The organism is Streptomyces sp. NPDC101393 (assembly GCF_044767385.1).
Lineage (GTDB): Bacteria > Actinomycetota > Actinomycetes > Streptomycetales > Streptomycetaceae > Streptomyces.
This window is the reverse complement of record NZ_JBIWNU010000020.1, coordinates 1-41,486: the sequence shown is the minus strand read 5'-3', so window position 1 is coordinate 41,486 and position 41,486 is coordinate 1. Positions and strand designations below refer to the sequence as shown.

The 41,486-nt window shown below is 71.3% G+C and carries 43 protein-coding genes; 15 read left to right on the top strand and 28 right to left on the bottom strand.

The features are described from left to right. Positions 1 to 172 precede the first annotated feature (172 nt). From ACIRQ7_RS36420 to ACIRQ7_RS36335, 18 genes are all read right to left on the bottom strand, one after another. Complete coding sequence (locus tag ACIRQ7_RS36420; protein WP_404266802.1) at positions 173 to 418, bottom strand: type II toxin-antitoxin system RelE/ParE family toxin; 246 nt, start codon at positions 416 to 418, stop codon at positions 173 to 175. Beyond that, positions 415 to 699: a hypothetical protein gene (locus tag ACIRQ7_RS36415; RefSeq protein WP_404266801.1), complete on the bottom strand. Its 285-nt coding sequence runs from the start codon at positions 697 to 699 to the stop codon at positions 415 to 417. The genes ACIRQ7_RS36420 and ACIRQ7_RS36415 overlap by 4 nt, the downstream gene beginning before the upstream one ends. Before the next feature lie 69 nt (positions 700 to 768). Beyond that, positions 769 to 1,320 (bottom strand): hypothetical protein, encoded by a 552-nt coding sequence (locus ACIRQ7_RS36410; protein WP_404266800.1) that lies wholly within the window; start codon positions 1,318 to 1,320, stop codon positions 769 to 771. A 117-nt stretch (positions 1,321 to 1,437) separates the two neighbouring features. Further along, positions 1,438 to 1,869, bottom strand: a complete 432-nt coding sequence (locus ACIRQ7_RS36405) for a hypothetical protein (protein ID WP_404266799.1) — start codon at positions 1,867 to 1,869, stop codon at positions 1,438 to 1,440. Positions 1,870 to 1,944: 75 nt separating this feature from the next. Continuing rightward, positions 1,945 to 2,397 carry a Pycsar system effector family protein gene (locus ACIRQ7_RS36400; RefSeq protein WP_404266798.1) on the bottom strand — a complete coding sequence of 151 codons (453 nt, stop codon included), beginning with the start codon at positions 2,395 to 2,397 and terminating at the stop codon, positions 1,945 to 1,947. Next, complete coding sequence (locus ACIRQ7_RS36395; RefSeq protein ID WP_404266797.1) at positions 2,394 to 2,732, bottom strand: hypothetical protein; 339 nt, start codon at positions 2,730 to 2,732, stop codon at positions 2,394 to 2,396. The genes ACIRQ7_RS36400 and ACIRQ7_RS36395 overlap by 4 nt, the downstream gene beginning before the upstream one ends. A 128-nt stretch (positions 2,733 to 2,860) precedes the next feature. Next, positions 2,861 to 3,055 carry a hypothetical protein gene (locus ACIRQ7_RS36390; protein ID WP_404266796.1) on the bottom strand — a complete coding sequence of 65 codons (195 nt, stop codon included), beginning with the start codon at positions 3,053 to 3,055 and terminating at the stop codon, positions 2,861 to 2,863. 96 nt (positions 3,056 to 3,151) lie between these two features. After that, complete coding sequence (locus tag ACIRQ7_RS36385) at positions 3,152 to 3,724, bottom strand: hypothetical protein (RefSeq protein WP_404266795.1); 573 nt, start codon at positions 3,722 to 3,724, stop codon at positions 3,152 to 3,154. Between the two features lie 80 nt (positions 3,725 to 3,804). Next, positions 3,805 to 6,114, bottom strand: a complete 2,310-nt coding sequence (locus tag ACIRQ7_RS36380) for a hypothetical protein (RefSeq protein ID WP_404266794.1) — start codon at positions 6,112 to 6,114, stop codon at positions 3,805 to 3,807. 138 nt (positions 6,115 to 6,252) lie between these two features. Further along, the gene (locus ACIRQ7_RS36375; protein ID WP_404266793.1) at positions 6,253 to 6,669 is read right to left on the bottom strand and encodes a conjugal transfer protein TraB; all 417 of its coding nucleotides are present in this window, start codon (positions 6,667 to 6,669) and stop codon (positions 6,253 to 6,255) included. Position 6,670: 1 nt separating this feature from the next. Next, positions 6,671 to 8,896 carry a hypothetical protein gene (locus ACIRQ7_RS36370; protein WP_404266792.1) on the bottom strand — a complete coding sequence of 742 codons (2,226 nt, stop codon included), beginning with the start codon at positions 8,894 to 8,896 and terminating at the stop codon, positions 6,671 to 6,673. Positions 8,897 to 9,025: 129 nt separating this feature from the next. After that, positions 9,026 to 9,241, bottom strand: coding sequence for a hypothetical protein (locus tag ACIRQ7_RS36365; protein ID WP_404266791.1), 216 nt, complete (start codon positions 9,239 to 9,241; stop codon positions 9,026 to 9,028). A gap of 4 nt (positions 9,242 to 9,245) precedes the next feature. Next, positions 9,246 to 9,791: a hypothetical protein gene (locus tag ACIRQ7_RS36360; protein WP_404266790.1), complete on the bottom strand. Its 546-nt coding sequence runs from the start codon at positions 9,789 to 9,791 to the stop codon at positions 9,246 to 9,248. Between the two features lie 85 nt (positions 9,792 to 9,876). Continuing rightward, positions 9,877 to 11,838, bottom strand: a complete 1,962-nt coding sequence (locus ACIRQ7_RS36355; RefSeq protein ID WP_404266789.1) for a hypothetical protein — start codon at positions 11,836 to 11,838, stop codon at positions 9,877 to 9,879. Between the two features lie 57 nt (positions 11,839 to 11,895). Continuing rightward, positions 11,896 to 12,306, bottom strand: a complete 411-nt coding sequence (locus ACIRQ7_RS36350) for a hypothetical protein (RefSeq protein WP_404266788.1) — start codon at positions 12,304 to 12,306, stop codon at positions 11,896 to 11,898. Beyond that, positions 12,303 to 12,725: a hypothetical protein gene (locus ACIRQ7_RS36345; protein ID WP_404266787.1), complete on the bottom strand. Its 423-nt coding sequence runs from the start codon at positions 12,723 to 12,725 to the stop codon at positions 12,303 to 12,305. Before ACIRQ7_RS36345 ends, ACIRQ7_RS36350 begins: the two co-directional genes overlap by 4 nt. 6 nt (positions 12,726 to 12,731) lie before the next feature. After that, a complete protein-coding gene (locus tag ACIRQ7_RS36340; RefSeq protein ID WP_404266786.1) occupies positions 12,732 to 12,920 on the bottom strand; it encodes a hypothetical protein in 189 nt (62 codons plus the stop codon). A 97-nt stretch (positions 12,921 to 13,017) separates the two neighbouring features. After that, positions 13,018 to 13,422 (bottom strand): hypothetical protein, encoded by a 405-nt coding sequence (locus tag ACIRQ7_RS36335; protein WP_404266785.1) that lies wholly within the window; start codon positions 13,420 to 13,422, stop codon positions 13,018 to 13,020. Positions 13,423 to 13,947: 525 nt separating this feature from the next. On the opposite strand from ACIRQ7_RS36335, the gene ACIRQ7_RS36330 reads away from it, so the two are divergent. From ACIRQ7_RS36330 to ACIRQ7_RS36300, 7 genes are all read left to right on the top strand, one after another. Further along, the gene (locus ACIRQ7_RS36330; RefSeq protein ID WP_404266784.1) at positions 13,948 to 14,739 is read left to right on the top strand and encodes a GntR family transcriptional regulator; all 792 of its coding nucleotides are present in this window, start codon (positions 13,948 to 13,950) and stop codon (positions 14,737 to 14,739) included. Continuing rightward, positions 14,736 to 15,542, top strand: coding sequence for a GNAT family N-acetyltransferase (locus tag ACIRQ7_RS36325; RefSeq protein WP_404266783.1), 807 nt, complete (start codon positions 14,736 to 14,738; stop codon positions 15,540 to 15,542). Before ACIRQ7_RS36330 ends, ACIRQ7_RS36325 begins: the two co-directional genes overlap by 4 nt. Positions 15,543 to 16,343: 801 nt before the next feature. After that, on the top strand, positions 16,344 to 16,481 hold the full coding sequence (locus tag ACIRQ7_RS36320; protein ID WP_404266782.1) for a hypothetical protein: 138 nt from the start codon (positions 16,344 to 16,346) through the stop codon (positions 16,479 to 16,481). Next, a complete protein-coding gene (locus ACIRQ7_RS36315) occupies positions 16,478 to 17,728 on the top strand; it encodes a hypothetical protein (RefSeq protein WP_404266781.1) in 1,251 nt (416 codons plus the stop codon). Before ACIRQ7_RS36320 ends, ACIRQ7_RS36315 begins: the two co-directional genes overlap by 4 nt. Before the next feature lie 87 nt (positions 17,729 to 17,815). Further along, positions 17,816 to 19,198 carry a replicative DNA helicase gene (gene dnaB / locus ACIRQ7_RS36310; protein WP_404266780.1) on the top strand — a complete coding sequence of 461 codons (1,383 nt, stop codon included), beginning with the start codon at positions 17,816 to 17,818 and terminating at the stop codon, positions 19,196 to 19,198. 46 nt (positions 19,199 to 19,244) lie between these two features. Beyond that, positions 19,245 to 19,583 carry a hypothetical protein gene (locus ACIRQ7_RS36305; RefSeq protein WP_404266779.1) on the top strand — a complete coding sequence of 113 codons (339 nt, stop codon included), beginning with the start codon at positions 19,245 to 19,247 and terminating at the stop codon, positions 19,581 to 19,583. Positions 19,584 to 20,635: 1,052 nt separating this feature from the next. Then, complete coding sequence (locus ACIRQ7_RS36300; protein ID WP_404266778.1) at positions 20,636 to 20,821, top strand: hypothetical protein; 186 nt, start codon at positions 20,636 to 20,638, stop codon at positions 20,819 to 20,821. A gap of 75 nt (positions 20,822 to 20,896) precedes the next feature. On the opposite strand, the gene ACIRQ7_RS36295 is transcribed toward ACIRQ7_RS36300, so the two are convergent. Continuing rightward, a complete protein-coding gene (locus ACIRQ7_RS36295) occupies positions 20,897 to 21,259 on the bottom strand; it encodes a hypothetical protein (RefSeq protein ID WP_404266777.1) in 363 nt (120 codons plus the stop codon). Between the two features lie 846 nt (positions 21,260 to 22,105). On the opposite strand from ACIRQ7_RS36295, the gene ACIRQ7_RS36290 reads away from it, so the two are divergent. Further along, a complete protein-coding gene (locus ACIRQ7_RS36290; RefSeq protein WP_404266776.1) occupies positions 22,106 to 22,300 on the top strand; it encodes a hypothetical protein in 195 nt (64 codons plus the stop codon). Between the two features lie 304 nt (positions 22,301 to 22,604). Next, complete coding sequence (locus ACIRQ7_RS36285; RefSeq protein WP_404266775.1) at positions 22,605 to 23,171, top strand: hypothetical protein; 567 nt, start codon at positions 22,605 to 22,607, stop codon at positions 23,169 to 23,171. Between the two features lie 141 nt (positions 23,172 to 23,312). Here ACIRQ7_RS36285 and ACIRQ7_RS36280 read toward each other — a convergent pair whose 3' ends face one another. The 4 genes from ACIRQ7_RS36280 to ACIRQ7_RS36265 form a co-directional block, all read right to left on the bottom strand. Then, entirely contained in the window at positions 23,313 to 24,587 is a 1,275-nt protein-coding gene (locus tag ACIRQ7_RS36280; RefSeq protein ID WP_404266774.1) for a hypothetical protein, read from the bottom strand. Positions 24,588 to 24,695: 108 nt separating this feature from the next. Beyond that, entirely contained in the window at positions 24,696 to 24,917 is a 222-nt protein-coding gene (locus ACIRQ7_RS36275; RefSeq protein WP_404266773.1) for a hypothetical protein, read from the bottom strand. Positions 24,918 to 25,034: 117 nt separating this feature from the next. Beyond that, entirely contained in the window at positions 25,035 to 25,388 is a 354-nt protein-coding gene (locus tag ACIRQ7_RS36270) for a hypothetical protein (RefSeq protein ID WP_404266772.1), read from the bottom strand. Continuing rightward, positions 25,385 to 26,371, bottom strand: coding sequence for a ParA family protein (locus ACIRQ7_RS36265; protein WP_404266771.1), 987 nt, complete (start codon positions 26,369 to 26,371; stop codon positions 25,385 to 25,387). The genes ACIRQ7_RS36270 and ACIRQ7_RS36265 overlap by 4 nt, the downstream gene beginning before the upstream one ends. A gap of 491 nt (positions 26,372 to 26,862) precedes the next feature. Between ACIRQ7_RS36265 and ACIRQ7_RS36260 the strand changes: the two genes are divergently transcribed. From ACIRQ7_RS36260 to ACIRQ7_RS36250, 3 genes are all read left to right on the top strand, one after another. Beyond that, entirely contained in the window at positions 26,863 to 27,870 is a 1,008-nt protein-coding gene (locus ACIRQ7_RS36260) for a hypothetical protein (RefSeq protein WP_404266770.1), read from the top strand. Between the two features lie 213 nt (positions 27,871 to 28,083). Continuing rightward, positions 28,084 to 28,524, top strand: a complete 441-nt coding sequence (locus ACIRQ7_RS36255; protein ID WP_404266769.1) for a hypothetical protein — start codon at positions 28,084 to 28,086, stop codon at positions 28,522 to 28,524. 2 nt (positions 28,525 to 28,526) lie between these two features. Further along, positions 28,527 to 29,225 (top strand): hypothetical protein, encoded by a 699-nt coding sequence (locus ACIRQ7_RS36250; protein ID WP_404266768.1) that lies wholly within the window; start codon positions 28,527 to 28,529, stop codon positions 29,223 to 29,225. A gap of 590 nt (positions 29,226 to 29,815) precedes the next feature. Here the strand turns inward: ACIRQ7_RS36250 and ACIRQ7_RS36245 are convergent. Genes ACIRQ7_RS36245 through ACIRQ7_RS36235 form a run of 3 tightly spaced genes read right to left on the bottom strand, consistent with a single transcriptional unit; the run spans position 29,816 to position 31,909 of the window. Next, on the bottom strand, positions 29,816 to 30,754 hold the full coding sequence (locus ACIRQ7_RS36245) for a recombinase family protein (protein WP_404266767.1): 939 nt from the start codon (positions 30,752 to 30,754) through the stop codon (positions 29,816 to 29,818). After that, entirely contained in the window at positions 30,751 to 31,137 is a 387-nt protein-coding gene (locus ACIRQ7_RS36240; RefSeq protein ID WP_404266766.1) for a hypothetical protein, read from the bottom strand. The genes ACIRQ7_RS36245 and ACIRQ7_RS36240 overlap by 4 nt, the downstream gene beginning before the upstream one ends. Positions 31,138 to 31,177: 40 nt before the next feature. Beyond that, positions 31,178 to 31,909, bottom strand: a complete 732-nt coding sequence (locus ACIRQ7_RS36235; RefSeq protein WP_404266765.1) for an AAA family ATPase — start codon at positions 31,907 to 31,909, stop codon at positions 31,178 to 31,180. 589 nt (positions 31,910 to 32,498) lie between these two features. Between ACIRQ7_RS36235 and ACIRQ7_RS36230 the strand changes: the two genes are divergently transcribed. Beyond that, positions 32,499 to 32,852 (top strand): hypothetical protein, encoded by a 354-nt coding sequence (locus ACIRQ7_RS36230; RefSeq protein WP_404266764.1) that lies wholly within the window; start codon positions 32,499 to 32,501, stop codon positions 32,850 to 32,852. Between the two features lie 1,711 nt (positions 32,853 to 34,563). On the opposite strand, the gene ACIRQ7_RS36225 is transcribed toward ACIRQ7_RS36230, so the two are convergent. Beyond that, complete coding sequence (locus ACIRQ7_RS36225; protein WP_404266763.1) at positions 34,564 to 34,965, bottom strand: DUF6415 family natural product biosynthesis protein; 402 nt, start codon at positions 34,963 to 34,965, stop codon at positions 34,564 to 34,566. Positions 34,966 to 35,163: 198 nt separating this feature from the next. On the opposite strand from ACIRQ7_RS36225, the gene ACIRQ7_RS36220 reads away from it, so the two are divergent. Together ACIRQ7_RS36220 and ACIRQ7_RS36215 are read left to right on the top strand one after the other, a co-directional pair. Then, the gene (locus ACIRQ7_RS36220) at positions 35,164 to 36,207 is read left to right on the top strand and encodes a helix-turn-helix domain-containing protein (protein WP_404266762.1); all 1,044 of its coding nucleotides are present in this window, start codon (positions 35,164 to 35,166) and stop codon (positions 36,205 to 36,207) included. Between the two features lie 14 nt (positions 36,208 to 36,221). Further along, positions 36,222 to 36,791 carry an HD family hydrolase gene (locus ACIRQ7_RS36215; protein ID WP_404266761.1) on the top strand — a complete coding sequence of 190 codons (570 nt, stop codon included), beginning with the start codon at positions 36,222 to 36,224 and terminating at the stop codon, positions 36,789 to 36,791. 138 nt (positions 36,792 to 36,929) lie between these two features. Here the strand turns inward: ACIRQ7_RS36215 and mobF are convergent, their stop codons facing one another. Next, positions 36,930 to 41,138, bottom strand: a complete 4,209-nt coding sequence (gene mobF, locus ACIRQ7_RS36210) for a MobF family relaxase (protein ID WP_404266760.1) — start codon at positions 41,136 to 41,138, stop codon at positions 36,930 to 36,932. Positions 41,139 to 41,486: the final 348 nt, after the last annotated feature.

Here is a 41,486-nt window from a genome sequence, read left to right as displayed (position 1 = left end):
GCGCCCCGGCTCTGCTGCCGGGGCGTCCAGGACTGCCCGCACGCCGAAGCCGCGTCCGCGAGTCGCGGACATCTACCGAGCGGGCGGTTGCGGACAGTGATCACATCCGGACGAGTGGAGGCCAGAACGCAAAAAAAGCGGGCCCCGTTGATGGGGCCCGCTTTGGAAAGGGTCAGTGCACGATACGGACGGCGGTGACGACCAGCAGCTCGGCGCTGACGTAGTAGACGACGAAGGCGCCGCCGACCGTCACCTCCCGATAGTCGCGGTCACCCTTGAGCTGGACGGAGCCGTGGCCGTACGGATCGCGCCCCAAGGTCTTGGTCATCGCTCGCTCGAAGCCGCCGCGGGCATCCTGCGGCATGGCCTTGAGGGACGCCTCGGCCTGGGGGGCGTACTGGATGCGGTAGCTGCTCACGCCACCCCACGGTGTTCGTCGCCCGCGGGGACGCAGCCGGTGAAGTCGCCGGCCTTCAGGCGGGAAACCAAGGCGTCGTCCTCGGCTTCGGCCGAGGACGGCAGTGCCCAGCGGGCGAGCACCCGGTGCAGATCCTGGGCGGGGGTCTGCCGGATCTCGGCGTCGTACGCCTCCAGGTCCGCCTCGGGCAGGACAGCGCGGATGCCGTCTATCGTCGCGGGGATCTCGACCAGCTGGCCATCGATGGCCGTCGTCCAGGTCGCGGCCGCAATGTCGCTCATGTGAACCTCCTCGGCTATGAGCCACGGTACAGACCCCCTCCCCGAGCGGGAGGGGATCAGGCCGGTTGGTCAACGACGGAACGGGTTACCGAGTTCGCCATGGACGACGGCCCGTACGAGGGCGGCGACCTCGGCGGCCCCGTCGGTGGTGGCGGGGGCGGCGATCGACAGGACCGTGGCACCGTCGGCGTTCATGCTGATGTCCCACCCGCCGTTGCTGTAGATGCCGACCATGAGGTTGGCGTCTCCGCGGAAACCGCCGCGCGGGGTGTCCGGGCCGCGCTCGACGATCGCCACGTTCTTGCGCGTCCCGGGTAGGACGCTCAGGCCGATCTCGTCGGAGGTCAGAGCCGCGACCAGGTCCTGGCACAGCGCGGTGGTCTGCTCGCTGGTGCGCTCGGTCTCCGGGCGCTCGTACCGGCGGGTGACGACATCGAGCGCGCCGCCTGCCAGGTCGGCCGCCCAGCCCCACTCGCTCGGGGCGACGCCGTGGCGTTCACCGGCGGCCCACAGGTCGGTGAGCAGCGCGGCGGCGTGCTCCAGGACGCTCGGCACGTACAGGGCATGACGGGACTTGGCCGCCTTCTCGACGGCGGCGTACGCCTCGGTGGTGTCGGTCATGGTTTCCTCTCGTGGTGAGCCCGGGGCCGATTACGGCGGCCCCGGGCTCTCATGCTGTCGCCCTGGCTGGCAGGGCGGGCGGGATTGCGTAGACAGGCCAGATTGGGGGTGTTGGGCCTAACAGGCCCCGGAGCCCTCGGGGCCGTACAGCCGGGCGAGGCGACTGGCGCCTCGGAGGGCCGTCAGGATCTCGGGCAGGCGGCGGGAGCTGTGCTCGCCCCACACCTCGCAATCCACGTACGGGGCGCCGGTGAGCGCCCGCAGCAGGGCCTCCGTCACGGTGCGGGCGATGTACCGGGTGTCGGCGTCGCCGGCGCCATCCCGCGCCGTCCAGTTGAGCGCGTCGACGATGCTGTGGCCGCTGAGCGGCGCGTAGAACTGCGGGTCCCATCCCTCGCGCTCCATCAGGTCGGCCGCGGCCTCGAGGTGGCGGGCCACTGCCTCGCCGGTGACCCGGTGTCCGCTCATCCCCCACCACATGCGCGGGGCAGCCAGCTCCTCGGCTACGCGCTCCACCAGGGCCACGGTCTCAGCGGTCGTGATCGTCATGCTGAACTCCTTCGTTCGGATGTCGTGCCGGAAAGGTCGGGGTGGACCCAACGGGCCCACCCCGGGCTGCTGCTGTCAGAACAGGGCGGCGAGCAGCGCCGCCGCGAGGGCGATGAGCGAGGCCCCGGTGATGTCGCCGGCAAGGCGCAGCCCCCTGTACTTGCGCTTGGCGATCCGGGACAGGTGGATGACGTGCCCGGCCCGGTCGACCGGGTTCCGCAGGTCCTCGACCAGTGCCTCCGGGCTGGTGCACAGCGACCAGTAGAGGAACGAACCTCGCGCTGCCCCGGAGAGGCGGGGGCGAACGACGACCAGGACCACGAGCATCGCGGCGACCAGGCCGACGGTGCCGACACCGACCAGGACAGCGGAGGGGCCGGGTAGGGCGTGGCCGGGCACGGCCGCGACCAGCGCGGCCAGCGGCAAGCTGAAGCTTGTGAGCAGGACACCGCTTTTGGCATCGGTTCGGCTGATCTCCGCCAAGACCGTGCTGGTGGCCGCGTCCAGCCGCGCGTCGATGTCGGTCACGCGGTGGCTCCCTGCACGACGTCGAACAGACTGATCTGGCCCTCTTCGAGCTCCCTACGTCGCCGGTCGGCGACACGCTCCCGCTCAGACTCCAGAGCGCGTTTCCAGCACGGCCCGCACCAGGGGCGCAGCTCGGACACTGGTGCGGCCGCGTTCTGCCCGTCGGTCGCGTGGGGCGGGTAGGGGGCGGCGGTGAGCCGGATGGGCTTGCCGGTGATCCCGGCCATGCACTTCCGTCCGGTGTGTTCCTTTCCGCAGGCGCCAGTGCAGCCGCAGTACGCGCCGTGGGCCTTCAAGACGGCGGCTAAGACAGTCAGTGGCTTCTTGGCGGTCACTGCTGGTCCCCCTTGAGTGCGGCGCGCAGCTGGGCGGCCTGTGCGGTGTCGTCGTTGACGAGCAGGCCCAGGGCCTGGGTAATGCGGTGCTTGGCGCGGATGATGCGGAGCATGACGGGGCCCTTCGGTCAGGTGGTGATCTGGTTGAGGAGTCCGGCGAGCGATGCAAGGCCGTGGTGGATGGGGGAGGCCAGGCCGGTGGAGGCGAGGAAGAAGCCGAAGCCGGCGGCGGCGAGCGCACCGCCGATGCGCAGCGACTGGGCGCGGATGAGCAGGATGACGACGATGCCGAGGAGCACGACGGCACTGATGGACAGGACCACGGGGGTCTCCGTTCGTGATGGGCCCTAGGGCGCCCTGTTGGACCTGTTGGGTCCAACAGGTCTGATGGGTGTTGGTCTGGGGTCTTGCCAGGTTGGTCAGCGGTTGATGGTGAGCTTGTCGATGCGTACGCCGATGCCCCCACGGGAGCCGAACCGGCCGCCCTGGCCGCCGTTTCCGGTGATGACGACCGGGGTGGCGGGCTCGGGTGCGGTGGCCGCGGCCGCCGTGCCGGTGGCCCGGGTCAGCGCCCCGGCGATCCGCAGGGCGAACCATCCGGCGATGCCGGTGCCGAGCACCGCGGCGGTGCCGAACGCGAGGCTTGCGAGATCTGCGAGGTACGGGCCGGCCATGGCGAGGGCTGCTCCTGTGGAGAGGGTCAGCGCGCAGACGCCGCCGACGACGATGATCGCGCCGCGCTCCAGCGCCGCCAGCGGACGGCGGGGCGCCGCCGCTTCGGGTGCGGCGGGAACGATGACGGGCGGAGCCGGAGGGACGCGCGCCACGACCCACCGGCCGTCCTCCAGCTGCACCAGAGCGCGGCGCGAGTCGGCGGCCTCGGCGGCCAAGGCGACGTCGTGCGGGAGCTGCTGCAGCGTGTGGTGCTGGTAGAGGGCCGGAGCCTGCGCCAGGGGCACGGCAGGGGCGGTGAAGGGCTGGGGCTCGTGCATGGTGTGGTCGCTCCTCGAAACGGCGGGGGGGCAATGAGCGGGGCGCAGCCGGTGTGTTGGCTGCGCCCCGCGGGGCGGTGTCAGTCGCGTGAGGCGAGGGCCCAGGTGCCGTGGCCGACTCGGACGATTCGGCCGGTCTCGGCGAGCTTGCTGAGCGTGTTGTCGACGGAGCCGGAGCTCGGTCCGCCCTCGGTGCCGACGCCCACGGCCGCCCGGACGTCCCGGACGCGGTGGGGGTCGCCGTCGGCGAGGGCGTCCAGGACCAGGTCCCGGAGCGTCTTCGGCGGTGCGGGAAAGGAGCCGGAGCCGCTGAGCTGGGGCATGCCCTTCTTGCCCTTCTTGGCCTTGCCGCCTTCCTCCTCGTCGTCCTGGCTCGGCGTCAGAAGGGCCTCGGCGGCGAGGAGCGCATCGGCGTAGACGGTCTTGAAGATCTCGTCCTCTTCCGGGCTGAAGCCGGGGATCTCGGGTGCGGACTCGAACAGGCTGATCAGGTGCGGGTAGGTCTTGTTCCGCTTCAGGGCCTTGAAGACGCGCATCAAGGTGGCGCGGCCGCCCTGGAGGCCCCAGGCCATGCCTGCGGTGATCGGGCCGGGAGGGGTCTCCTTGCCGTCCCAGGCGGCCTCCAGCTCCTCCGAGATGCTGCCGAAGAACCGGCGGATCGGGGTGATGTCGGTGCCGTCGTCGACCATGTCCGTGGCCATGGACTGGGTCATCGAGCTGTTGACCCGGCCCATCCAGACGGTGCCCTGCTTGGCGTTGGCGCGGATCTTCTCGGCGTCGCCGAGGTCGGCGACGTGGATGGACTGTCCAGCGAAGCGGAGGCCACACCCGAACTTGCGGCCGGTCTGCTGGATGCGGGCGATCATCGCCACGATCCACTTGCTGAACTCCGGCGGGCAGATGGCGTGCTCGCCGATGGCCAGGTTGATCTCGTCCAGCGTGACGTTCACCAGCCGCCACGGGTCGTTGAGGACGAAGGAGCCCCAACCGTTGGCGGCGGAGACCTTCTCCCGGTAGTCCGCGACGGCGCAGGCCCCGCCGAGGGTGGCGGCCATGGCCGCCAGGCCGGCGCCGAAGTGCCGCACCCGGCCGTTGGCCTCCGGCAGGGACATGCCGGACTGGGCGTCGGCGACGAGGCTGATCACGCCGCTGAGCCGTTCGGCGATCAGCACGGTGAGCAGGAAGACGCTCTTGCCGGAGCCCATGGCGCCGACCGCGAGGTCGGTGAGCGCACCCATCTCCGGGTCATACAGCGGCATCTTGAACGGGCGCCCGTCGTGCCGCAGGCCGATCGAGATCCGGCCGTCCGCGCCCATCGTCAGGTCCTCGGCGGTGGCCTGGCGGATGTTGAGCAGCGGGTGCTCGCGGTAGAAGGTGACGACCGCGTGGGCCAGGCCGTCGGTCTCGATCATCAGCAGCTCGGGGTCGTCGATCTGCAACGCCCGGGCCAGCTTCAGTCGGGGCACGCTGATCAGCTGGCCGTCGGCGGCCGCGACCCGCATGCGCAAGGTGCCCGCCGCCTTGTCGAGGCGGTAGTCGACCAGCTCCATGCCGGGGGCAGCGCCGCCGGGCGCGGAGACCTTCTGCTCCCACAGCCGCTTCAGCCCGTGTTCGGTGGCTTTGGCGTGCATCTCGGAGGGGGCGATGCGCATGTGGAGACGGCCGGGGCCGTGGCCGTCGACGCCGCTGATGTTCACGCACGCCTCGGGGACGTCGAAGACGGCGGCGACCGCCCGCTCCGTGACCGAGCCGGGCACGGCCTGCCCGGCCGGTGCGAGGACCAGGGCCTCGAAGTCGGGCCGGTCGGGGTGGCCCTGCCGGATGTTCTCCAGCCAGGTCTCGCCGGTGGCCGGGGAGGCTGCCCACATCGCCTTGATGTGACCGTCGAAGGTGGTGGGCGGCGGGGCCTCGACGGGCACGAGCGCCTGGTCCTCGCTCTGCTCGGGCTGTCGGGCCACCTCGTGCTCGATGGCGCGGCGCAGGCCGCGCGAGCGGGTCCACGGTGTCGCCAGCATCATCCCGAGCGTCCAGGCGCCGGCGGCCAGCATCGGCCAGCCGTTGGGGTAGTGGAGGACCGGCGAGAGCAGGCCCGCGGTGTAGGAGCCGGACCAGCCGAGCACCGGCAGCGACCGGTAGGCCGACAGCAGCAGGTCGGTCCCGTCGTCGGCGTCGCTCTGCTTCCATACGCGCCTGGCAGTCAGCGCGCCAGTGAGCACGACCGCGCCGTGCGCCCACCACGGCACGTCGCTGACGGGTCCTGCGGCGGCCCAGGTGCCGGCCGCGCCGTACAGGACGCGTTCGGCAATTGCCCGGCGTCGTGCTTCTTTCGGGGTGAGCCCCCTGTCGGGGGCGACGTCGGCCGTGGGGGCCTTCTCGATTTCAGTCGTCACGGTGTTTCTCCCGCCAGGGGCGAATAGGAATGGGGGAGGGGCCCGGCGGAATTCGCCGGGCCCCTCAAATTCCCTGTTAGACCCGTTGGTCCCAACAGGTCTAATAGGGGTTGTACTGGTGGTTCTTCAGGCGGTGGTTCAGCGCTTGCGGTAGAAGCCCGCTTTCGCCTGCCGCACGTTGGATGCCTGCACGGCTTCGTACACGGCCCGGTATTCGCTCTCGTGGGCGTCGCCGAAAGCGCGTGCGTTGGCTTCCATGTGGTCGGCGGCCGACGCCATTCCGGAGGCCGCCTCGGCGACTTCGCGCAGTGACCCGGCCGCTTCGTTGATCAGGCCGGTGAACCGGGTCTCGACTTCCGCCTCGGTGCACATGTCGGCGATGCCGTCGATGTTCTTGGAGTCCTTCTCCATGCGGCGCTTGAGCATGTACAGGCCCTCTTTGAGGGACAGGGCCTGAGCGGTGAGGGCTGTCACCTGCGCCACGATGGTGAGGAAGGACAGCCGCCTGCCCCTCGCGAGCGGCTGGGGTGCGTAGGGCACCAGGTCGGATCCCATGTCAGTCCTCGTTGTGGATGCGGGCGGAGGGCATTTTCAGGCCGGCGTCGAATGCGGCCTGCTGCACGGGCCGGTAGGCGTCGTGCATCTCGTCGTGGGCGGCCTCGACCTTCTCGGAGGCGTTGAGCGACTTCAGGCGCGTCACCTTGGCCTTCTTGTTGAGCAGGTCCATCGACTCCGCCAGCCGGTACATCGCCCGGGAGGTACGGCGGCCGATGACGTTGTTGCGCTGGGCGAGTTCGTAGGCGATCGCGTACAGCGAGTCGCGGAGCTTGATGGCCTTGTCGGACAGCAGCGCGCATTCGTCGTACGTGGTCAGGCACTCGTCCTTGGCGTCCGCCAGGGCGTCCAGGACGTCGTCGAGGGTCACCTCCGTCATGTGTTCGGCGGACGCGGCGGTCGCCAGGTGGGGGATGGATACCTCTGCGCTCACGGGCGCTCCCTTCGTGGTGGGGCTGCCCGCGGCAGCCCCGGAGGCAGCCGGGGCTGCCGCGGCTGCGGGGGCAGCCGGTGCTGTGGCGGGCAGGGCCCGCGCTCCGGTGGTCACCGCGGCGGGCTCCCACCGGCGGGCTTGAGAGCCGGGGACGTGCAGCGACTCGGCCCACACCGTGGCTCGGTTGGGGTCGGTGTCCCGCATGGAGTCGTACGCGCTCCTGCGCTCGCCGCGCGGCGGCGGCCAGAACGTCCCGTCGTCACCGAGGCCACCGGGGCTGCCAGCGCTGCCGTAGTACGTGCGCCCGGCCGAGCCGGAGCCGGAGCCGGTGGACTTCTTGCCCTTCGACTTCTTGAAGCGGGGCTTCTTCTTCGCCCCCGGCTTCCCGCTGGCCGTCGGCTTCGTGCCGGCCGTCGGCTTCGTGCCCGGCCCCGGCCCGGTGCTTGTCCCGGCCCCCGCCGGGGCCGACTTGGACTTCTTCTTGCGCTTCTTGCGCCGCACCTTGCTCACGACCGGCGGGTCGAGGTTCTTGCGCCTCTTCTTCAGGCGGCGCCTGGCTGTCTCGCCCACGGCCTCCCCGAGCTTGGTGCGGTCGGCGTCGGCAGCAGCAGCTTCCTCCTTCCTCTGGCGCCGGGCCTTGTCCCGGGCCTTGCGCTCCTTCTGCTTGGCCTCGAACCGGTCCTGGTGCGCCTGCTCCTTACGGGCCTGCTTCGCGTCGGCCCGCGCATTGCGGATCCGGTCCTTCGTCTCCTGCCGGGCGTCGCCCGCGCGGGTTTTGTGGTCTCGGGCTGCGTCCCGGTCCTTGGCCCGGGACCCGGCCCGGCCGGCCTGCCGGTCCGCACGCCGCTGGTCCTTCGCGCCCTGCCGGGCTGCGGCCCGCTCCTGGCGGCCGCGTGCGCGCTCCAGCGCGGGGCTGGAGGAGCTGGAGCTGGGCGACTTGCCGCCGGAGGGGGACTTGATCCCCGTGCCGGAGCCGGTCTTGGCCGCGCCGCCGGAGCCGGTCTTGCCGCTCTTGCCTGCGCCGCCGGAACCGTTCTTTCCGCCCTTGTCTGTGCCGACCGAGCCGGTGCCGGTCGATGTCTTGCCGCCCCGGCCGGTCTTCCCGCCCGGGCCGGTGCCGGTCGGTCCAGAACCGGTCCGTCCGGCGCCGGCACCGGACTTGCCGCCCGGCGCTCCCGAGCCCTTGCCGCCGCCGCCCATCAGGGAGCCGCCGCGGCCGCCGCTGCCGAGGGACTTGCGCCCGTACTCCTGGCTGGAGGGCACGCCCTTCTTCTGCGCGGCCTTGTCGCCGATGCCCTGCATGGCCAGGGCGTGCTTGGCGGCGGTCTCCTCGCCCGCCAGGCGGTGCTTGAGGCGGGCCTCCCGCAGCGGGGCCAGTTCCTCGGCTCGTTCCATACGGCGCTGCCGCCAGTCCTGTACGACTGTCGCCGTGCCGCGCAGGGCGGCGAGCGCGACGGCCAGGAACGTCGACAGCCCCAGCGCGGCCAGGCCCGGGGCCTCCGGGTCCTCGTCGTCCAGGCCCTCGGACCGTACGGCCGCGGTGGTGGCCGGCGGCCGGGACGGGAGGGGCGGCAGGCTCGGCGGCTCGGCGCTCAGCGCCAGCAGCGAGTCGGCAGCCGACCGGCGGGAGCGGCTGCCCGGCGGCGGTGCTTCGCCGCCGTCCGGCTCATCGGCCGAGGGCGGCGGGTCGTCGGGCGGTGCGGCCGGGCGCGTGCCGCCCGGAATCGGGGGCAGCCCCGGCGGCGCCGCCCCCCTTGGCCGGAAGGGAAAGACGTTCCGGTCGTCGTCTGCCACGGGTCCTCCAGTGTTGACAGACGGTCACCGGATGGGGCACTCTCGCGCGCCCGCGCGCCCGCGGGCCCGCGCGCCCACCTTGAGAGGCCCCATCCAGCCCGCCCGTCGCGGTGATGATGGTGATGATGACTACGCGGAGTAGCGCAGGAGGAAGTTCTCCAGCGTCCGCGAAAGGTCCTCCCACGCCTCCGGATTGCCGTTGCGGGACTCGGCCTTGCACACCTGCTTGACCTGGTCCCACCACGCCTCCGCGATCCCCTGGGGACCGCGCTCCTGCTGGCGCTGCTGCCGCTCGGCCCAATGCCGTTGGCGGTTGGCCTCCCGCGCCTCCTCGATCGCCGACACGGACTCAGGCTCCCTTCTCGAAGAGGTCGTTCACGCCGCGGATCTTCGATGGCGCCGCCGCACCCGCCTGACCTGCGGATTCGTCGCCGGTGGCCTCCTCCGCCGGGGCGGGCGTCAACGCGTCGCGGGTCTTGTTGAAGCTCTTGGCGACGAAAGCGCCGGCGCCCTGGCGGCGGTTGGCCTTGTCGGCGGCCTTCTGGGCCCGCTGTTCGGGCAGCGCCGCCACCACCCGGACGTGGTCGGCGTAGGACAGGCGCAGCGACTGGAGGGCCCGCGAGGCGTCCCTGGACGACTTGACCAGCGCTTTCAGGTGCTTGTCGACCTTCCGGGTGCGCCTCCAGGCGGAGATCTTCCCGTCGCCCTTGATGTGCTGGGACCGCAGCGCGGTCTGGAAGGCGGCGCGGGTCGCTTCGTAGGTGGCGTGGTCGTTGTTGTGCTCGCGCTCGCGGTCCACCGTCCAGGTCGTCAGGTGCTGCAGATTCAGCAGCGGCCTGAACTCGGCCGGGACGCGGTTGATGACCTCGGGGGTGACGTGCTCGATCTCGGACACGGGATCGTTCTCCTCTCGGGAAAGGGCCCGCCGTCTTTCGGGGGCAGAGGCGGGCCCAGCCCGCGGCGTGCTTCGCCGCGCCGCATCAGGTGCGGACGGCGCGGATCTGGTTGCGGAACCACTCGGTGTCCGCGATGCCGAAGGCGGTGAACTCCTCGGCGAGGGCGGTGGGCGAGGGGGTCTCGCCCGCCCGCAGAATCTCGGCGGCGCGGGCCCGCACCGCGGTCCGCTGCTCGGCGGTGGGGCCGCCCTTACCGCCACCGGTAGAGCGCGGCTTACCGCCCCGCTTACCGCTACCGGTAGAGCGCGGCTTACCGGTCGGGTTACCGCTACCGGTACCGCTCGGCCTACCGGTCGCGTTACCGCTACCGGTAGGCGCCGGGTTACCGCCCCGGTTACCGCTACCGGTAGGCGCCGGGTTACCGGTGTCCACCGCGTCTTCGTCGTCGCTCGGGTCACCGGTCTCCGGCTCCTGCGCGACGTCCTCGTCGTCCTCGTCCTCCATGAGGTTGTGGACCCGCCAGACGACGGTGACGATGACCAGGACGACACCGGTGGTCAGTGCCCGTGCCCCGTGCCCGGGGTTGGCGAGGTGGGCAGCGATGTTCGCGGCCGCCATGATTCCCAGCGCCCACGGCACGTCCGTCCGGCGACGGAACGCGGTGACGGCGTAGATGTCTACCGCGGCGGGCAGCAGCGGGGCGGCGACGTCGGAGATGCCGACGGTCTGGGCGAGCATGTACTCGCCCTGGGCGGTGAGCCCGACAGCCGCGGCCAACCCCAGCCAGGGCACGTTGCGCCAGAACCACTTGGACCCCGACTTCTTGCGACGAGCCCGCTTCGCTTTCCGCTCCTCGGCCGCGCGCAGCTTCTTGCACGCCTTCTCTGCCCGGCGCCGCTCCTGCGTCGCCTGGGCCATGGCCTCCACGGCGTCCTTGAGCATCTGCTGCCGCTCATCCTCGACTCCGTCGAGGATCGCCTTGGCTGCCACGCCCGCATCGGCCTCGGCCTTCCGCCGCATCTCCGCCAGCTCAGCGCTCAGTTCCTCGCGCTGCTCCTGGCGGCGGTGCTCGTGCCGCGCCTCGATCTCAGCCCGGCACTCCTCGGCCTCCGAGCGGCAGCGGTCCAACTCCTCCTGGACCTCGGCCCGCCGGCCAGCGAGTTCTTCATCCAGTTCGAGCTGGCCCCGGCGGCGGGTCAACTCCAGCTCGGAGTCGAGTGCACTCCGCGCGGCCGCCGCCTCATTCGCCTGCTCCTGGGCCTCCTTCAGAATCCGCGCCGCGTCCGCCAAGGCGGAGCGGTAGGCGGCCTCAGCGGAGGACCGGCGCAGGTCCACCAGCTCACCGGCCCGCCGCTCGGCGTCGGCCAGCAGCGCATCCGCCGCCTCCTGCGCCTTGGTGCGCACGGTCTGGGCCCGCTCCTCGGCGGCCGCCGTGATCTCCTCGGCCTCCCGGGCCGAGTCGGCCCGAGCCGAGTCGAGGATCGTCTGCACCAGGCTCCTGGCCTCGGCCAGGAGCCGGTCCGCCTCCTGGCGAGCCGCCTCCAGACGGCGCCCGGCCTCGTCAGCGGCCTCGATCAGGACCTGACGGCCCTCCACCTGGGCCTGGCCGATGACCGCCGCCGCCGTATGGGCAGCGTCGGTGCGCATCTGCTGGGCCATCAGGCCGCCGTCGAGGCGGATGCGCTCCGCCTCGACGGCGGCCTGCTGGAGGCGGTCCGCAGCCGCCTCGGCCACCTCGGCCGCGACACCCCGGGCCTCCTGCCGGGCCCACCCGACCAGGTCCGCGGCGTCCTGCTGCGCGTCCTCCAGCAGCCGGGCGATCTCCTGCTGTGCGGTGTAGCGGGCCAGGTCCACGGCGTCCGCCACCCGGTCGCGCTCGAAAGCCTCCTCGACGTTCGCCTCCGGCCGGGGGGCCTGGACCGCCGGGACCGGGGCCGGGGCCGCGGTCGCCGGGGAACGGCGCGGAGCGGGCGGCTGCTTGGCCGGCGCCTTGCGGGCCGGGGTGTTCTTCTTCTTGTTGTTGCGGGTGGCTGTCGGGGCGGCCACGCCGTCTCCTCTCATGCGGGTGGCCGCCCGTAGGCGGCCACCTGAGTCGTGCTGTTGTCAGTCGCGGGCGAGGTGGCCGGCCACCCGGCACACCACGTCCGTCACCCGGTCCGTGACGTGTCCGACGCGGACCACCCAGGGCTCGTCACCGGCGTGCACGCACCGTTCCTCCGCGGCCTGGACCTGGTCGTCGAGCCGGTCGATGTACGACTCCAGCCGGTCCCAGTACTGGCCGCGGACCGCCTGGGTCAGCTCGGCCAGCGTGTAGAGCGGCAGCGCGTACGCGATGAGCACCAGGGCCTGCGCGCGCAGCCGCAGCCGCGTCAGCGGCCCGGTCTGGTGGGCCCAGATGAGCAGGTTCTGGAAGCGCGCGTGGTCCTCGGCGCTCCAGGTCTCGGTGGCGCCATGGGCCTCGCGGAACCGCCGGATGGCCCGCTTGGGCGTGTTGAACAGGGCAAGGGCGTTCATGCGTTGGCCACCTCTCCGCCCCTGACCAGGGCGTCGATCGTGATGCGGATCTGTTCGGCTGCCTCGGGCGGCAGTTGGGCGGGGTTGATCTCGTTCAGCAGCTCGATGGCGAGCGACCGGCGCAGGATGAGGACCTGCGCCTGGTCGGCGAGAGCGTCGATCCGCTGTCGGGCCTGCCGCAGGGCGAACAGGGCGGCGGCGGCGCGTACGACCACGGCGAGGGTGTCCTCGTCCGCGTGGCGGGCCTTCCGCCGGAGCACCTTCAGCTCCCGTTCCTGCATCAGCTGTTTCGCCGCGAGCGCGTCGCGCTCGGTGGCGATGTCGGTCGCCTCCTGGGCGTCGACCTCGGCCGCGGCGGCCGCCGCGCGCAGGTCGTCGAGCTCGTCGCGGCGCACCAGGCGCCACTTCCTGAGCTTCATGCGTTGCTACCTCTCCGCCCTTGCGGGCGCGGGATGTACGTGGACCACGCGGTGGCCGGCCTGCCACGCCGCGGCCGCCAGGACGGCGGCCGCGGCGAGCACGACCTGCGTGCGTGGATGGGTCAGGCCGTAGTGGGCGATGGCCCAGGCCGCGCGCTGCTGCGCGGCACGAGCGCGGCGTATGCCGTCGTCCATCAGCCGTTCTTGCCGGAGTTGGAGCCGGACGAGCGCCCGTTCTGCTCGCCGACCTTGCGGGACAGTTCCTCGCGCTCGGCGGGGTTGCTCAGGTCGCTCATGCCGCCCGCCCCGCCTTCGAGCCGCGGACGGCGTCGGTGGCGGCGACCAGCTGCTCCAGCTCGGCGGTGGTGAGGTCCGCGCGGTCCACGGTGACGGCGACGTCGACGTGGCCGCGGCACATGGTGCCGATGGCCCGGACGCCGGTCGGGGTGTAGGTGACCGTGCTGCGCTCCAGCTGCTCGACCAGGGCGGGCAGCAGCTCGACGGCCTCACGGCTGGCGGTGACCTCGACGGCGATGCGGCCCTGTCGGGACACGCTCACCTCGACCTCGATACCGAGGCCGGCGAGGGTCTGCACCTCGCCGTAGACGCTCCATGCCTCAGCGACGACGTCCTCGACGCCGGCCGCCATGGCCTGGGGGCGCAACGGGGCGGCGGTGGTAGCTGCGATGATGTTCATGCGGATCAGCTCCTGTTGACGGATGGTCCGTGCAGACCCCCGGCACATATGGCGTCTCCAGCGCCGTGCCGGGGGTCGCGTCGTCTGTGCGACGCGGTGAGCGGATAGGGACTCGCACCCGTGGCCCCACCCCTGGGGCCCTCTGAGATCCGCTCTCGGGTGCCGTGCGGCCAGCCCCCCGCTCAAGAGCCCACCAGCCGAAAAGCGCTGATGAGGGGGTCTCTCGTCGTAATGACGGCAGGGGCGCCGCGCCCGAAATTTGCTTCGCTGTGGAGTTCTCAAGGAACGACGGGTTCCGCGTCCGGCCTGCCGCAAAGGTGCGGTGGTCCCGATCTGCGCTCTGCAGCCGCGCGGCTCCATCGGCAAATGACTAGGTGCAGCACACGTTTCGCTCGGTGTGCATTGCCTAGACAATGACTTGCCGAGAGAGATGCTGCACCCACGGACGGTCACCCGTCAAGCGCACTCGCTATACGTTTCGCATTGACTGGACAATGGAGTGACTGCGGGGTACACATTGGGGTCATGAAGCCGTTGCCCGTCTACCAGCAGATTGCGGATGATCTCCGCAAAAAGATCCTCGGCGGACCACTGCGCCCCGGTGACCAGCTCCCGACCGAGGCCCAACTCATGGAGCAGTACCAGGTGAAAGCCCGGGCCACAGTCCGGGAAGGTCTGAAGGTTCTCGTTAACGAAGGGCTCATCGCCCCCCAGCGCCCCAGGGGCTATTTCGTGGTCGAGCGCAAGAGGCTCGTCTACCGGCCGCAGGCGGAATTCCGACGTAAGCCACCGGAAATGGACATCTTCACCAACCTGGTGGCTCAGGAGGACGGGCGGACTCCGAGCCAGGACATCGAGGTGTCGATCGTCGAAGCGCCCGTAGCGATTCGCGAGCGGCTCGGGCTGGCTCAGGACGCGTCGGTGGCGGTGCGGCGGAGGGTTCGCCGGCTGGATGGCGTGCCGTACAACATCAACGATTCCTATACCTCCCTTGACCTCGTCCAGGGGACGGACTGGATGCACCCTGGCGACGTCGCTCGCGGAACCAATGCCGTGTTGGCCGAGCTCCTGGGGGCCGAGCTGGAGGAGGCCCTGGACGAGATTTACATCCGCATGCCTCTCCCGAGTGAGGCCCAGCGGCTAGAGCTCGGCCCAGGCGTACCTGTTGGGGAGCACATCGCGACCGTCTTCAGTGGCGACAGGCCGGTCCAGGTCACGGTTAACGTCGTTCCCGGCGATCGCCATGTGATCGTTTACGAGCGGACCAGGCCCGCCGATGCCGAGAAGCGGCCCCGCATCCCTTGGGGTGCGCAGTGATCATCAGTCGCGCTGAGGAAGCCGACCTGCCTCGCCTGCTCAAGTTCCGCACCGACGCGGCGAGCTGGCTGGCCCCACTGGGCATAGACCAGTGGTCGAACTCCTTCCCTGCCGAAAACATCCTCGCCAGTATCCGAGCAGGCGAGGTCTACATGATCAGGGCGTCGGCGAACGCCGACGCTTGCGCGACGGTAACCCTGGATCAAGACGCCGACGCGCGGCTCTGGACTCCGGAGGAACGCGCCGAACCGTCCCGGTACGTGCACAAGCTGACCGTGGATCGGCAGTTCGCCGGCACCGGACTCGGCACTCGAATCCTCAACTGGGCAGGCGACCAGGCAGCCCAGGAGGGCGTTGCCTGGCTACGCCTGGACGCCTGGACGACGAATCCGAAGCTGCACGCCTACTACACACGGCATGGCTTTCAGCACGTCCGGACCGTCACCGATGCCGGCGTCGTTTCCGGCTGGGTGGCGCAGCGTCCGGCGCGTCTGGACTCTAGCCACAATCTGCACCAGGTCCCTGACGAGGAACACGTCCTTGGCTTGCCTCTGCCGCGTCAGCTGCCGGCCGACCTCCTCGAGGAGCTCCGGCGCCTGGACCAGGAGGCCCGCGGGGTGTTCTCGGAGGCTTGCCGACGTGAAAGGCCCGTGCCCCGGGAGCGCTGCGAGCGGTATGGCTCCCATCTCGTCAACAAGGCGGCAGCCCTCGGCCGGTGGGCGGACCTCCAGCCCTGGAACGTAGTTGTGCAGGAAGCCGCTCGCGCAGCCCGCAGGCAGGCTGTCCCCCAGGACGACGGGTGATGTACTCCGCCCTCGGGAAGCGGCACGGCGACACTCCGGGACCGATGCACTGACCGACACCCAGCCGCAGATGGGTGGATGATGTCCCGCGAAACGCGAACAGGCCCCCGTGGGGGCCTGCCGGTCGCGACGTCGGTGTGTGAGAGCCCGACCCGCGATCTAAGCACCTGACAAGGAGGTGCCTGCGATGGTCAGCAGGCTACGCGTACCCACTGACAGTGGGCCAGCGGGACACGGCGCCACGCCGTTGACATCCCGCGTTTCCCTCTTGACGGGACGAACTTCCAGGATCGCTCCCGGCGAACGGGAACCCGGAGTATCGGCGGCGGAAACCCGGTACAACATGACGACGCCGCACGGCACGATCAGCGGATGTGCCGTCGCCTTCTACCAGCTCATCGCCGGTTTTCCCAACCGGCGGAAGGGCCCCACCATGATCCTCATGCACGCACGCGCCCCGTAACGCCGAGGGCCGCCCCTGTTGGCGCAGGAGCGGCCCCCGGTTCGAGCTTCGACTCACGCCAGGCCCTGAGAAAGCCACTGCCCTGAGTCGTACGTCGGCGGTAACGCCGGGCTCCCGACCCCTTCAGGGGCCCGGTCACCAGTTGACAGAGTAACCGGGCTAGCTGCGTTTCCGCAGCACCGCCCGGGCACCTGACTAGTTAGCTGGTGATCACCACCGACGTGCGGCTCTCTACCCCGATTGGGAGAGATCGCCCCCCCATGCACTGCCCCCTCCGGCTCGCCTCCGCGGAGCCCGCGACGGTAACGTCCGCGGCCGCGTACGAAGGCGCCGTGACGATGAACACGACGCTGAATCGCACCCCCGACAGGGGTGTCCGCTTTCGCGCATACAACGGCCCGGTGACGACGAAGACCGTGCCGACGCACCGCATCAACGCCCAGCCCACCACCGCCGCCGAGGCGGTGGGCCGATGAGCGACCAGCCGACCGACCCGAACGCGCTCGACGAGACCCTTGAGGTCACCCTCGGCCGACGCGCCCCGTTCAGCCAGCTCGGCGACTGGGTGCTGTTCTCCGGCGTCGACTCCGACGCCCGGACCCTGTACTGGGGCCTGTCCGCGCACATCAATACCAGCGAGCGCAGCGACACCGAGGTATGGCCGGGCCTGGCCACGCTGGCGCGGATCCTCCAGCTGAAGAAGCCGGAGCACGTCTCGAAGTACATGCTCCAGCTGGAGGTCATCGGCGCGATCGAGGTCGTGCGCACCATGATCGGCCTGGTCCGCCGCAACCGGTACATCGTCCACCAGACGCCGCCGGCCTCCCACACCGGCGCGCGGTCGACGAGCGAGTGGTACGCGCTGAACCGCGGCCCCAAGGGTGAGACGCCCGAGGCCCGCAAGGAGCGCGAGGCCCAGTTCGACAAGTGGCTGACGGCGGTCCGTGACGGCCTCAAGGCCCACTGCGACGGGGTCGCCAAGGCTCGCGCGGCCGCGAAGAAGGCGAAGGCCGCGATGCCGCCCGTCGACCTGTTCGTGGCGCCGCTCCTCGCCGACTTCCGTACCCCCATGGATGGGGGTACGGCGCGACCTGCGGCGATCCGCAAACCCGCAGGTCAGCCCGTACCCCCAAAAAAGGGGGTGCGTACCCCCACGGAAGGGGGTTCGGTACCCCCACAGATGGGGGTTGAACGAGACCAACATCAACTAGACCAATCTCTCTCTCCCTCCTCGCCCGCCACAGCCGCACCGGCTGCGGCGGCTGAGCCGAAGGACGAGAGAGAGAGCAGCGCTGCGCGGAAGACGACCACGGCGTCGTCTGCTGCCGCATCGGCTGCGGTTCCGGATCAGCGCCAGGAGAGCGACGAGCTGGAGCCGAAGGTCGGCAAGGCCGTCGAGGCGTACGTCCTGGCGCTCAACGGCGTGTACCCCATGCAGTCGGTCGTCCAGCGGCTGCGTGGCGAGGCCCGCGAGCTGCTGGCGCTGGACTGGCCGGTTGAGCACGTCGCCAAGCTCGCCGGGCAGCTGCCCGCGCTGGGCTACTCCAGCCTGACCCGGCACGCCGAGCACAACCCGCCGCCGGCCCCGAAGGCCGTGGCCGGGGGAGCGGTGCCCTGGTGCGGCAACTGCGACTCGGCGAACTACCGCTGGATCACGCCCCGTGAGGGCAGCCCGCGCAAGTGCCCTGAGTGCAACCCGTCCGTCGTCCTCGCGACGGCCTGACCTGCCCCGAACGAGGACGGGTCGCCCCGGGCTGGGGGCGACCCGTCGCGATCACCCACATCCGAAGCCACGAACCCAGGAGACCGAATGACCACGGTAGCCAACCCCCGCAACGGCCACCACGACGACGAGCACCCTGGTGACGGCCTGCGGTCCGTCCCGCCCCAGGACCTCGACGCCGAGCAGTCGGTGTTGGGCGGTCAGCTGCTCAGCCGCGACGCCATCGCCGACTTCCTCGGCTCGCCGATGAAGCCCGCGGACTACTACCGACCCGCCCACGAGACGATCCAGGACGCGATCACCAAGATCTACGGCGACGGAGAGCCCGTCGACCCGATCACGGTCGCCGCCGAGCTGACCAAGTCCGGCGACATCGCCCGCGTCGGCGGCGCCAGCTACCTGCACACCCTGGTCCAGGCGGTGCCGTCCGCGGCGAGCGTGGAGTACTACGCCGAGATCGTCCACGACCTGGCAGTGCGCCGTCGCCTCATCGAGGCCGGCACCCGCATCCAGGCGATGGCCTGGTCCGGCGAGGGCGAGGTGGCCCAGGTCTCCGACGCCGCCCAGGCCGAGATCCACGCCGCTACCGAGGTCGCCACGGCCGCCGACCCCAAGCGCCCCGGCGAGGGCAGCATGGCCTCGACGATCGATGAGTTGCAGGCGATCCAGAACCGGGGCGGCGAGCTCACCGGAGTCTCCACCGGCTTCAAGGACCTCGACCAGCTGACCCAGGGCCTCCAGCCGGGCCAGCTGATTGTCATCGCCGCCCGCCCGGCCATGGGCAAGTCGACCCTCGCGCTCGACTTCGCCCGGGCCTGCTCGATCCGGGATGGCCTGCCCAGCGTGTTCTTCTCGCTGGAGATGGGCGTCTCCGAGATCAACATGCGGATGCTGTCCGCCGAGGCCCGCGTCGCCCTGCACCACATGCGCGGCGGCAACCTCACCGAGGAGGACTGGAAGGCGATCGGCCGCAAGATGCCGGCCATCGATGCCGCCCCGCTGTTCCTCGACGACTCCGCCGACCTGACGATGCTCCAGATCCGCTCGAAGTGCCGGCGCCTGCAGCAGAAGCACGGGCTGAACCTGATCGTCGTGGACTACCTCCAGCTCATGGAGTCCGGCAAGCGCGCCGAGAACCGCGTCGTCGAGGTCGGCCAGATCTCCCGGGGCCTGAAGAAGCTGGGCAAGGAACTCGGCGTCCCGGTCGTCGCCCTTTCGCAGCTCAACCGCGGCTCCGAGCAGCGCACCGACAAGCGCCCCCAGGTCTCCGACCTGCGCGAGTCCGGCTCGATCGAGCAGGACGCCGACATGGTGATCCTGCTGCACCGCGAGGACGCGTACGAGAAGGAGTCGCCGCGCGCCGGCGAGGCCGACCTGATCGTGGCCAAGCACCGCAACGGCCCCACAGCCACGATCACGGTCGCGTTCCAGGGCCACTACAGCCGTTTCGTCGACATGGCGCAGACCTGATTTCGCCCAAAATCGAACGAAAATGCGAGTGCGTGAAAGGGGATCGATGACCAGCGCGAGCGAGCGTCACGAGCTGGTGGAGGCGGTGCGGCGGGCCTTCCTGCCGCGTCATGCCTCGCTCTACGTCAGTCCGGACACCGCCTGCTTCCCGCTTGCCGAGGGGCCGGTCGTCGAGGAGTGCCGCTGCCAGCTGCACTTCGGGCACCTGGGCGAGGAGTGGGTGCTCAGCCGCGGCGAGGCAGGCGGCTGGGGGCTGTCCCGGTACGAGGTCGACGGCGGCCGCCACGGAAGCTCCGCCCGGATCGACCTCGGGCCGGTGGCCGGCAGCGCGGACGAGGTCGTCCAGGCCCTCGACGCCGCCCTGCCGCGTGCCCGTCGGGCGTGAGCCCGCGACGCTGTCCGCCGTAGCTGGCAGGCTGCTGCCCGTCTTCGTCACACGAGACCGCCCCCGGCGCACTCCCGCGTCGGGGGCGTCGCACGTGCGGCGCCTGGTGCAACGCGTCGCTGCAACGCGGCGGCGCTGCTGCTGCAACACGTGCTGCAACGCGGCGGGCAGCAGCAGCGCGTTGCAGCGGTGACCTGCTGCTCTGCTGCATCGGGTGCTGCACGGGCAGCGCCGTGTTGCAGCACGGGCGGGCAGGGCCCGGCGACCAAGATCGCAAAAACGGGGGTTAAGGCCGGCCAAGGCCGGCGGCCGCCGCGCCGCTCGGCGCGGACCAGCCATTAACGGGCCCCTGCGCCCCCGACCACACCCCGATGGGCGGCCGCTGCGCCGCCCATCACCCCAGCTCACACCACCTCTCCTCCCCCTCCCGGGACGAACGATCTTGACCCCCGCACGCAGGAAGCGGAGCCGTGACCCCGGCCGGGACTGGCGGAGAGCCGGGAACGGGCAGGTCATGACCGGGACAAGACCGGCGAGTAACGAGCGCAAGGGCCCGTTAATAGCCCTTGGTGAGGGGGCGCGGGCGCGTCACCCTCACGGGTGACGCGCCCGCGCCGTGGGGCGTCCCTGGGAGAGAAAGTGCAGGTCAGTACCCAAAGAGGAGCCCTACGGGCACGACTTCCAAGCCCCATCGGCTCCGCCGATGAACACAGACGCGCTCCGCGCGGCGACTACCAAGAGCACGGCGGAACGTCTGTGAGCGCCCCTGTGCCGCCCTCCGGGGCTGATCGGCACTCCCCGACCCCGGACCGGAATACGGCGCTCCTGGCCCCCGTCACAGCCCGTCTCGGCCCCGTTTCGGTGATCACCCGGCCCCGGCGCCCGTTCAGTCTCTGAACGCCCCGGCTGTTCAGAGACTGAACGGGCGCCGTGTTCAGTCTCTGAACAGCGGAACCTCCGTACGGCCAGCCCGGGCGGGGCCGCCTTAACCCACATTTTTGCGATCTTGGTCGTCGGGCTCTGCCCGGCGCTGAACCGCCCAGCAGTTCGTCGTGTGGGTCCGCGAGGACGACGGCCCCGGCCTCGCCGACCGGCTGCGCGGCCTGCAGCTGCTGCGCGACGCCCACGGCGACACCGCCCCGACCACGGAGGCCGCCGAGGCCCGCGACCAAGCCCTGGCGCTCCTGGCCGAACTGCGCGCCGCCCGCCACGGGCTCCCCGCCGAATCCGCTGGTTAGGGGTGTTGGGTCCAACAGGTCTTACCGGCGCTGACGAGGACCGACTTCCCTGCCGCCCCGTCCTCGAACGGGTGGTTAGTGCTGGTCCACGGGCTGGAGCAGGTACAACGATCCGTCACCCGTGACGTCTTCGCGTACCCGCTTCGCTTGGTGGCGAGCCCTGTACGCCGATTGCCGGCAGGAATGCGAGCAGTAGACCGAGTCACGCCGGTGTCCGTGGCCCAGCGCGAACCGCCGGCCACACGACGGGCAGCGCACGACGTGCTCGGTTTCCCGGCCCATGGTGAACCACAGGCCGATGGCGACGGCCTCGAGGTAGTGCTGGCGCCACCTGCGCTCGGCGGCCTTGCACGCCTGCGAGCAGAAGCGGGCGTCGCTGCGGGCAGTGGCCCTCAGCGGTTTCCAGCAGCGCGCGCACCGGCGCGGCCTTCCGGCCATGTCCCCACCGTACGTCCGGGCCCCGGTGTCCTAGCTCAGACACCAGCCGCAAAGTAGCGGGGCGGATCACGTGCTCGCCGCGACGCCGAGTACGGCTCTGGGGAACATCGGTCCAGCCAGCCGTTGGCGGTGACATCGGCGCTCATCGCCTGACCAGGCAAAATGTCGCATTTGCCAGTTAGGGGTATACTTGAGACAGGCACCTGTCTCCGCGGATAGTCAAGAGCCCACCGGGCGCCTGAGCCAACGATGCGCGGTCTCCACGGCCACGAGTACGACGGCTCAGACCCCGGTACGGGTAACAGCGACCCGCCGGATCAGGTGACAGAGGCAAAGCGACGAGGGGTAAGGCGCGCCGGTTCCCGGCGCTGGCCCGCCATCCGGCTTTCAAGCCGAAGAAGCCCTCAGAGGCGAGCTTCGAAATCAGCCCTTCGGGCGCCAGCACCGAATGTGATGCTGCGCGGCCGTCGCCGGGGGCCCGCAGCAGATGGGCTCCCGATGCGTGCTCTCCTGCCCCACCTTTCCAAGCGCGTTACTGCGGCCCTTGCCGCCCTCATCGGGGGCGGGGCGCTGACAGTATCGGTGTCGTTCGGTTCCGGTTCGTCGGGCTCGGCTGATCCATCGGTCACGGGGAACTGTGCCAACGTGCTCTCCCTCAACTCCTCCTGTACCTCCGGCCCAGGTGTGTCGACGCCGCCCCCGACACATTCCGGGGGCGGAAAGGTCGATCGGGGCAAGCGGGGAGTCACCCCACAGCTCGATTCGGCGGAGGAGATGGGGGTCCCCGCTCAGATCCGTCGTTCCGGGCCCGCGATCGTCTACGGCGCCCCATCGGTACAAGGCGGGGTGAAGTACGTACTTGACCCCGGCCATCCGGTCAAGATCGCTTGCCAGCAGTGGGGCCAGGTGGTGAGGTCCCCCCGCGACGAGAGGCCCAGCGCGCTGTGGGACAAGCTCGCCACCGACGAGTGGGTGCCCGACGTGCTGGTCGACACGAATAGTGACAGCCCTGTGACTCGGTTCTGTGACCGCCCCTCATGATCACGATAGTCGAGCGAGGGAAGGGAGCCCCCTGCCTCGTTCGACCAGTTCAGACGCACCGCCGTGTTCTCGCTGACGCTCGACACGCCGCCTACTTTGCGGCTGAGGTCAGAGATAGGAGTCCGCAGCCGTCCGGCCGGGGCGGGACGTGGCCGGCGGAAAAGTCGCACCGGCCACCAGGTGTGGACGGTCGTTGAACAGCCGGAAAGGTGCCCCTCCGGGGCGCTCGGCGAGACGAGGTGACGTGATGACACCAGCGGTGCCCCCAGAGGTACGGGCCGCGCAACGGCGGATCGTGAGCACGGTGACCGCCTCTGGGGTGTTCAGCGGCGGCGGCCTCGCGCTGTGGCGCGCGGCCGACTGCGGCGAGTGGAAGGCCACCGCCGCGGACATCGCCTCGGACCTGGACGTGCTCCAGGTCCCCCACCAGGTCGTGAGGGCCTTCCGCTACCCGCTCTCCAAGTCGTGGGACAAGCGGCCCCGGCGCGGCGAGGAGGTCCGCATCGCCCGGAAGGATCTGCCGCACCTCCTGCCGTGGATGCCTTCCATACAGCAGTGGATCGACCACATCACCGACGAATGGCCCGGCTTCGCCTTCACGATCTTCGAGCCGCGGGCCGAGGGCATGGCCGTCCTGCAGCTCCCCTTCGCGGCGGACTGGCCCCGCTGGACGCCCAGACAAGCCGCCTCGATGGCCCTGATGTGCGCCGAGTGCGGCCACGACCTGCGCGACCGCCAGAACGGGGACCGGCTGCCGTACAACATCCCGCTGCCCAAGCAGCCCACGAAGCGCCGCCTGGTGTGTGGGCGGTGTTGCAACGACGGCCTGGACGAGCTGGAGCGCCTGGCCGCGCTCGCCGGGGCGCCGTGACCGGCGCCGTCGCCGCGCCCGCGCGCGTTGGACGGTCTCACGAGTTCCACCACGTCCCCTTTTCGCAGGTCAGGGCTGCGCGGTCCGGTCGCACAGCCCTGACCGGTGCAGGCCCTGGCGCAGGGGTTGGGGGCGTTGGGTCTAACGGGTCTGCAGCGGGGCGAGGCGGGCGGCACGGTCCAGGGCGCGCAGCAGCTCGGGCTCCCATCCGGCGCGCGGGGTGTCGTAGGCGAGCAGGCCGGAGCGGGCGAGGACGCCGAGCTGCACCTGGTGCTCGATGCCGAGGCGCCACGCGTCCCGCAGGAGGCGCCGGGCCTGGTCACGGGCCGCGCGGCCGGTCGTCGCGGTGGACCGGGCGTCCGGCAGGGCAGCGAGACGGCGGCCGGCCTGCTCCAGACGTTCCATGAGGTCGGCGGCCCGCTCGGCGTCCGGGCGCGGCGGCGCGTAGCGGACCTCGGGTGCGGTGACGCCGCGGCGCAGCTGCTCCATCCGCTCCGGCAGCGGCGTCCAGCCCTCCGTCCCGGCGAGTTCGGTGTTCACCCGCTCGACCGCCGCGGTGTAGGCGCGCCCGGCGCCGCGCGGCCGCAGGGGAGTGCCCGCCGGCCGGAGCTGCGGGCCGCTCTCCTCGTCGACGGCGCCGGAGTGGTTGCCGCGCACCGATACCCACAGCGCATCCGCGCCGCCGGTGACGTCGACCATCAGCAGACGGCGCACCAGGAACCAGCGCTTCAGCGCGGCCTGGGTGGCCTTGCGCAGCGGGTAGACCTCGATGACCACCGGGTCGCCCGGGCGGGCCTTCTGCGGCCGGCGGATGATGCGGACCTCCTCCAGCGCGGGGGAGAGGTCGTCCAGGCGGATCGCGCACAGCTCCCCGACGCGGCAGCCGGTGTCCAGGGTGACGCTGGCCATCGCGAGCATCCGCACCCAGCGGGGGAAACCATTGGTGAGCAGTCCGCCCTCGGCCGTCCAGTGGGTGCGGCGGCCGATAAGGTCCGCGACGGCCTGCAGGCTGTCGCGCATCCGCTCACGACGCGCGACGTCGACCGGCGGTTTGCGCTGCTGCTCCTCCTGGACCCGGAGGTGGACGACCTCCAGGCCGAGCTGGCGCTGCAGCAGCACCATCACCCCGGAGCGCACATTCGCCGTGGCCTCGGAGGTGGGCCGTGCGGCGCCCAGGGCGCGCAGTTCGCCGGCGAGGGCCAGCCGCTCGTACACGTGGAGCGAGTCGCGGGCGAAGACGTCCGCCAGGTCGTCGCCGACGGTCAGCGGGTGGGAGGGGTGCTGAAGGGCGCGGACCAGCTCACGAGCGTGAGCACGGATCTGCCGCTGCCGGGCCTCGGAGGGCGCTGCCTCACACGCGGCCTCGACCGCCTCCTGGAGCTCGGGCACCTCGTCCAGCACGTCGTGTCTCGTCACGTCCGGACACGGTAGCCACGTCCGGACAGCCGCACGGCACGAACGAAGGAATTAGCCCCATTAGGACCAACAGGCCCAACCTGCACTGACGTGCGCCTACGTCTCGGCTCAAGCGTTGAACCGGTGCGGCTCGCCCCCGCGCCATTCCACCCACTGGGGATCGTCCAGGATCGTCTCCGGGTCGATCACTCCGGCGCCTTCGAGGAACACGACCAGGTCGTGATCGGAGTGGGCCAGGCCGAGGATCTCTTCGCGGCCGTCGCGGCGCACGGTCACCCGCCGGCCGCCCGATGCGCCGGGCCGGTGCACGACGATCGGCGCCTTGCTCATGGCCTCCAGCGTGCGCCACCAGCCTGGAGGGCGCACCCCGCGCCCGGCGCTTCAGAGCTGCCGCAGCAGCGTGGCCCCGCCGAACTCGACGGGGCCACGCAGGGTCAGGAGCGGTGGTCAGCCTACGGGCGGGCCGGTCTTCAACCGTGCGTTCGGACGGGGCGGGTAGGGGCGGCCGTCGCGGTACTGCTCCTCCGCCTCCTCGATGGCGGCCTCGATCGCGGCCTCCACGAACGCGGAGAGCGAGACCGGCGGGATCTCGACCGCCGGGTCGCGCTGCATGCCGACGACCGTGTTCCGCAGCCGGTCCAGCAAGTCGTTGGCGACGTAGGCCGGCACCTTGCTCTTGCCGCCGGGCACCTGCTGCCCACCGATCAGCTTGCCGAGGATGCTGCTGCCGCCGGTCGTCTGGCGGCCGGCCCCGGATCCGCTCGAACCGCCGCTGGGGCCACCGAAGGGCTTCGGGCTCATGCTGCTGCTCCCTTCACGGGCAGGAGGAGACGGGCCAGCTGGTCGTAGTCGCCGGTCGTCGTGGCCTTGGGGTGCAGGGCACGCACCGGCAGCCCGAAGTCGGCGGCCGCGGCGACCTGAACATTGCGGCGGGCCGGAGCGATGATCGCCTCGGGGAAGTCGCGGCGCAGCGCGGCCCCGACGAGACCGGCGTAGTTGCTCTTGTCCCACGACGTCATCACCGCGGCCGCCACCACCAGCTCCGGGTTCTCGTCGTCCTGGACCCTGCGGATCGTCTTGTGCAGATCCGTGAGCGCCTTGCGGTCCAGCGCCCCGACCTTGAGCGGCACGATGACCTGGTCAGCGGCGATGAGGCCGTTGATGCTCAACTTCCCCAGGGCGGGCGGCGCGTCGATGATCGTGATGTCCACCGGCGCCTTGGACTTGCGGATCGCGGTGCGCAGGCTGCCGTCACGCGCGGCCCGCGGGTCGTACTCGGCGGTGCCCAGGTCCTCACCGCTGGGCACGATGTAGAGGCCCTGGACGGACGTCTCGTACGTCGCCTCGTCCAACGGCTGCCGGTCGAAGAGGACGTCGGTCAGGGTGTGGCGGTCGCCCTTGGCGATGCCGTCGAAGCGGGGCAGCAGCCACTCGCCGGACAGGGAGGCTTCCTGCGGGTCCGCGTCGATGAGGCGGACCGTGTAGCCCATGGCCACCCACGCGGCGGCCAGCTCCAGGGACGTCGTGGTCTTGCCCGCGCCGCCCTTCTGGTTGACGCACACGTACGTGCGGTGCCCGCCGGTGAAGGTCGCGGGCACGGTCAGCTCGGGTGGGACGAACAGCTGGGCGCGGAAGTCGCGGTTGTAGTCGAGCTTGGCGAGGGCGGCTTCGACGACTTCCTTCTCGCGCCCCAGCACGTCGATCAGGTCGTCGATGCGCCACTCCCTGACCACGTCCAGGCGGTCAGAGGTCTCGGGCAACGGGCCCAGGACGGTCATGGACATTCGGTGCTCCTCATCGGCCGGCTCCCGGCGCTCCCGTACGGTTCACGCCCCGACCGTATCGCCTGCGGCTGCCCGGGCAGACCCCCCGACCCGCTCCTCCTCAGTTCGAGGAAAACGCAGGACAGACGACGTTCGACCTGTTGGGCCCAATGGATCTAGATCTGTTGGGCCCAACAGGTCTGACCTGCCTGGCCGTCGGGCTGCCGGCCCCCGGCCGACAGCCGGTGACCCCTCACGCGCCTGCGCGCGTAGAGGACTCTCAAAACTCTCGAAATGCGCCGCAACAGCGCGGTGCGCGTCTACCCTTGATGGCGGGTCGACCGGCTGCGGACGGCCCTGGTTCGAGTAGTCCGGCCCGTGACCGGACGGCGAAGACAGCCTGAACCCGCGCAGCGGGGATCGGCAGCGCGAGCAAGTGTCCGCTTCCAGGTTCGCCCGTACGTCAGGCGTGCCCGGGTCACGGGGCCGTGCGCGCAGCGAGGGACAACACCATGGGAGCCAAAAACCAGGCGCTCAAGAACGCCGCCCGCCGGCGGGCCGCCGAGACCGGGCAGTCGTACGAGGCCGCGTTGCAGGACGTGCGCCGCGAGTACGAGCAGGGCCAACTCGGCGCCGACGCTCACCAGGAGCGGATGGGGTTCGACGAGGCCGCCGACGCAAGCGAGTACCGGCCGTCGACCGGCGTTACCGGGTACTTCTTCGCCTGGGGCGCTCAGGAGCTGCTGGGTACCGAGCAGCTGCACCAGCTCGCCGAGCACGCGGAGAAGCACGGGCAGCCCGACGCCTTCGACAAAGTCATCTGTCACCTGTGTGACCGGCCCATCGACGTGACCAGGGAGCCGGAGGTACACGTCGGCCTGGCGCTGCGCGAGGTCCAGCCTCCCGGCGAACCGCGGCCGATGGAGATGCAGTTCCCGGTGTGGACGCACGAGACGTGCGGGCACACCCGCGTGTGGTCCTGGGCGCAGCTGACCCTGGAGCGGCGCCGTCGCGGCCTGCCCGTCGAAACAGCGGACCTCCCGCCCAAGCAGCACCGCCGCGGCGGCCGGACACCCGACGAGGATTACTACGTCTTCACGGTGCCGGAGGACAGCCCGCCTGTGTTCTACCTGCAGTCCGGCGAAGCGCACCGGGCCGGCAACCTAGGGTTCCGCGCCGACCGCCTCTCCGACGGCCTGCCGCCGCTCGACCTGTCCCGGCACGAGCCGCGGTCCCTGCCGGAATGGTCGATCGCCGCGGCGGCGGACCGCACCGGGCTGTCGTACATCGAGCGCCAGGGCACCGGCCGCTGGTACCAGCCGCCCAGCCCCTGGTCGCCGCCCCCGGCCTGGCTGGCCGCTGCGCACTACCACCAGAGCGCCATTTTCCTCACGGCCCCGGCTGACTCGATTCCCACTGCGCAGCTGACGGCGGGCGCCGGGGACCTGTCCGCACTCCTTGCGGTGGGCCGCGGCGACATGCTCTTCGGCGGCCGCATGACCGTCGCCGGCCTCGCCTGACCGCGCCCAATCACGCCTCATTTCCGGTCGCGTTTTTGAAACTTGCCCAGGTCAGGACCACGGCCCTGGTGCCGTCCGGCGCGCACGCACCCGCACCACGGGAGCGCTGTCCGCGCCGGTCGGTGCCGGGGAGGGCGGGGGCCCGGGGGCCGGCCGAAGGCCCCCGGCAGCCACCCGCCTCAGCCCTCTGGTCCCGCCGAAGGAGACCAGCACATGGTGTTCCACCCGAACCCACCTGATGAACCACCAGCACTGATGGAGGCCCTGGCCGTGTGGGGGTGGGCCGTCCAGCACGGCGGTATCCCCCTGGAGTACGCGGCCGCCGTCCTCGCCGACCACAACTGCTACGTGAAGCACTCCGGCGTGCCCGACCCCACCGACTCCGAGCGCTGGATCTGGGCCGCCGAGGATCTGGCCGACTGGGAGACCGTCGTCGCCCGGATGGCCTGGCCCGGTGACGACGCGGTCGACAAGGAGCGCTGGGACCAGCCCGGCGACTGGGCGATGCGCGAGTTCCTGCTGCGCCGCCTCCGTCTGCCCGGCAGCCACGAAAGCACCGACCGTCTGCTGCTGCGCCACTGCGACGAGCAGATCGCCGAGTGCAAACGCCGACTCGCTGACCAGCCCGACACCCGCACCGACGAAGGGAACTGACCATGAGGAACATCGACACCCACGAGTCCGCCACCGAGACGGACACCGCCCACCTGATGTCGGGCAAGCACCTCAGCCTGGACGAACTCGCCACCGAGCTGTCGGCCATCGAACTCCGACTTCGGCAGCTGGCCAGGGCCGCCGAGGTGCCGGCCACCCCGGTGGAGCTCGCGGACGTCATCGACTCCCTGCGCTCCACCGCGTCGACCGTCCGGGAGACCGGCGAGCGGATGGGATTCCTGGCCCGCATCGTCGACGGTGATGTGCCGCTGTCCGTACGGTTCCGCGACTCCGACGACCCGTGGGGCGTGGCCGCGCGTGGCACCGACCGGGCCGGCTTCGGCGGCCCGGCGATCGTGCCGACCGTCTGGCAGCTGCTCAAGCTCGCGCAGGACGCCAAGCGCCCCGGAGTCGGCGAGACCACGACGTTCCCGCAGGCAATGAACGGAATCGGAGTCGGCTGGGAGAGCAAAGCGGCCTCCGCCCGGCGCCGCCGGGAGCGGGACGCCGCAGTGGCCGTCGAGGTCCTGACGCTGATGTGCGAGAAGTGCGGAGCCACCGACGGCGAGCAGTGCAAGACGAAGACGGGCTGGGCGGCCGACAGGGCACACGTCGGCCGCCAGCGGCAGGCTGAGGCGAACGTGGATGAGCGCCTGGGCACCCTCGGGGACAACCCGGTCGCCGTACCTGACGTCCGATAGTCGACTGACAGCCCATCAAGGAAACCGCAGGCAGCGACGCATTGCCCCTGTTAGCCCTAACAGGGGCAACAGGGCCAACACGGAACGTGGGCCGCTGTGTCGCCATTTCCTGACACCACAGGCCCCCTGTGTCGGGACGGGGGCGACACAAGCGCACCGGTCCGGTGCGGGGCTCTCAGCTACCTGAAAGTCGTCGGGCAGTTCGCCAGCCGGCCGCGCCCTTCAGGCTGCGGCCGGGGCACGGACGTCGTACTGGGTCACGGTCCACGCCAGACTGCTCGTCGCGGAGCGGGCCGACGCCAGTCGGCGACGGCCGCCCTGCCCGAAGAAATATCGCCTCCTCCACCTGTCGGGGAGGAGGTGTCAGCGGCTATCCGACGTGGGGTATCCGGGGTGAGCTGCAGGTATTCGACGGACCCCGAATTTGGCCTGGTACCCACGGTGGTACGTACGCCAGTACGCACGGTGGAGCGCACGGTGGGCCCCAGGGTGGTACCCACGGTGGTACCGAAATGCCTGCACGTCAGCCCCGGTCGGACCTGTTAGTACCAATAGGTCCGACCGGGGCTGACTCGTAGGGCCGTGCTTCGTCAGGTGCGGGCGGCGGGCTGCGTCTTCGTGACACGGTCGGAGTGGACCCTGTGGGCCTTGCGACCGGCGGCCGACTGCATCAGCGCGGTCGAGGAGTGCTCGATCATCGCCAGGTGCACGCTGAGCGGTGCGGTGACCCGCACCGAGTAGCCCTGCCCCCGGCGGATCGTCTGCCCGGCAGCGAGCGCCTGGCGGACCGCGTCGTCGACGACGTCGACCAGGTTCTCGGCAACCAGGCCGGGCACGTCGACCACCACGACCGGGTCGGCGGCCACCGCCTGCTCCTGGCCGTCGGCGACGTCGCCCGGGTCGTCGCCGTCGAGCAGCTCGGACAGGTCGTCGGGCACCTCGCGGGCCCCGGCGGTGTCGAGCACCCGACGAACGGTCCTGGGCGCGATCCCGTACTCGCGGGCGAGCGCCTTCACGGCGGCGCCCTCGCGGTACGCCTCCACCAGCTCAACCACCTCGCCCTCGTCGAGCGCGGCCGGACGCCCGAGGGTCTTCCCGGCGGCCTCGGCCGCGGCGACGCCCTCGCGGGTGTTCTCCGAGATCATGTCGCGCTGGAACTCCAGCACGGCCGCGAGCACCGAGACCATCATCTTGGTGCCCGGGTCGTCCGAGGCGAGGTCGATCCCGGCCAGCAGCCCCGACTCCACCCGCAGGTGCAGGCCCCGCCGGATGAGCACCGGCCGCAGGGCGATGATGTCCGCCACCGACCGGAAGAGGCGGGCCGCGTCGGCGATCCGGATGGTGTCGCCCACGGCGGCCTCGTCGAGCAGCCGCTTGAACCCGTCGCGGTAGAGCGACAGGACGCGGCTGGACGTCGCCGGGTCCTCGTAGGCCGGGGCGCCGGCGGCGAGCAGCGCCGCCAGGGCGTGCCGCTGCCGGGCGTCGGTCTGCTTGTCCGTCGAGTGGCGCAGGTACAGGCGGTCGCTCACTCGTCGTCCTCGAAGTCCATGCCCGTGGTGTCCGTGCCCATCGGGGAGACAGCGTTGTGCATCCGCTGGACGGCGGCCGTCAGCGCGGCGGCGGCGGCCACGGCGTCCTCGCGGGCGGCCCGCATCTCCGCGACCTTGGCGTTCGCGCTGCCGCCGCCGTCGACCAGGATGCGGCCCTCCTTGTACATGTCCGTCACGGGCACGGTGGACTGCTCGACGGCCTGGCCCAGCATCTGCACCAGGTACGAGAGGTTCCCGAGCGCGGTGTAGGAGTCGCCGGGGAACTTCCAGTCGGTGCCGACGGAGCGGGAGGTGTGGTTGAAGGCGCGGACGCCCTCGGCGGCGGTGTCCAGGTGACGGGCGGGGTTCTGGCTCTGGCTCACGGTGTTCTCCTCGGTGGTGGTGATCGGTCGGGCGGGATGGTCAGAGGGGCGTGACGATGTCGTGCGCGGCGGTGAATCCCTCGGCGAGCAGGGCCTTGGGTGTGGCCGCGAGCGCGAGGGAGTGCTGCCAGGCGAGGACGTCGGCGGGCACCTGCCGGTTGGCCGGCCTCTCGCGGTTGCGGGCGTGGCAGGTGTCGAGGTGGGGGAGGAAGCGCAGGGCGACGACGGGGCGGCCGTGGCGGCGGGCCCGCTCGACGAGCCCGGCCCGTACGGTCACCTCCACGTTCGTGGAGTCGAGGTAGAGGGTGGTCCCCTCGCTCAGGTGCTTCTCCAGCAGGATGTCCTGCTCGACTACGGCGGCCGGGGTGACGGACTGGTCGCCCGCGTCGCCCCCGATCTGCTCGCGCAGGGAGTCGAGGCAGACCACCGTGACGATCCCGGCCTCGGCCGCGAAGGTGCTCTTGCCCGAGGCGCCGGGGCCGACGGCGACCACGAGCGTGCCGGGCTCCAGGGAGCGCAGCACGTCGGTGCCGGCCGCCGCGCGGTCGTCGGCGGCGATCCACCGGTCCGGGCCGCCCTCGCGGGTGTGCCGCCAGTCCTGCCGGGTGCCGATGATCTGCTCAGCCCAGTCCATCGCCGCCTCGACGTCGCGGTCGAAGTTCTCCGCGAAGCCCTCGTGGCAGTCCAGGAACTGGCCGTCGCGGTTGAGCTGCCAGCCGAAGACGTCGCCGGTGAGGTGCGTCGGGGCGAGGACGTAGCGCGGTAAGGGCATGGGTTCCCCCTCGGTTCGGCCGGGCCGGGGTGGCGTCGGCTTCCGATGAACACCCTAGGGGGGCGAAAAGGGGGGGCGCAAGTACGGAATGGATTCCAATGGATCGCAGCCCGTTCTAGGCCAGGTTTTCACCCGTTTGGGCGATTCATCGGATCGGATCGGCTGCCGGGGGCTAAAACGACCGTTTCCGCCCCCGGCTGCGATTGGATCGAGGGACGCGTTGTGGAACTTATGGGACCGTCCTACACGCGCGGGCGTGAGACCCGGGGCCGGCCGCCAGCTCCACTCCGCCCGGGAGGGCACCCGCGACCCGGCGTCTCCTGCACCCTTTACTTCCGGCGGCGGCGCGGCCCGCGCGGTGGACCGGCCCCCGGCCCGACCTGGGCGAAGAGGCCACCGGCCCCCGACTTTCCTCCACGACCAGCCGGTGGCCCGCCCGGGTCCGTTTCCGCCCCCGCCCCGAATGGATCACGAGTGTGCCAGCACGCCAACACGTCGGCGTGCTGGCGTGCTGGGTAACCGGTGCCCACGGGAGTCCGTCGGCTGCGATGCTCGGCAGACGATCCCCGCCTTCCCCTTGGAGAGCAGCATGGAGCTGAGCGCCACCGGCGAACCCGTCGTGACGCAGGAGGACACCCAAGTGGAGGTCGGCCTCGACCTCCAGGCGGGCACGCTCGTCCTCACCCGGGACGGCAGAGACCTCGTGGCCTACCACGCACTGGTGGAGTTTGCGTCGCCCCGGGAGCGGCCCTGGACGGCGGAGCAGGTCAAGTTCTCGGCTCACGGGCCGGACGGCGCATCCGTGTCGCTGGTCGTGGACCTTCTCAACGAAGCCTGCGACGGGCCCCGGGACGGCATCCCCGAAGTGATCTGGCGGGTGGTGGCTCTCGCCGCGACGTCCGCTGGCGACGTCGGCATCACCTACGCTCCTCCCGCCCCCTGACATCCGGTCACCGAGGCAGGCCCGGCGTGATTCCGAGCCGAAGATCAGAAACCGGCCTCACAGCTCGTCGCCTCCCGGGCGTTCTCCGGCGTCCTGGATGGCGGGGGCAGTACACAGATACACAGGTACACAGGTACACAGAGCAGTTCGCCTACCAGGGAAAACGCGGGGCCGATTACACAGCTGCCGGCACGCTTCCCCGCACCGAGGCCCCTGCGCCAAGCCCTCGGCAACGGCGTTACGAGGGAGGCGCGTGGTACTCGACCGACCACGCAGCCCAGCCCGCATGCCCAAAGGCATGCCCCATCGAGATCAGGGCCCCGCGCGTGACGGCTGCGGGGCCCTGAGTCCGCGGGGGACGCGGTCCTGCTCCTAACGAGCCCTCGACAGGCCGGTTACCCGGAGACGCCGAGCGAGGCCGCGCGGCACGTCTTGTGGGGCGGCATGTGCGGGTCCGTATCCACCAGCGGACGGATGCGGCGTAGGGCGCACAAGCCGTTCCCTCAGGGAACGCACCGTCAGTTCCCTGAGGGAATGCCCGGCCTGTTCCCTCAGGGAACCGGACAGCCGTCTCCCACCCAGGAGACGGCACGCAGATTCGCGGACAGTGCCGAGGGGGCGCTGAGGACTGTCACGGGGCCCCCCGGCCCGGTGTCACGCTCGGGTGTCACGCTCGGGCCTGCAACGGGCTGACCAGGGGAAACGTCCCGCCTGGAGGCATGTCAGAGTGGCCGCCGAGGGCCGTCGGCGCAGATCCTCCGCCCTGCAATCCTCTACGCGCGCCCACGCGTAGAGGTCTCTCAAAACTCGCAAAATCCCCCTTGCACCCATGGGTCTCCCGCTGCTGTCGCCCTCTCATGTCGCCTGTCCAGACTCCGGTCGGCAGTCGGAGTGACCACCAGGAAGCCGTCATACGCCACGCTGGGCGCCTCGCGGATCAATTCCGACCGGGAGGTCACGCGGAGCCCTGGCAAGCCCTCAGAGTGGCGTACAGGGCTTCACGGGCGGAGAGTTCGCCCGTGGCCCCAGGACCCAGGAGACCCAGGAGGGGCAGTTCGACGGGCACCAGGGGAAACGTCGGACCCAGGACCCAGGTAGCTGGGTCCTGGGTCTGGCTCCAAGGGGGGCGCCCCGGCCGGGCGGCCGACCGTTCGCGCGAGCCTCCGGCTACCTCTCGTCGCCAGCCGCTGTGACGCGCGGCCCACGGTCGCCGCGGGCCGGTGCCGGCCCGCAGTCGGCGACTCCCGCCCGTCTCAGGGGGGGGAGGAGATCACCCGCACGTAAGGCACTACCTAGTTACCTACATTGGGGTGCAAGGCCGCCCGCAGCCGGCCGCACACCTGGACACCCCCGCCACGGCCGAAGGCTGGGGCCCTCTCCGCCCGGTTCGCCGACGGACCACGGTCCGCCTCAGGGGGAAGAGGAGATCACCCGCACGTAGGTACTACCTGTAGTACCTACATTGGGGTGCAAGGCCGCCCGCAGTCGGCCGCACACCTGGACACGCCCGCCCCGGCCGAAGGCTGGGGCCGCGCCCGCCCGGGCCGAAGGCCGGGGCGGGCCCGTCGCCACCCCTGAAGGGCCGTAGGCCCGAAGCCTCCGGCCGGAGGCCGGAGCGGCGACCCGGCGTAGCCGGGAAAAACCCGGTTCCAGCGCATTCACACCCGCTTGTGCCATTGCGCGGCATTGATCCAGGGTGCAACCACGGGGTTCACAGGGCGCCCTGACGGGGCGTGGGGGCGACCTCAGCGAGACGGTCCAGGCGTTCGTACAAGGCGCGGACGAGGCGAGCGCGGTTCTGGGCGCAGCGCAGGGTGCCCTCCAGCCGGACGGACAGACGGCGCTCGGCCTCCCCGACGACGACCTCGGCCAGCGCGCGGGCCCCGTGGTCGGCGGGCAGCTGCGCGGTGGCGCGGCGAACGTCGTCGGCCACCGCGCGGGCGGCGCCGGTCAGTTGCAGCGCGATCTGCGCATAGTCCGCCGGCGGCAGGTCCGGGTCGCCGGTCCACGTGAGTACCGCCTTCAGCAGGCACTCGTGGGGTCCGCGGTCGAGGGGAAGTGTCGCTTCGATTCGTCCCTCGGGGTCGTGCAAGACCGTGTGCGTGCTGCTCATCGGGGGGCCTCGCTGGCGTGGGCGTGGGCGCGGACGGAGCGGTCTCGTTCGTCGGGTGTGGACCGCAAGGCGAACGTATGGCGGTCACCAATGCGGTAGGACTGACCGTGAGTACGGGTTTCGGTGCGCAGGGCGACCGGGGAGCAGGCCGGTATGGGCAGGCCGCGACGAACATCAGCAGGTGCCGTCACTGGCTTCGTGCTGCGCCTGGCCCGCGAGTCCATCCCGCGTACGCAGGCCGAGTTGGCGGAGGCCCTGGGCGTGGACGTGGACACGTTGCAGGGCTGGGAGTCCGGGCGGCGGCCACTGGCGAACATGCGGGCCGGGGCGCTGCTGGAGCTCCGTCGGCGACTGCCCGCGCTGGGCGCGGATGCGGCGCTCGTGCAGTGGCTGGAGGCGGCGATGGATGCGGACCGGATCATCGCGGCCGGGCTCGACGGTAAGGCTGGTGGGCCACACCCGCTGGCCGGGTGGGTGCATACGCGGGACACCGCGCACATGCTGGCCTGGGCGCTGAACGGCACCGTTCCGCCGGCGCTTGCCGGGCGGTTACCCCGGCCCCGGCGCGGGCCGGTAGCCGTCGCCCCGAAGCTCGCGGCCGCGGACCGGACGGCGTTCTTCGATCACCTACGAGGCACCACCGAGCGTGTGGTCCTGCAGGGCGAATCGGGGGCGCTGCTGCACCGCCAGGCCCTGTACCTCGCCTCGTACGACCGTGGGCCGGACGCGGCCGCGTGGACCGCCCAGACCCTTCACCGGCGTCGTGACGTCCTCGCCCGGCGCGGCTGGTCGCAACACTGGGCGGAGGCCCGCTCCACCGCCACGGCGCTCGCCCGGCTCGGCGACCCGCAGCCGCTGCTCGACTTCATCGACCGCGCCCTGGCCGACGACGACACCGCCGAGGCCGCGAACCTCAACTACTGGGCCCTGTGGCTCGGTGCTCTGCCGGTGCCGCAGGCCAACGACGCCTTCATGCGCGACCGGAACCTCACCGGCTGGGATCCGGTGACCCTGCTGCGCGGCCTGGCCCGTGGGCTGCACCTGGCACCCGGCTATGTCGACCTCTACACGCATTCGCTGTGGGCTCTGCTCACAGCATTCCCGTGGCTGCCGCAGGCGGCCGGCCAGCTTGCCGGGCCACTGCGCGAGCGGGCCGCCCAGCTCCTGGACGGGGCGGCGCTGTCAGAAAGGTCGCGGCGCGAACTCTCCCACGTCCATTACGTTTTCGATCACACTCGCTGACGACGGAGGACCGCATGGTCGACACCACGAAGGGCACCGCGAGCTTCATCTCCGAGATGGGCGTGCTCAAGCGCGTTGCACGGACCGGCTGGTGGTTCACCGGCAACAAGGCGCCCGAGTCCGTCGCTGAGCACTCCTTCCGGGTGGGGGTGATCGGCTCGGTGCTGGCGATGATGGAGGGCGCCGATGCCTCGCGAGTGGCGCTGATGTGTCTCTTCCACGACTCCCAGGAGACGCGGATCGGGGACATTCCGCACATCGGCCGGAAGTACCTGAAGGCCGTGCCGAACGGTGAGGTGACCGCCGACCAGGTCGCCAACGCCCACCCCGCCGTCCGCACCGGCGTGCAGGGCGCGGTCGACGAGTACGAGGCCGGCGAGAGTCCGGAGGCGGTCGTCGCCCGCGATGCGGACAAGCTGGAGTGCTTGGTGCAGGCCGTCGAGTACCGGGAGCAGGGTTACAGCCTCACCCAGAACTGGATCGACACCTCTCTCGCCTCGTTGAAGACGCCGTCGGCGAAGGCCCTCGCCGACGCCGCCTTGTCGATGTCCTCGCTGGAGTGGCAGAAGAACTTCCTGCCCTGACCCACCGGAACGTGCAGTGGCCCCGGCGAGCGTCGCCGGGGCCACTGCGTTACTGCTCAACTCGCGTTGCCCCCATTAGGACCAACAGGTCTACGCGAACCCGGTATCGGCTCGGAGTGCCGAGACCTTGGTCCCCCGTCAGCGTTTGCGTCCTCGGCCCTGCTGCTGTTCGTGCTGAACGGCGGCGGCCTGGTGCTGGACGTGCTGCCGGCGGTTCTGCCGGACGGCCTCGCTGGCGCGGTAGCCGGCTTCCTGCTCGTGCCGGTCGGCGCTGAGATCCCTGATCTTCTGCCGGTCCGTCTGTTCCTTGCGGACTTCGTCGATGTAGCCGCGGAACTGGGCGGCTTCCCGGGTCGCGGACTGGACTCGGCCGTGGGCGTCGTTGCGGCGGCGCAGGTCGCCGGTGTCGATCGCCTGCGCCCTGTCCGGCAGGGCGGTGCGCAGTTCCCGGAGCCTGGTGGCAAGGTCCTCGACGGTGGCCGGGCGGTTGCCGGTGGCCCCGAGGGCCCGGACGTCCGCGTGCTCGGTCAACGTCTCCCACGCCTCGGCCTGGGCGTCCTCGGCGGCACGCCGGGCGCGCCTCTGCTCGTCTTCGGCCTCGATGCGCTGCTCCAGCAGGTGGCCGGTCGTCTTCTTCACGCCCTTCTTGGTGGAGAAGGACAGGGCGAGCTTGACGTGGCCGGCCTTGCGGGCGGCCGCGGTCTGGTCGTACTGGCTGCGCATCTCCTTGGCCTTCTGCTCGGCCGCCGCGGCGGCGGCCGTCTCTTCACGGGCGCGGGTCAGCAGGGCCTCGGCGGCGGTGAGGGCGACGTCGGCCCGGGCGGCGAACTCGCGGCCGCGGGTGGTGCCGGCCGCCGCGGCGCGCTCCAGGTCCTCGGACCGCTGCCGGTACTCCTCGCGGGCCTCGGCGGCGACGCTCTCCGCCGCCTCGGCGGCCTCCAGGTACCAGGCCAGCCGGGTCCGCAGGTCCTTGTCGGACAGGTCTCCGTACGCCCGCACGTCGGCGGGCGGGATGGTGCGCAGCTCCTGCTCACGGCGGAGGGCGTCGAGCCGGTCCTGCTGTTCCTCGGACATCTGCGGGCCGCCCGCGCCGGTCTCTTCGGTGTCGTACGCGGGCAATTCGACGTCGTCGCGGCGCAGGTCCTGCTCGGCGGCGGCGCGTTCGGCGCGGCGGGCGGCGTCCTCCCACATCTGCCGCTTGACGAAGGTGGACTTCGACCTGGCCGCGCGCACCGTGCGCTCCCGGGCGGCGCTGGCGTTGCGCAGGGCGGCCTCGGCCTCCGCGTGCGCGGTGAGGCGTTCGGTCTGCCGGGGCAGGGCGACCGGTTCGGGGGCGGCGCGCAGTTCGTCGGAGATCATGCCGTCCGGCCGCGACTGCCCGAGGTAGTCGGCGAAGGCGAAGATGCTGCGCTGCAGGAGTTCCGTCTCGGTGCGGGCGGCGCCGAGTTCGCGCTGGGTGCGCTCGTCCTCGACGACGTCCAGCGGGAGCCAGAGGTGGTTGGCCTCCTTGCCGCGGGTGATGCCGGGATAGGTGGCGTAGGCGTTGCAGCCGTGGCCGTACAGCAGCGAGGTGTGGCAGGTCATGCCCTGGCTGGCGGCGACCGTCATCGCGTAGCCGAGGGAGAGGGCTCCGCCCGCGATGGCCTCGGGGTCCATCCACGCGGACACCTCCTTGGTGCCGCTGGGGGAGGCCGGGTCCTTGGCCCGCCAGGTGATCTGGACGCGGTGGTCGTCGGTGATGGCGGTGACCTTGGCCCGGTAGCCGTTGAGGACGTCCGGCTGGCCGGGGTCGCGGCGGGAGCGGTAGTCGTTGACGCGGACGCGGACGACGTCGTTCTCGGCGAGCACCAGGGCGCGGCCGCCGGGCAGAGCGTAGGTGTGCATGGTCTCGCCCAGCTCGCCGTTTTGGCGGCGCATCTCCTGGGCGCCGGCGTTGAGGAGGTCCACGTCGTCGTTGCGCGCGGCCAGGACGGCCAGGTTGTCCGTCAGGTCGAGTTCGTCAGGCCACTGGTCGCGCAGCTTGTCCCAGGCCATCAGCATCTGGGAGCGGGCCTCGTCGGCGGTGGCCGCCGGGTGGACGCGTTCGGCGGCCGCGAGCAGTTCCAGGGCCTTGCGGTGGTCGCCGGTGCGCCAGATCTCCAGCGCGGCCCGCTCGGAGTCGTCGCGCTGGCGCCGGTTCTCCTCGAGGGCGAGGCCGCCGACGAGGCGGTGCACCTCCTCGAACCAGCCGCCGATGCCCACGGCCTGGAGCTGTTTGGGGTCGCCGATGGCGAGGACCTGTGTGCCGGTGCGGGCCGCTTCGGTCAGCAGCTTCGCCGCCGAGCGGTCGTCGGTCATCACGGCCTCGTCGAGGACCAGGACGTCGATGCCGGTCAGTCCCTCGCCGGACTCGATCCGCTTGAGCCAGGAGGCGACGGTGCGCGAGGGGATGGCGGAGGCGTCCTGAAGGCCCTGCGCTCCGACCGCCGACAGGCACGCGCCCGCGTACGTGGTGCCGGTGGCGTCCCACGCGATCCGGCAGGCGTCCATGAGCGTGCTCTTGCCCGCGCCGGCCACGCCGACGACGGTGTCGATGCCGTTCCCGGCGGTCAGCAGCCGGGTGATGACCTCGCGCTGCTGCTCGGACAGGGAGAAGCCCGCGGCGACCGCGAAGACGTCCATGGCGGCGTCGGCCTGGTCGGGCGTCAGGCGGACGGTGTTGTCGCCGAAGCGCGCCTGGGCCTGAGTGACGGCGACGTTCTCGCAGTCCAGGACGTCCTGGGTGGTGTACCGGTCGGTGCTGCTCATCACCGTGGAGCCGAGGTGCGGCAGCGCCACGGCGTAGCCCTCGACGCGCAGGACGTCGTCGACCAGGTGCTGCAGCTCGGCGAGATCGGCGCTGCCGAATCCGTACGGCAGGGCGTTGACGACGGCGGCCATCAGCTCGGCGCGGGTGAAGTCCTTCTTCGACGCGGTGACACCGGTCTCGGGGTCGAACACCACGGCGGCGATGTCACTAGGCGGCGGGATGCGCGGGCCGCCGCCAGGACCGCCGATCCCGGCTCCGCCGTCGGGGCCGGGCGGACCGGGCGCGGCCGCGGCGACCATCGCGTCGACGTCGATGCCCAGGGCCTCGGCGCGCTGCCTCCAGCTCGCGCGCATCCCGTTCGCGTCCGCAGCGTGCTTGGCCCGGCGGGTAGCGGCGGACACCCGCATCTTGTCCTCCAGCGAGGCGTCCTCGCCGGCGGTCTCGTTCACCAATGCGCCGCGCCGGGAGAACGCGTCGCGCAGCTGCTCGGGGATGCCCTCGATCTCCCACGCCCGGGTCGTCTCCGCCTGCACCCGGCGCACCCCGAAGCGTTCGTGTGCGAGCTGCCGGACGCGGCCCTTGAAGACGGCGTCGAGCACGGCGGCGTGCCGGTAGAGGTCCCGTCCGGAGTTGGCTATCGACCTCCACTTACCGTCTTCGCAGAGCGCCATGTTGGCGATGACGACGTGCAGGTGCAGGTGCGGGTCTCCGGGCTGGCCGTCGCCCATCGGGCGTGCGGCGCGGTGCTCGACGCTCCAGCCGAGCAGACCGCCGGTCGCGATCCGTACGGGCTCGCCGTCCTCGCTGCCGACCGCGTAGCCGATCAGTTGCTCCGCCACCCGCAGGGTGTCGTCCTTGGCCTCGTGGACCAGTTCGCGGAACGCGCGCTCGTCCAGGTCCGGCATCAGCGCATCGAGCGTGCTGTCCGACTTGGTCAGGTCGAGGACGAGGTCCCAGCCGCGCACGCGGGAGTCGACGCGCAGGTCCTTGTGCTCCTGCGCGAACGCCACCGCCTCCTCCCCGTACACCGCGGTGAGGTCGATGCCCGCGGCGCGGGCGAGCTTGTGCACGGTGTCGACGTGCAGCCGCTGCGCCTCGCCCTTCCGGTTGACCATGCGCTGCTGCTGCTTGAGCTTGGCCTGCTGCTTCGGCTTGCCCTCCAGCAGGTCGCCCGGCTCGACGCCCTCCTCAGCCGCCTTCGCCTCGATGGCGCGCACGAGCGGAGCGACGGTCAGCGTCGCCTTCTCATCGGCGCGCACGGACGTCTTGGTGGTGATGAGCCGGGCGCCGGTCTGCGGGTGGCAACCCTTCATCAGGCGGCGGGCTGCGGCCTCCCCTTCGGGGGTCATCACGGTGCCGGCCTTGAGGCCGACGGCGTCCAGACCGGAGCCGACCCACACCAGGACACCGTCCGCGTCCGACTCCAGTCGGTAATCGACCTGGTCGTCCTGGCCGACCTCGACCTGGCGGCCGTCCCCGGCGACCACGCCGCATCCCGCCTGGCGGCTGAGCCGGTAGTCCACCTGCTCGTCCGCGTTGATCTCGGTCACCCACGCCATCCGGCGCCCCTCCCCGTGCCGCACCTTGTGCGGTTGTGCAGTCGTTCGTCCTTCCCGGCCTCGGCCGGGGTTCCCCGATAGGGGAACCCCCTTTGTCCATGCCAAGTTTTCGATCACTAACCGGCAGCCAACAACACCACCGACAACACGGACACCACCAAGGCGGCCGTCGACAGTAACCCCAGATCACCGGTCACCCAAGAACACGACAACCGACAGACAACAGACCGGCATCAACCGGACATGCGCGAGGGCGCCCCGGCTCTGCTGCCGGGGCGTCCAGGACTGCCCGCACGCCGAAGCCGCGTCCGCGAGTCGCGGACATCTACCGAGCGGGCGGTTGCGGAC

Excerpts from the sequence above, each read along its gene's own strand:
- ACIRQ7_RS36415 (WP_404266801.1), bottom strand. The coding sequence starts at position 699 with ATGAGCGACATTGCGGCCGCGACCTGGACGACGGCCATCGATGGCCAG.
- ACIRQ7_RS36410 (WP_404266800.1), bottom strand. The coding sequence starts at position 1,320 with ATGACCGACACCACCGAGGCGTACGCCGCCGTCGAGAAGGCGGCCAAG.
- ACIRQ7_RS36405 (WP_404266799.1), bottom strand. The coding sequence starts at position 1,869 with ATGACGATCACGACCGCTGAGACCGTGGCCCTGGTGGAGCGCGTAGCC.
- ACIRQ7_RS36385 (WP_404266795.1), bottom strand. The coding sequence starts at position 3,724 with ATGCACGAGCCCCAGCCCTTCACCGCCCCTGCCGTGCCCCTGGCGCAG.
- ACIRQ7_RS36375 (WP_404266793.1), bottom strand. The coding sequence starts at position 6,669 with ATGGGATCCGACCTGGTGCCCTACGCACCCCAGCCGCTCGCGAGGGGC.
- ACIRQ7_RS36350 (WP_404266788.1), bottom strand. The coding sequence starts at position 12,306 with ATGAACGCCCTTGCCCTGTTCAACACGCCCAAGCGGGCCATCCGGCGG.
- ACIRQ7_RS36345 (WP_404266787.1), bottom strand. The coding sequence starts at position 12,725 with ATGAAGCTCAGGAAGTGGCGCCTGGTGCGCCGCGACGAGCTCGACGAC.
- ACIRQ7_RS36340 (WP_404266786.1), bottom strand. The coding sequence starts at position 12,920 with ATGGACGACGGCATACGCCGCGCTCGTGCCGCGCAGCAGCGCGCGGCC.
- ACIRQ7_RS36335 (WP_404266785.1), bottom strand. The coding sequence starts at position 13,422 with ATGAACATCATCGCAGCTACCACCGCCGCCCCGTTGCGCCCCCAGGCC.
- ACIRQ7_RS36330 (WP_404266784.1), top strand. The coding sequence starts at position 13,948 with ATGAAGCCGTTGCCCGTCTACCAGCAGATTGCGGATGATCTCCGCAAA.
- ACIRQ7_RS36320 (WP_404266782.1), top strand. The coding sequence starts at position 16,344 with ATGAACACGACGCTGAATCGCACCCCCGACAGGGGTGTCCGCTTTCGC.
- ACIRQ7_RS36315 (WP_404266781.1), top strand. The coding sequence starts at position 16,478 with ATGAGCGACCAGCCGACCGACCCGAACGCGCTCGACGAGACCCTTGAG.
- dnaB (WP_404266780.1), top strand. The coding sequence starts at position 17,816 with ATGACCACGGTAGCCAACCCCCGCAACGGCCACCACGACGACGAGCAC.
- ACIRQ7_RS36305 (WP_404266779.1), top strand. The coding sequence starts at position 19,245 with ATGACCAGCGCGAGCGAGCGTCACGAGCTGGTGGAGGCGGTGCGGCGG.
- ACIRQ7_RS36295 (WP_404266777.1), bottom strand. The coding sequence starts at position 21,259 with ATGGCCGGAAGGCCGCGCCGGTGCGCGCGCTGCTGGAAACCGCTGAGG.
- ACIRQ7_RS36275 (WP_404266773.1), bottom strand. The coding sequence starts at position 24,917 with ATGAGCAAGGCGCCGATCGTCGTGCACCGGCCCGGCGCATCGGGCGGC.
- ACIRQ7_RS36270 (WP_404266772.1), bottom strand. The coding sequence starts at position 25,388 with ATGAGCCCGAAGCCCTTCGGTGGCCCCAGCGGCGGTTCGAGCGGATCC.
- ACIRQ7_RS36265 (WP_404266771.1), bottom strand. The coding sequence starts at position 26,371 with ATGTCCATGACCGTCCTGGGCCCGTTGCCCGAGACCTCTGACCGCCTG.
- ACIRQ7_RS36260 (WP_404266770.1), top strand. The coding sequence starts at position 26,863 with ATGGGAGCCAAAAACCAGGCGCTCAAGAACGCCGCCCGCCGGCGGGCC.
- ACIRQ7_RS36255 (WP_404266769.1), top strand. The coding sequence starts at position 28,084 with ATGGTGTTCCACCCGAACCCACCTGATGAACCACCAGCACTGATGGAG.
- ACIRQ7_RS36250 (WP_404266768.1), top strand. The coding sequence starts at position 28,527 with ATGAGGAACATCGACACCCACGAGTCCGCCACCGAGACGGACACCGCC.
- ACIRQ7_RS36235 (WP_404266765.1), bottom strand. The coding sequence starts at position 31,909 with ATGCCCTTACCGCGCTACGTCCTCGCCCCGACGCACCTCACCGGCGAC.
- ACIRQ7_RS36230 (WP_404266764.1), top strand. The coding sequence starts at position 32,499 with ATGGAGCTGAGCGCCACCGGCGAACCCGTCGTGACGCAGGAGGACACC.
- ACIRQ7_RS36225 (WP_404266763.1), bottom strand. The coding sequence starts at position 34,965 with ATGAGCAGCACGCACACGGTCTTGCACGACCCCGAGGGACGAATCGAA.
- ACIRQ7_RS36215 (WP_404266761.1), top strand. The coding sequence starts at position 36,222 with ATGGTCGACACCACGAAGGGCACCGCGAGCTTCATCTCCGAGATGGGC.
- mobF (WP_404266760.1), bottom strand. The coding sequence starts at position 41,138 with ATGGCGTGGGTGACCGAGATCAACGCGGACGAGCAGGTGGACTACCGG.